Genomic DNA, 57671 nt, shown 5'->3' with positions numbered 1-57671 from the left:
ATCCTCAAAATTATCTTCAATATTTTTAAGTCCTTTTTGAAATGCTTGTTCACCATTAAACAACACGTTGTATTTGGTTGTTAACGTATGAAAGTTTCTGTTAATAACAGAATCTTTAGTTGTGCTGCATGCAAATAAGGCACCAACAATAATTACAAAGACTATTTGGTTGTAAAACTTTCTCATAAAAAACGTTCTATCTATTAAAATACAACAGTTAAAACAGGCAACTATTGTACTAATGTGCGTAAAAATAGAAATAAAAAGCTAATTTTAACTATTTGAGAGTCCAATAAAAATAATGCTTTTTAAAAACTATTCTTAAAGACGGCTAAATAGTTTACAGTGAATTTATAACCATTGAGAAATTACGCCTCCCATTAATGAAAGTGTAATTATCCAATAGCCAGCATTAATGGCAATATACTTAAAGCTCTTTCTTTCAAACATAGCTTGAATAGCCAAAACTGGCATCACTAAAAAGACACCTATTAAACCTCCATGTAAAGAACCATGCTTAAATGTTCTACCTATATGACCGTATTTTTCCATAAATGAAGTAAAAGCAGTATAAGTTTCACTAGTTGTATCTTTAAAACTTGGCAAATGTGCTAAAGTAGAATACACACCCATTTGGTGAATAACTACCATCATTAAAGCAGAAGCAACAAAAAGCCCTAATAAATAAGATAATCCAAAAACAAGTAACATATTACCTCCTTTTAAATTTTCTTCGGAAAAACTCATTTCCTTCATCCAAGCATTCTTAAACAGTGGTCCATACCAAAAAAATCCTACAAATAAAGGTATAAGCGCTGCAATAAACAAAATATAATAGTTAGATCCCATAAGTTTAAAATAGTTGATACTTTAAAAATAAAAAATATTTGTTATTTTGCTACACATATTAAAATAATTCCCTAAAAATGAAAAAAATAGCTGTAAATTTAGCTATTCTTGGTATGATGTCATGTAGTAAAGAAACTACGTTTTCAATTGGCAATGACAATACTCAAGATGAAGCTCCAACAATTATTCTTCCCTGTAATTTTGATGCTATCGATATTAAAGAAAATGCTACCTTAGAAATTGATTGCTCATTAGATTTAAAAGGAGAAACTGTTTCTTTGCCTAATAATGTAAACTTTAATTTTAATGGTGGTGAAATTACTAATGGTACACTTATCTTTAATGGTGGTACCATTGCTGGTGAATTACTAAATCATACTATAGATTTAGAAGGTGATGTACAATTACAAAATACTACTTTTAATTTTTTAACTTCAAAATGGGATATTGTAGAAGGTACTACAGATTCTGATACTGCTTTAGAAAATACTGCCAAATTAGAAAAGCTCTTCTTTTTTACAAAAAAACTTGGAGCAGATACTTTTAAAATAAACGAATTAGATGCTTTTTTTGAAGTAACTAGAGTTACAAGCACAACGAGTAATCAAAATTATTATCCTTCTTTAGAGGCTGTCAACTTACCTTCAGATTTTAATTTGATTATGACCAGTAACACTCATCTAAGAATTTTTCCTGGAGGAAATTACAATAAAAACTCTGGGGCAATTTTAGCCGTTAGAGATGCTGAAAATATTACTATTACTGGTGGAAATTTTTATGGAGATAGAAATGAACGTATTTTTTCTCCTGATGATACTGGTACCGAAGGAAGTCATTTAATTCATATTCACTCTGGAAGAAATATAGTAGTGAATGGTGGAAATTTTCAAAATGGTTCTTCAGGAACCTTTGCTATCTATTCTTTTGGCTTTGCTTTTAACCCTGATTATAATCCTACTGAAAATGTAACCATTAAAAATTGCACTATTAAAAACTCTAGAAGAATGGCTATTGCCTTAGTAGATGGAAGAAATGTTACTATTGAAAACAATACGTTTATTGATACTGGTCAACCTAATGCCAATACTGATGGAGGGGAAGTTGGATATGCAATTAATATTGAACCTGAAAGATTTAGAGACACTAATGGTGATTTACAAGAATACCAAAGAGTATTTGATGTACTGATAAAAAACAATACTGAAAGCGGAAGTAGAGGCGGATTTTTAACGATTACCATTGGGCAAGATATTACTGTAAAGGGTAATGATATTGGATCTAGAGTAGTGAGTTCTTTTGTGTCTGGTGCAAAAATTTTAGACAATAATTTTAAAGCTGTAGGCAGTGCACAAGATAGTTGGGCAATGTTTATAGCAGGAAGTGGTGAAACTGTTTTTAATAATGAAATAGCCAACAATTCCATTCAAGGTTACAGTGCAGGAATTATTGTAGGGTCTATTGATGCATATGTACATCATAATAACATAAAAGATTGTGGCGCAGGTATACAATTATCGCAAGCAAAAGATGCTAGAATTCACAACAACATGATTGATGTTACAAAAAACGGAATACAATCTACAAACACTTATTGTGATAATGTTGAAATTAAAGAGAATACTGTAACAACTACTGGAAACTTCAATTTATATGTAGCTAACATGAATAATCTTGATGATGATAAAGACAAGCAAATGATAATTGAAGCGAATGACTTTAAAAATGATAAAGGCATTATTTTTTCAAGAGCTTCAGGAATTACCTTCCATAAAAACTCAATGACTGGAGGAATCTCATTTACGAATGTAGACAACAGTAAAATGACTGAGAATACCATAATTCCAAACGAAAGTCATGGAATTAAATTAGATAATGTATTAAATGATGTAATTGTAACTGATAACATTATCAGTATTCCTACTGGAACAACTGGAAATTATAGATGTTTATATAGCGATGATGCTGTTTTAAACAATGTTACTATTTCAAATAATTCATGTAACTAAATTAACAATACACTCAATAAAAAAAGGTAATCTTTAGTAAGATTACCTTTTCTTTTATTTAATTTTCAAAGATCATTTAAAAACTCTTTCAACCTAACTTCTTCAGGCAATTCCATTTTTTTCTTTATTCGTTTCCTTGCCATTTTTATAGCATGATCAGATACATTTAACAATTGAGAACAATCTTTTATACTCAAATTTAGTTTTAACAGTAGACAATGTTTTATATCGTTAGCAGATAAATGAGGATAATTATTCTTTAATATGATTGCCAAATTTGGATATCTGGATTCTAACTTTTCATAAATTAAGGAAATCCCTGAAGAGCTATCTAACAAACTATCGAGAGAATTATTTATCCCATTCAAATTTTTATAATCATTGTTTTTAATGGCTTCTTTTAATAGTTTTTTAATTGACTTTATTTTCTCATTCTGTTCTTTTATTGAACTTGCTGTAATGATTAACTCCTCCTCTCTCAATTTTATATGATCTTCTAAAATTTTCTTTTCGTTTATTTTGAGCTCCTTTATTTCTGTTTTACTTTTAGAATATTTCTTATAAATCAATAGAATTATTAAAAAAGACAAAACACAAACTAGCACTAATGATAAAATAATGATATTTAATTGCTGTTTTTTATTTTTGATTGTTAATTCATTTTTATGTTTTCTCTCTTTAACAAAGCGTAAATCAGAATTATAATAACTTAAAATATCTTTATCTTTTACTTTCTGTAAGCTATCATTAACCAACATATACGAAAGAATAGATGCATTTGCTTCGTCAATCTTGTTTAAATTACGATAATTATAAAATTTTGATTTATATGCACTCGCCAAAACCTTAGGTTCTAAATAAGAAATACTTATTAAACTATCGTAATAACTATTAGAAATAGAAAACTTATTAAAACTACAATGCAACTTTCCTTTTAGTTTATAGTATTGAACTAATGATTCTTTATCTGTTTTAGGCTTATATTCTTTAAGAAAGGTTATCAATATATTTTTTGCTTTTTTTAAGCTATCTGAAAGTAAATACAATTCAGCTTTTTTAAGTAATGATAGGTGAAAATGTTTTTTATACTGAATCCCTTTAAGTTTAGTTATATTTTTATTTATAACTTTTAAAGCATTAGAGAAATCTTTGTTCTTTTTAAAACCTTCAGATAATGTCAAATAATACTTACTTAAAATTAATTTATTCTTTTTGGCTCCTCTAATAAACTTACCTTCTAACTCTGTTAATCTTTCAATTACTCTCTCATGTTTTCCTAACTCATTAAACATTTTAAAAATATTCAACTTTAACAATAGAGTATCTTTCATTTTATTATTCAGAGATACTTTATAAGCCTTTCTATATAAAAAAAGTGCTCTTGTATAAAATCCTTTCTTAGCAAAAATTTTAGCTTTATTTGTCAGTACCTTTTTAAAAAACCTTTTAAATTTTTGTTTTTTCTCTATTAGTTCATTTGCTTTTTCTAAATAATAAAAAGCACTATCGTATTGTTTAAAATGCAAATAATACTCACCAATAAAATTACTAGAGGCTATTTTACCTCTTGTGTAATTATAAGTACTGGATAAATCATATGCCTTCTTGAGTAATTTAAACTTACCTCTATCTTTTTTAGATAATTTTATTAAGCTATCAATTTGTTTATAATGTTTTCCTTTTTGACTGAAACTTGTACAGACTTTAAATAGTAGTAAAGCCCAAAGGAAATAATGTTTTTTAATAGACAAAGCAGTAGGCACTACTTTAAAAAAGTAAACTTTCATTCGATATTTTTTGGGGATTATTTTGATTATAAATGTTTTAGAAAACGTCTGTTTAAATAAAAAAGTATACTTTTTATATAACTAATTATTTTTTTGTAAAACAAAAATACACTTAATGTACACCTTTATTTTATCTCTTTAAACTTTAATCAATGTAGATTTGCTGTCCAGTTTTAAAACTTATCATGATCATTTTACTGTTTTAACAATCTGTTAGAAAAACAATTTTAACAAACACTAATTTATCTTGAAACAATTTTCTTGAAAGTTAAATTAGATTGTTTACCCCTAAAACTAAAGTTTAAAAAATGAAAATAAATAAACACATTAAGTATTGCTTACTGAGTCTTTTACTATTATTCTTTTTCTCAGGAAATGCACAGTTCGAAAAAATGATACCAGAGAATACGGTTACACACAAGGCTATAAAAAATGGAAAATGGTCTAACCCTACAACATGGTCTTCCAATAGTGTTCCTAAACTAGGAGCAATTGTATGGATACCTGAAGGAATAAGAGTAAATTATGATGTAAACTCTAATCAACACATTTTTTTAATAAGAAATGATGGTACTTTCTTTACTAGTACGTCTGACAACAAAAAAAGGAAACTCATTGTTGACTCTTTTTTAGGAGGACGAAACTCATTTCTAAACATAAATGCTTCTGAATTTAACAGTGCGAATATGGAAATCATCTTAAAACCTTTTGACATTCAAAAGAAAAAGAATGATAAAATAGGAGGTGTTCAATGGAACGAAAATGCTAAAGCACACTACAGTGATAATAAACCAGTAACTAATCATTTTGGAAATAAATTACCTTCAGATGGATCAGGAGTACTGGGAAGATATAAATGGGATCCTAAGCAAGCATCTATAAGTCTTATGACTTGGGGTAAAGTTAGAATAAGCGGAAAGGATAAATTAGATTTTTCTGAAAGTTCTTCTGATATTTTACAAAATCAAAACAGAATTCAGTTAAAAAAAATACCTGAAGGATGGAAAAAAGGTGATCTTGTTTTAATTTCTGGAACTGAAAACATTAATGATAATGAAATAATAGAAGTTAAAGAAATTTCAGGTAATACTATTATTTTGAAAGAAAGAACTCGAAAAAATCATAAAGGTGTTAAATTGGAGGGTACAAACTATTATACTTACGTTGCTAACTTAACAAGAAGTATCAGTATTAAATCTTACCACACAAGTATTGAAGAAAATCATACTAGAAGAGGACATGTTATGTTTATGTTTAATGGTGATGTAGTAATTAAAAATACGTCTTTTAAAGATTTAGGTAGAACTAACAAAGTAAATATTTTAGATGATTTAAAAATTGGAACTCCTGTAGTTACTGGCTCTGGTGATAAAACAGAAGTGAATTTATCTTCTTTTGTAAACGAACCAGAAACAGATCCATCTAAAATTGAAAATCAAAGAGGTAGGTATGCTCTTCATTTTCATAAAACACTTAGAGGTCAAAATAAAGAAAACTTAATTATAGCTAAAGGTAATGTTGTATGGGGTTCTCCAGGTTGGGGAATGGTTCATCATGATAGTCATGCGGATTTTAGTGATAATGTTGTTCTACAAATTCAAGGAGGAGGAATGGTTGCTGAAAGTGGCTCAGAAACTGGTATTTGGAAAAATAACTTTGTTACTGGTGGTGCTCCAAAAAGAATTAATAATGCTCCAAACGGTATTCCGTTAACAGACAGAATTCGTAGATATTTAAGAGAAATCATTGATGATGATTTTAAAACCCCTTCTGCATATGCCCTTCAAGGTAGAGCTATTGAAATGGTTGATAATGTTGCTTCTTCAGTTAGTGCTGCATATCATTATCAAGGTAGTGGTGTAAATGTAAGAGTTGCTGACGAACTTGACACTAAAGTATTTGAAGAAAATGGAAAAATCAACCCATTTCCTTTTAAAGAAACAGTAGTAAGAACTGCTGCTCCATTTATTCGTTTTGATGGAAATATTGCTTTTAACTGTGCCGATGGTTTTAAATCTCAAAACAGATCTACCTCTGGTGCTTTTAATAGGGTAAGCTCAGTTGTATCTAACATGTTAGTATGGAATGCAGATCGTTTTGGTATTTACATTTCAACAAATTTTGGTTATTTGATAAAAGACTCTAAATTTCATGCAAATGAAAATACTAGAAGACAAAACACTACTGGAGCTTTAATTCAAAAGGATAATGATAATTTGAATTTTCATAACATAACATTTTACAATTATAAAGACAAAGGAGTTAATGTAAACAATACGCTTACAAGTAATACTTCAGCAAATAACTCTAATGCTCGTTTTATATTTAATAAAGTTAGATGGCTAAATAGTCCTTCAAATTTCAAACCTTACAGTAATAATACAGACGGACAAATTATTGTAAAAGATGTAACTCCTTCACAAAACCCTAGAATACGTTTTATAAAGTCTGAAACTATTGATAACGAATTGGATTTAAATGGAGATTTTGAATTCTCTATTGAAGGAGAAGTAATTGATCAAATAGGTAAAAGTAAATTTGCTCATTATGCACCTAAGAAAACACCTTTTCTTAAAAGAGTTTATCGTTTTGAAAACAGACAAGAATTAGAAGAGCAATTACTTGAAAGATATGAGATAAAAAATAACAGTAAAGGCTATTATGTTGAGTTTACAGAGTACATGTCTGATAGAATAACAGCAGTTACTAAAGGGATTAAATTTAAAATTTATATTAAAAACTATATTCCTTCAAATCTTAACTCTACAAACAACGTATTATCAAGTGATACGAGCTCTTTCTTGTTTCCAAACCCAAGTAGTAAAAACCTAACAATTAACTTAAATATAATTGAGGCTAAATCTGATCTGTCAGAAATAATAATTTCAAACCTAAATGGAATGATCATTGAAAAAGTTAAGCTTAATAATAATTCTAAGAATGTTTATAATTTAAACATTGAAAAATACAGCTCAGGAATGTATTTAATGAATCTAGTGAGCAATAAAGGAGCAATATTAAAAACAACTAAGTTTATAAAAAAATAATAATATTTTCCTCTATAAAAAAGGCTTAATAATTTAAAATTATTAAGCCTTTTAATTTACAAACTATTTTATTTTTAAAGATTTACCTATGGATTCTAATTCAAATATAAAATCCCTTTTGTTTACTGAAGGAGCGTAAGTAAATCCTTCAAAAACAATTAACCTGTTATTCTTCTTATCAACAACTGTGTAATTTAAAAATGGTCCTGCCATAAAATCATTTTTAACTTCCCATTTACCTCTAGTTTCAAAGGCTTTCTTTCCATCTATTTCAGCTTCATAAGTAAAAGGAGTATACGCTTGCTCAGTAATCATATACATTCCTTCTTTACTACCTGGTATGTACTTTTGTCCTATACTATCTCGTACTGCTGTAATGTTATCAGCAATAGTAGCTTCGTCTTTTAAAGGCACACTATAGATTAGAATATTATTACTTCCGTCACCTCTAGCAATTCCACTTTTTAAATGTTGTCTTAACCATAAAAAATCACCTGTATCATCAACTAAACGATAACGACTTGGAATTGTAATATCAATTCCTAAATTTTTGATCGTTTTAAACTGAGTATGATCTAATCTTTCTTTAGCAAAAATATTTTGAATAAACTTAATATCTTCTTTTTTGAAAACCTGCATGATTTCACTACCTCTATTTTTGATTAAATCAATCATTCCTTCTTCATTTTTGGCAGTTGCAACAACAATTACCTGAGGTTCTGCATATTTATCTCTAACAATAGAAATGCTGTTCGAATCTGATTTTTGAAATAATAAAATCGCTTTATTATTACGCATGAAATTTTTAAACCCTGATGGATCTATTTGCGATACTGATAACAATGTTTCAGGTTGTGGTAACCCTACTTGATGTTCTCCAAATGCAGCCCTAATTTCATCTCCTGGTTTACTTAACCAGTTTGAGCTTTTCATTACTACTAAAATTTTATTAGTATTTCCTGTTGATGTAGGTAATACGTAATCTTTTCCTCCAGAACTATTACAGCTCACTAACTGTAAAAGCACTATTAAAGCCGCTAGTATTTGTTTCATAATTCGTTTTTTATATTAAGTTTAGGTGAGTTATTCAAAAAGTATTCCATTTCGGATGTTTTCGTTTTTAAATGATCAAAAATAATTTATAATTAAAAACGAACTACATTCTTCGTGGATAAATATACAAGCGCTGTCCAATTCTAAGCTTTGTATTACGCATGTTATTCCATCTTTTAATATCTTTTACTCTTACTCCAAATTTCATTGCTATTTTACCTAAATAATCACCTGAACGTACCTTATAGCGTATTCTTTTATCCATTTCAAAATACTTAGGCAAAGGTTTTTCTCTCAATGAATCTTCAGCTTGAGCTAAAGCATAAATTTCTTTTTCTTTATCTAAAAAATCTATCACTTTATTTCTAGGCAATCTAACCGTAAATTTCTTCTTTTTGATGTATGGTATGATATCTAATTTATATTGTGGATTTAAAAAAGATAGCATTTCATCATAAACACCAGTTTTTTCAGCAATCTGATTAAAGAAGATAGTACGTTTAACCTGAACAGTATCTGTTTGGAAATTATAAATCTTTGGTGTTTCAGGATAAATTCCTAATTCTAATGCATATTTAAAAATATACATAGTTGCATAAAATGCAGGCACGTATCCAGCTGTTTCTCTAGGCAAAAAAGGACGAATATTCCAGTAGTTTCTATAACCACCAGATCTTTTAATTGCTTTTAACACATTTCCTGGACCAGAATTATATGCCGCTAAGGCTAAGTCCCAATCATTAAAAAAATCATATAAATAAGTCAAGTATTTACACGCAGCAATTGTTGATTTAACAGGGTCTTGCCTTTCGTCTACGTATGAATTAACAGCCAATTTAAATTGTTTACCAGTTCCATACATAAACTGCCACAACCCAGTTGCTCCTACTCTAGATTTTGCTTTAGGTCGTAAGGCAGATTCTACAATTGCTAAATACTTCATCTCCAAAGGGATGTCAAACTGATCTAAATAGCGTTCAAACATTGGAAAGTAATACTTAGCTCTCGACATAAGTACTGGATAATACTTTTTTCGATATTTTAAGTAGTTATTAATTACTTTAGCTAATGCTGGATTGAACTCTAAATTAAACGGAGTTGTATCATTAATTTCTGATAATCGTTCCTTTAAAAGTTCTGGAGTAACAACTGGCGTTACTGTTGAAACAATATCTTTATCGTTGATTAAATACGGAATTGTATCAAATAATGGCGATTTAAATTTAGCTTCTACTAAAAGACTGTCCATTATTTTTAAATCGTCGGTTGTATATAGTTCTTTTTTTACCTCTTTTTTTACAGGTAAAGAATCTACAACGACTTCTTCTTTTACTATTTCTTTAACAGCCGTTGTATCTATAGGTGTATTTTGAGCAAATAAGCTACTTACACTAAAAATGGTTATAACAAAAAACTTCTTCATAAGAGATTTCAATGATACTAAAAATTAAATTCTACAGCAACAGGACAGTGATCTGAATGTTTAGCTTCTGGTAGAATATAAGCTCTTGAAATTTTCTCTTTTAATGGTTCAGAAACCATACAATAATCTAAACGCCAACCTTTATTATTTGCTCTAGCATTAGCTCTATAACTCCACCATGAATATTCTTGTCTGTCTGGATTCTTAAAACGGAAACTATCGATAAAACCACTATCAATAAATTTACCTATCCATTCTCTTTCTTCTGGTAAAAAACCAGAAACACCTTTCATTTTTGGATTATGAATATCTATTTCTTCATGACAAATATTATAGTCTCCACAAACGACTAAATTCGGAATCTCTTGTCTTAAATTAGTAACATACTCCTGAATTTCATCCATATAATTGAATTTAAAATCCAGTCTATCTTTATTTGTTCCTGAAGGTAAGTACATACTCATTACAGACACATCATCGTAATCTACACGAACATTTCTACCTTCATTATCCATAGATGCTATTCCAGTACCATACTGAACGTTTTTAGGCTCTTCCTTGCAAAAAATAGCCACTCCAGAATACCCTTTTTTCTCTGCAGAAAACCAATACTGATATGGATAACCTGCTAATTCAAAATCCATGGTATTCACTTGTTCTTTTTGTGCTTTTGTTTCTTGAATACAAATTACATCAGGATTAGCTTGCTGTAACCAATCTAAAAATCCTTTTTTTAATGCTGCACGTATTCCGTTTACGTTGTATGATACTACTTTCATAATCCCTTTAGTAATCTTCTCATAAAAGAGAAGTAGTTTTCTTTGTATTTAGTTTTTATTAAACGAATAAAAAACCTTTCACAAGGAAAGGTTTTAAATTATATATCCATTTCTGGAACTTCTCCATTCACTATCAAAGTTCCCTCAGTTGCTGCTTTAATTTCTTCAACAGTTACTCCGGGAGCTCTTTCAACTAAATGAAAAGCATTGTCTTTAATTTCTAACACGGCTAAATTGGTTACTATTTTTGTAACACAACCTACTCCTGTTAATGGTAGTGAACATTTTTTTAATAGTTTAGATTCTCCTCTTTTGTTGGTATGCATCATTGCAACAATAATATTTTCAGCTGAAGCAACTAAATCCATTGCTCCTCCCATACCTTTTACCATTTTTCCAGGAATTTTCCAGTTGGCTATATCACCATTTTCTGCTACTTCCATAGCTCCTAAAATGGTTAAATCAACATGTTTTCCTCTAATCATAGAGAAACTAGTTGCAGAATCAAAAAAACTTGCACCATCTAAGGTTGTTATCGTTTGTTTACCTGCATTTATAATATCAGCATCTTCTTCACCTTCAAAAGGGAAAGGTCCCATGCCTAAAACTCCGTTTTCACTTTGAAATTCTACTTCTATATCCTCGCGGACAAAATTGGCTACTAATGTTGGAATTCCAATTCCTAAGTTTACATAATAACCGTCTTTTACTTCTTTTGCGATTCTTTTCGCTATTCCGTTTTTATCAAGCATAATTCTTTAATGTGTCAGTTTGAAAATTCGAAAAATTATTTTCTCCTAGAAGTCGCTATTATCTTACTAATGATCTTAATAATTACATTTGAACTTTCAATAAGTTGTTTGTTTGGTTTTGGATAAAATTCTGATTGTTCACATAAAGCCAGCCATTAGGCTAACATTAATTTTTAGAACGAACAGTACGCTGCTCTATTCTTTTTTCGTAATCTGTTCCTTGAAAAATACGTTGAACAAAAATTCCTGGAATATGAATTTGATTTGGATCTAATGTTCCTACAGGGACTAGCTCTTCAACCTCTGCAACAGTAATTTTAGCAGCTCCACACATATTAGGATTAAAATTACGTGCTGTTCCTTTAAAAACTAAATTTCCAGCTGCATCACCCTTCCAAGCTTTTACAAAAGCAAAATCTGCCTTAAAAGCTTCTTCTAACACATACATTTTACCATTAAACTCGCGCGTTTCTTTCCCTTCTGCCACTTCTGTACCGTAACCTGCTGGTGTATAAAATGCAGGAAAACCAGCTTGTGCTGCTCTACATTTTTCTGCTAAAGTTCCTTGAGGAGTTAACTCTACCTCTAATTCACCTGAAAGCATCTGACGCTCAAATTCATCATTTTCTCCTACATAAGAAGAAATCATTTTTTTGATTTGACGATTTTGTAATAAAAGTCCTAATCCAAAATCATCAACCCCTGCATTGTTAGAAATACAAGTTAAATTATTGACACCTAATTTTACCAACTCGGTGATTGCATTTTCAGGTATACCACACAAACCAAAACCTCCTAACATTAAAGTCATGTCGCTAGAAACGCCTTGAAGTGCATCTTGTACACTATCTACCTTTTTATTTATCATTATTTAGTTGTTTGTTCTTTATTAACTCAAGCTTACAGTCAACAATAAGATTCACTATAAGCTAATCATTCAATAGATTAAAAGACGGACTATAATACAAGATGTAAAAAATAATCTATGGCAACGCCTTCCGATTAAAAATCATCATCTTGTGGTGTTCCTTCTCCTTCTTCTCCTTCTTTCTTCTTTTCTTCATGCTTACTACAATCTACATTGATAGATAAATCAGATGGTTCTTCAAAATCTGCTTTACTAATGTTTAGTGATTTATCTTCATAACACTTACGCATGTATATTGCCCAAGTTGGCAATGACATAGAAGCACCTTGCCCCATTTTTAATCCAGCAAAGTGTGTAGATCTATCTTCTCCACCTGTCCATACACCAGTTGCTAAATTAGGAACTACTCCCATAAACCAACCATCAGATTGATTTTGTGTTGTTCCTGTTTTACCTGCAATAGCATTTGTAAATTTATATGGATACCCAGTAATAAACTTAGGGCGGTTCCAATGAGTTCTTAATCTTGTTCCAGAACCACCTTGTGTTACACCTTCCATTAAATTTAATACAACATAAGCTGATTCTTCACTTACTACTTCTTTTGTTTCAGGTACAAATGTGTCTAATACGGTTCCGTTTTTATCTTCAATTTGAGTAATAAACATTGGTGCTACTCGCATTCCTTTGTTAGCAAATGTAGAGTAGGCACTTGTCATTTCTAATAATGATAAATCAATAGAACCTAAAGCTATAGACGGATTTGCCTGAAAATCGGTAGTTATACCAGCTGATTTTGCCAATCTTGCTACATTAATTGGTGAAACTTCATCAATCAATCGTGCTGTAATTACATTTACAGAACCTGCCAATGCTTTTTTTAATGTTAATTCACCTCCATATTCACCATCAGAGTTTTTAGGAGTCCAATCATCTTCCATTCCATATTTTTCTTTCGGAATTGTATATAAAGTATTTGGCAATTTATCGCATGGAGATTTCTTTAACTGATTAATTGCTGTTGCATATACAAAAGGTTTAAAAGTAGAACCTACCTGACGTTTTTGTTGCTTTACAGCATCGTATTTAAAGTGTTTATGATTGATTCCTCCAACCCAAGCTTTCACATGACCAGTTTGTGGCTCAACAGACACTAATCCTGATCTTAAAAAATGCTTATAATAACGAATAGAATCATAAGGAGTCATTGTAGTATCTCTATCTCCTTTCCAAGTAAACACACGCATTTCTGTTTTAGTATTGAAAACCTTTTCAATCTCTTTACTAGATTTACCAGCTGCTTTCAATCGCTTATATCTATCAGAATTATTTCTAGCTCTTACTAAAATTTTACGCATATCTTCTTTTTCAATATCGTAAAACGGAGCTGTTTTATTTCTCTTTTGTTCGTTAAAGAAATACTTTTGAAGATTTGCCATGTGCTCTTTCATTGCTTCTTCGGCATACCTCTGCATACGAGAATCTATCGTTACGTAAATTTTAAGTCCATCACGATAAATATTGTAAAGCTCACCACTTGGCTTAGGATTATCTTTTACCCATTTCTTTAAAAAGTTTCTTGTGTACTCTCTAAAATATGTAGCTAAACCATCACTATGGCTTTCTGGCGTATAATTTAAACTTAAAGGTATTTTCTGAATAGAATCTTTTTGTTCATTAGTGATAATATCATTTCGATTCATTTGAAACAACACAACATTCCTTCTATTCAATACCAATTCTTTTCTTCTTAAAGGATTGAAATAAGATGAATTTTTTAACATACCCACTAACATTGCAGACTCGTGCATTTCTAATTCTCTTGGTTCTTTTCCAAAATAAATACGAGCAGCTGAACGAATACCTACTGCTTGATTCAAGAAGTCGTATTTGTTTAAGTACATTGCTAAAATTTCTTGTTTGGTATACTGTCTTTCTAATTTTACAGCTACCACCCATTCCTTCATTTTTTGCAAAACTCTTTTAAATATGTTTTTTGAAGCTCTTTTAGTGAATAACATTTTTGCTAACTGCTGTGTTATTGTACTAGCTCCTCCACTTCCTGGTTTTAAAAATGCCCTTGCAGTTCCTCTAAAATCAATACCAGAATGATCGTAATAACGTTCATCTTCTGTAGCAACTAATGCTTGTATTAAATTTTCAGGTAAATCTTTATACTTGATAGGTGTTCTGTTTTCATGCGCATACTTACCTATGGTTTTACCGTCTGATGAAATAATTTCTGTTGCTAAATTGTTCTCAGGATTTTCCAACTCTTCAAAAGTTGGTAATTCTCCAAACATTCCTACAGAAGCAAGAAAAAATAAAAAACAAACGGCAAAAACTCCTCCTAGTAGAAGTCCCCAAAACCATTTTACATATTTTTTAAAATCAATAGCCTTTTTTTCAGTCATTTTATTTTGTTTTTTCTATTCTAAATCCAACTCCAATGATTCCTTTTAACTTTTGAATCCCTTCAATTTCTTCGTTTTTACGCATTGCTTGAAATACTTCTACTGAATAATCTCCCGCCGTAGGAAATAGAATTTGTTCTTTATAAAGTAATTTGTTTTCCTTTATTTCTGAAAACCCTTCTCCTAAAAATGCTCCTTTTTTATCGGCCATATCATACTCCAAAGTATCTTGCATTACATTTCCATCAGGAAAACTCATCTTGGTAATTAAAAAAAGATTGCTAAACTCGTAATCATTGTTATTTCTAACATTTATAAACAAGTTTTTTTTAGCTAAGGTATCTGTTACTGTAAATTTATATGTTATAGGAGTGTTAATTTCCCATGAACCACTTTCTAATGATTTATATTCATCAAAAATCTGCTTGGAATCGCAAGAAACCAAAGCAACTAAAAATATTAGTATTACTAGAAATCTATTGCTTTTGATTATTGTTTTTAGCATTTTTATTTCCTGTGTTTCTACGTTTATTTCTTCTTTGATTGTTGTTGTTTGGTTTTTTATTATTTGAAGGTGTATTCGTGTTTGTATTTGCCTTTTCGTTTTGTTTGTTAGGCTTGTTTTGAGTGTTTTTTCTCTTATTCTGAGTATTTCTTCTTGGTTTCTTAGAAGATTGTTCTTGCTTTTTCGGCGTGTTATTATTCTGCTGTTTTTGAGGTCCCTTTTTATTTTGAGGCTCTTTTCTTTTATTAGCAGTATTTGCGTTATTATTGTTGTTAGAAGCGTTTTTCTGATTCGGCTTTCTTCTTCTCTTATTACGATTTCTACGAGGCTTTTTTGGCTTATCAAAACGTGTTAAACTATCCTGACCAACAGCGTCTTCAAAATCTACCTTAGTTTCCTCTACAATTTCAGATTCGTAATCTTCTAAAGGAGAAGCCAATTCATCGGCGTCATTTAATTCTATAATTTCAGATACTTGCTCTAATGAAAGCTTGTACCATTTAAATCGTTCTTCTTTGTAAGTATACCAAAGTAACTTTTTAAAGATGTCCATTTTTACAAAAATAGCATCTCCTTTTTCAGTTTTTAATACTTTGTCTTGTTTAGGAAAAGATTCTAAAGCGTCTAAATATGAATCTAATTCAAAATTCAAACAACACTTTAGCTTTCCACATTGTCCAGCTAATTTTAGTGGATTTAATGATAACTGCTGATAACGAGCAGCAGCTGTGTTTACTTTTCTAAAATCTGTTAACCAAGTAGAACAACATAACTCTCTACCACAAGAACCAATACCTCCAAGTCTGGCTGCTTCTTGACGCATCCCTACTTGTTTCATTTCTACTCTAATAGAAAAAGCACTTGCTAAATCACGAATTAATTGTCTAAAATCAACACGATCGTCTGCTGTGTAGTAAAAGGTAGCTTTGTTTCCGTCTCCTTGAAACTCAACATCCGAAAGCTTCATTTTTAGCCCTAATCGACTAATAATTTCCCTTCCTTTTCTTTGTGTTTCTAGTTCTCTTCCTCTAGCTTCTTGCCAAGCATCAATATCTTTTTGTGTTGCTTTTCTGTAGATTTTTTTGACATCCTCGCTATCAATAGCAACTTTTCTCTTTTTCATTTGAACTTTAACTAGTTCACCTGCTAAAGAAACAATTCCAATATCATGACCAGGATTTCCTTCTACTGCAACCACATCTCCCATAGAGATTGTGTTTTTTCCGTTTGGCGCTTTATAAAAATGTTTTCTTCCGTTTTTAAAACGTACTTCGTAAATATTAAATCTCTCTTCACCTGTAGGCAAAGTCATATTTGACAACCAATCAAAAACAGCTAATTTATTTCCGCTCCCACAAGTTCCAGTAGCGCAATTTCCATTACTCTTACAGCCATTAGGAACGCCGTTTTTGTTTGTTGAGCAACTGCTACAACCCATAAATACTATATATTTTTAAGCTATTTTTTAAATCTGAGCATTAATCAGTATCAAAAAACAACTTTTATTTGTTTGATTTTTAATTAGATAACTAAAAAAAAGATTTCAATTTCTAATTAGTAAAGATACCAATTCTATCGGAATTTGAAAATGCCTTTTAAATATTAATGATTGTAACCCTAGTTTATTGTAGGTTTTTCTTAAATTTTTATGAAATTAATCTTGAAAAAAATCAACACATAAACTTGTCGCTTTCTCCAAATGGAATGGCATCTCTTTTTCATTCCAAGGATGTTTTGCTCCAAATACATGATTTGCTCCTTCAATAATTGCTAGTTTACTTTCAGGATTCCATTTATTCAAAGCATAGGCTTCATCCACAGATATTGCATCATCTTCGTCTCCATGAATAATTAAATACGGAACTTTTAAACTGTCAACAGCTCTTTGTATAGTTAATCGCTCTTCATTCTCAATGAAATTCTCGTAAAACTGATAAAAATGAGGCATTTCTTGTTTTGTTCTTGAGTTGGTAACGTACTTTATACCATTTCTCTTCCATTCTTCTAAATCACCCGTTGTAGCTGTTCTGCGTTTGTAATCAGACACACCTGCCAATGAGATTACTTTTTTAACTCTATCATCTTCAGCTGCTTTTATCGTCACAATTCCGCCAGCTCTACTATGACCAACAAGGAAAATTGAATCCAAATCCATTTCATCTTCCAAAGTATTTTCAGTAAGACACCAATCAATTACTGACTCTAAATCATCTAACTCTTTAGTATAATTATTATTTCCGAAGGCTTCCAAATCTGGAAAATCTATCGGATTATCGACAGTCCCTCCGTTATGAGAAAAATTAAATTTTACAAAGAAGAAACCTGCATCTGCAAATGTTTTAGCCATTAAATCCCAAGCTCCCCAGTCTTTAAAACCTTTGTATCCATGACAAAAAATAACTATTGGCTTTTTTATTTTATTTTCTGTGTAAAAAGTATCTAGTAATATTGGTTTTTGATGTTTTCCTTGTAAAACTATATTTTTCATTATCTGATTTTTTAGTTGAAATACAGTGTTTGTATTTTATTCTAACAAAAATAGGAAGAAGAAAAAAACGCATCTAAATTAATAGATGCGTTTTTAGGTTTGTTTGTTGTTTTATATAAAGACTACACGATACCTTGTGCTAACATTGCATCGGCAACCTTAACAAAACCAGCTATGTTTGCTCCTTTAACGTAATCAACATAACCAGATTCATCTGTACCATATTCAACACAAGAAGCGTGAATATTTTTCATAATTGCTTTTAATCTTTCGTCTACCTCTTCACGAGTCCAACTTAAACGTAATGAATTCTGACTCATTTCTAAACCAGATGTAGCAACACCACCTGCATTAGAAGCTTTTCCTGGAGCAAATAAAATTTTATGCTCGTGGAAAGCTGCAATAGCTTCTGGTGTAGAAGGCATGTTAGCTCCTTCACTTACACATACACATCCATTATCAATTAATGTTTTTGCTTCTTCACCATTTAACTCGTTTTGAGTAGCACACGGTAATGCAATATCACATTTTACACTCCAAGGTCTTTCTCCTTTGAAGAATTTAGCTGAAGGATACTTTTCTACATACTCATGAATACGACCTCTTTTTACGTTTTTAAGCTCCATTACAAAAGCTAACTTTTCAGCGTCTATTCCAGCCTCATCATAAATATAGCCTGAAGAATCAGAAAGCGTAACCACTTTAGCTCCTAATTCAGTAGCTTTTTCGCAAGCAAATTGCGCTACGTTACCAGAACCTGAAATTGAAATTACTTTTCCTTCGAAATTATCTCCTTTAGTCTCTAACATGTTTTGCGCAAAGTATACAGCACCGTAACCAGTTGCCTCTGGTCTAATTAAAGATCCACCCCAAGTAGCACCTTTACCAGTTAAAACACCTGTAAACTCGTTTCTAAGTTTCTTGTACATACCAAACATGAAACCTATTTCACGTCCACCAACTCCAATATCTCCAGCAGGAACATCAGTGTTTGGTCCAATATGTCTAAATAACTCACTCATGAAAGCATGACAAAAACGCATAATTTCATTATCTGACTTTCCTTTAGGGTTAAAATCAGAACCTCCTTTTCCTCCACCCATTGGTAAAGTAGTTAAAGAGTTTTTAAATACTTGTTCGAAAGCCAAGAATTTTAAAATACTTGCGTTTACTGTTGGATGAAAACGAAGTCCTCCTTTGTAAGGTCCGATGGCAGAATTCATTTGAACTCTATATCCTCTATTTACTTGAATTTCTCCTTTATCATCTACCCAAGAAACTCTAAACGAAATTAAACGTTCAGGCTCTACCATTCTTAGTAAAATATTTTTACCATCATATATATCTTTACTGGCTATGTAAGGTATAACAGTTTCTGCTACCTCTTGTACTGCCTGTAAAAATTCTGGTTCATGTCCATTGCGTTCCTTCACAAGGTCCATGAAAGCTTCTATTTTAGCATGTAAATCTTTTGCCATTTTTAAACTTCTTTCAAAATTTTATTATGACAAATATAGCTAATTTATGATTTGATAAAATTAAAATCACTTTTTTTTATTTTTCACAAAACCTAGGTTTCAAACGTTTTCGCTAAAGATGCTATTTTACCACCGAAATGATAAAAAAATTGTAAATTTGTGGCTTAATTTTTTGATGGATCATGTTAGACAAAGTAAAGGAACTAATTACAGAGGTAGAAAGCTTTAATGCTACTACCGCCAATGAAATTGAAACATTTCGAATTAAGTACTTAGGTAGTAAAGGAATAATTAAAGATTTATTCACTGAGTTTAAAAACGTACCTAATGAACAAAAAAAGGAGTTTGGACAAACCATCAATTTACTTAAAAACTCTGCAGAGAATAAAGTAACTACTCTTAAAGAAGTTATTGAAAATGCAGTGGAAGAAAAAGGTGTTTATGGTGATTTAACAAGACCTTCAGAGCCAATTGAATTAGGTTCAAGACATCCAATATCTTTGGTTAAGAATCAAATTATTGAGGTTTTTAACAGAATTGGTTTTACCGTTTCTGAAGGACCAGAAATTGAAGATGATTGGCATAATTTTACTGCTTTAAATTTACCTGAATATCACCCTGCACGTGATATGCAAGACACATTTTTCATTGAAAAAAATCCAGATACTCTTTTAAGAACTCACACCTCTTCTGTTCAAGTTAGATATATGGAGCAAAATGAGCCACCTATCAGAACAATTTCTCCTGGTAGAGTTTTTAGAAATGAAGATATTTCTGCTAGAGCTCACTGTATTTTCCATCAAGTTGAAGGTCTGTACATAGATACTGATGTTTCTTTTGCTGATTTAAAACAAACATTATTATACTTTACTAAAGAAATGTTTGGAAAGTCTAAAATCCGTTTACGCCCATCTTATTTCCCTTTTACTGAACCAAGTGCTGAAGTAGATATTTATTGGGGATTAGAAACTGAAACTGACTATAGAATTACTAAAGGTACTGGTTGGTTAGAGATTATGGGATGTGGAATGGTAGATCCTAATGTTTTAAAAAATTGTAATATCGATCCTACCAAATATTCTGGTTATGCTTTTGGTATGGGAATAGAGCGTATAGCAATGTTATTATATCAAATTCCAGATATTAGAATGTTTTATGAAAATGACGTTCGTTTCTTAGAACAATTTAAATCTGTAATATAGTTTAATCACTTTTTATTTCATGAAAAAAGACATTGTAATTCCTGAGGTAACAGGCATTGAAATGGCTATTGTATTAGAATCTGTAGAGAACAACGATACAGATGACTGGTATGTTTATTTGATAAATCAAAAAGACACACCTGTTGAAATGGTAATGGTAGTATCACAAGGTTTTTCAGAAACAAAAACGACTACTGTTTTTAGAAAAAAAATAAATCAATTACCTGCTAATTCATACGCTAAAATAGAATTAATTCACCCTGATGTATTTGCTTTAAGTAACAGGTTTCAAGTATCCTTTTTTGAGAATAATCAAATAATGGAAAAAACATTTACATTTAAAGCAAACACTATAAAAGAAGGTAATTTAAGAATGATTGACGCTCTTAATAAAAGAGGCGTTCTTCAGAAATAATATTTACAAAGAAATAGCAAAGGCTATCAAATAAAAAAAGTCCTTAACAATGAATTTGTTGAGGACTTTTTTATTAAAACTAACTAAACTTGCTATCTATATAAAGGGGATTATAATATAAAGTTTAAGGGGATTATTTAAACTAACTACTACATTTTGTTTTTTTGATCTCTTTGTTATACACTTCAAAGGTACGACTAACATAAGCTTTGTTTTCTAAAAAATCGATATACGAACATTTAATATCGATCAACGGTACAGAAACAAAGATTTCCAAATTTTATACTTAACATAGGTTTATAAAAATCAGTGTTTTAAGAAAGAAAACTGATGTATAACTTAGCCTAACAACATTTTATAACTCATAAAACATACATCATTAAACACATTGTAAGTCTACTTTTTAAACTAATGCACAATACTATAATTGAATCAACATTGATGATATAAAATGTTTAAAACAGAACAGATATTATTACCTCATACCAATAAAAAAGTCCTTGAACATTGAGGAGATGTGTCAAGGACTTTTTTATGAAAACTAACTAAACTTTTAAATATAAAGGGGATTATAATGTAAATGTTTAAGGGATTATTATAAACTACTACTAATCTATGTTTTTTAATTTTATTTTGTCTTATTGTTGTTGTACACTTCAAAGATACTACACACTTCAACTGTTTCTCATCAAAAATCGATCTAAACACATTCATTATCGATCAATAGCAATTAAACTAAGACTTCTCAAATTTATACTTATACAAAAACCATTCATCGTACGATAACCATCAATAAACAAGCACACTAACAATTACACAAAGGAAAATTAATTCTTTTTAAATCTCATTTAACAAACTCCTGTTTTTTCTCTTTTTAATATAAGTGAATATACCTACAAGTTCTACCAATAAAAAAGTCCTTGAACATTGAGGAGATGTGTCAAGGACTTTTTTATGAAAACTAACTAAACTTTTAAATATAATGGGGATTATAATGTAAATGTTTAAGGGATTATTATAAACTACTACTAGATATGTTTTTTAATTTTATTTTGTCTTATTATTGTTATACACTTCAAAGATACTACACACTTCAACTATTTTTCTTCAAAAATCGACCTAAGCACATTCATTATCGATCAATAGCATTTAAACTAAGACTTCTCAAATTTATACTTATACAAAAACCATTCATCGTACGATAACCATCAATAAACAAGCACACTAACAGTTACACAAAGGAAAATTCATTCATTTTAAATTCCATCTAACAAACTCCTATTTTTTCTCTTTTTAACATAAATGAGTATCTCTAAAAGTTCTACCAATAAAAAAGTCCCTGACATTGAGGAAATGTGTCAAGGACTTTTTTATGAAAACTAACTAAACTTTTAAATATAAAGGGGATTATAATGTAAATGTTTAAGGGATTATTATAAACTACTACTAATTATGTTTTTTAATTTTATTTTGTCTTATTGTTGTTGTACACTACAAAGATACTACACACTTCAACTGTTGTCCGTCAAAAATCGATCTAAGCACATTCATTATCGATCAATAGCATTTAAACTAAGACTTCTCAAATTTATACTTATCCAAAAACCATTCATCGTATGTTTTCAAACAGAAAATTACAGTTACCATCATTTCTTTCTTAAAGCATCAATTCAAATTATAAAAAATAGAGCATTAAAAAAGTCCTTGAAAACTGAGGTAGGTATTCAAGGACTTCTCTTTTAAGAAAACTTACTAACTATAAATATAATGGGGATTATAATATAAAAGTTCGGGGATTATAATAAACTACTACAATATATTTTTAATTTAATTTTTGTCTTTTTTTGTTGTACACTTCAAAGATACCACACACTTCAACTGTTTTTCATCAAAAATCGATCTAAACACTTTCAAGTTCGATCAATAACATTTAAACACAGACTTCTCAAATTTATACTAACCTAAATACCGTTTATCGTACGATATGTAACGAAAACAGCTCTTTTTGTCATACTTAAAAGAAGTTAATTGGTAACAGAGCATATAAAACACTGGATAAAATCAGCAAAAAGCAGCTTTTTAATGAAGCTGTTTTACATTTTCTGTGTCAATTCTAGATAACTCCTTTAACTTTTCATTTTCATATAAACCAGGTAACAACTTTAAAGGAGTACCTACTTCAGCTTTATAATTTATATAATCCTGAAAAATAATTCCGCCAACATTTCTTCTATTATAAGAACTTCTAAAACGAACACCGCCATTATTTACCTTATAATTATAGGCTAAATAATCTATTGTATTTGTTTTTGCATGAATCCAATAGTAAAACTCATCATCAAAATCTTTTCCACCGCCTTCTTTATTAAAAGTAACTTCTACTACATTGTAAGTCTCACCTTTTATTGTTTGGGTTTCTACAAACTTCTTATTTACTGCTCCATCATTTAACTTATAAGGTAACGTTGCAAAATATATAACAGAATTTAACGCTTCTGAATATCTAGATTGGTCTTTAGCACTTAGTTCAACTGCTTTACCATTTAAAAACTTACTTAAACTACCATTCTTAAGACTATCAATAACTTCATTTCCTTTTTCATCAACTTTCTTTACAGTATACGTGTAAGCACCATCTTTATTTGTAAAACTATACTGCTTTTTTCTAAAAACAAACTCATAAGAAGCTGTTTTGTATAAATCTCCTCCATGTGCAGTAATTGCATCATTAATTATACGCTCCCCCTTACTTAACTCTTTTACTTCTTCTTTTTTCTCTACAACAACTACAGGCTCTTTTTTCTCTTTGTTATTAGGCGCACAAGAAAACATTGTTACAGCAAGTGCAGAAAAGGCAAGTTTTAAAGTTACATTCATTTTATTTCTAGTTTAATTTGGTTACTAAGTCTCATTTTGTCCGACAACTTACAACTTTTCTCTAATTTTTAACTACTTTTTTTGGCGTTACACAAGGTCGGGCTTTCCGCAGTCGCTTTTATAATGTATTTAAACATTATAAAGAGCTCCAACAAATGCTTCAATCCCTAACGCAATAATGAAATATCAATAAAAACTTATTCCTAAAATCAATAAGCGTACCTTTACAGCTCATTAGAAATGGTAATTTTCTATTTCTGTATACATATTTATGACGTTCGAATCACTTGGTTTAAGAAAAGAGCTTTTAAAAGCAATTGAAGAAAAAGGATATACAACTCCATCTCCTATTCAAGAAAAAGCAATACCTGTAGTACTAGAAAGAAAAGATGTATTAGCATCGGCACAAACAGGAACTGGTAAAACAGCAGGATTTACATTGCCTATTTTACAAATTATAGCAGATACTAAAAATCCTAAATTCCGACCAATACGTGCGTTAATTTTAACTCCCACTAGAGAATTAGCCGCACAGATTTATGACAATGTAAAACTTTACAGTAAATATGTAAATATTAAATCAACAGCAATATTTGGTGGTGTAAAGCCCAAACCACAAATAGCAACAATTAGAGGCGGAATAGATATTTTAGTTGCTACTCCTGGTAGATTACTAGATTTGCACAATCAAAAAGTAATTTCTTTAAAAAGACTAGACCTTTTTGTTTTAGATGAAGCAGATAGAATGCTTGATATGGGATTTATTCGAGACATAAATAAAATCATCGATTTATTACCTCAAAAACGTCAAAACCTTTTGTTTTCTGCTACTTTTTCTAAAGAAATAAAAAAACTAGCACAAAGTATCCTAACAAATCCTGTTTTGGTAGAAGCGGCACCAGAAAATACAACTGCCGAAATGGTAGCACAAAAAATTTATCGTGTTCCAAAAAGTAGAAAGACTGCATTAGTAACGGAACTAATTTCTGATGGTAACTGGAATCAAGTGTTAATTTTTACCAGAACAAAACATGGTGCTAACCGATTAGCAGAAAAACTATCAAAAAAAGACATCACTGCCGCTGCTATTCACGGTAATAAAAGTCAAGGAGCAAGAACCAAAGCATTAAAAGGTTTCAAAGAAAATACAATTAGAGTATTAGTTGCTACTGACATTGCTGCTCGTGGTTTAGACATTCCTCTTCTTCCTCATGTTATCAACTACGAACTTCCAAACATACCAGAAGATTATGTACATAGAATTGGAAGAACTGGTAGGGCTGGCGCAAGTGGTGAAGCAATTTCATTAGTTGCTGATGAAGAGCTGGAATACGTTAAAAACATAGAAAAACTACTCAAACAAAAGTTGAAAGTTGATGAATTAGAAGGCTTTGATCTAACACCAACTACTCAAAATCAACCAAAAAACAATCCAAAGAAAAAAACAAAAGGAGAAAATACTTCTGAGGGTAAAAACAGAAGAAAGAAAAATTTCAGAAACAAAAGAAAAACAAATAACGAACAAAAAACTACGGAATCTTCTAACAAAAAGCGATACAAACCTAGAAGACGCCCAAATAGAAAACCTAAGAAAGACTCATAATTAACAGAAATACGTTACTTGTAAAAGTTTTTACATAAATATAACGGAAACAAAAGAATTGTTTTAATAAAACAGTTTTAACTAAACTAGAGAAAATATACTTTACTTTTGAAGCATGTTTACAGAATTACAAAACTTAGTTACACAGTTTTCTTCTTGGATTTGGGGAATTCCATTACTTATTCTACTTACTGGAGGTGGTTTATTTTTATTTATTTACTCAGGATTGATCCCTTTCAGATACATGGGACATGCCATAAATATTTTAAGAGGAAAATACGATAAGCATAATTCACCTGGAGATTTATCTCATTACGAGGCTTTGTCTTCTGCTATTGCTGCAACCGTTGGAATGGGAAATATTAGTGGTGTTGCCATTGCTATTGCCACTGGAGGTCCGGGAGCAATTTTTTGGATGTGGGTAAGTGCTTTTGTAGGCATGGCAACTAAGTTTTTTACCTGTAGTTTGGCAATTATGTACAGAGGAAAAGATGAAGAAGGAAATGTAAAAGGCGGACCAATGTATGTAATTACCGAAGGTTTAGGAAAACAATGGAAACCTTTAGCTGTATTTTTTGCCTTAGCTGGTTTAATAGGAACACTTCCTGCTTTTCAAGCAAACCAGTTAACACAAACCTTAGTTGATGTTTTTAAGGTTTCTGAATCAAATTTATTTACAACTAAATTAACACTAGGAATTATAATTGCTCTTATCACTGCTATAGTTATTTTCGGAGGAATTAAACGTATTGGTAAAGTTGCTGGTAAATTGGTTCCTGCCATGGTGGTCATTTATTTAGTTACCGTTGTTGCTATTTTAATTTTAAAGTTTGAAAACATTCCAAATATGTTTTCTTTAATCATTAATGATGCTTTTTCTGGAAACGCAGTTTTAGGAGGTGCTTTAGGTGCTGTAATTATTACTGGAATTAAAAGAGCTGCTTTTTCTAATGAAGCTGGTATTGGTACTGCGCCAATAATGCATGGTACTGCCAAAACAAAAGAACCTATTAGAGAAGGTTTAGTAGCTATGTTAGGTCCTGCTATTGATACTTTATTGGTATGTACATTAACTGCTTTGGCTATTTTATCTTCTGGTATTTGGAATGGTTTTAAAGGAAATGGTATTTCATTAACACTAGAATCTTTTAATGCAGTATTACCTTACGGAATGGGTAGTGTTATCTTAACAATTTGTGTATTAATTTTTGCTTTTTCAACGCTATTCACTTACTATTTTTACGGATATTCTTGTTTGAGTTTTCTAACAAATACTAAAATTGGAAAATTCTATAATTACATATACATCGCTGCAATTATAACAGCATCTGTTGTAAAACTTGACTTTGTAATTAACTTAATAGATAGTGGGTACGCACTAATGGCAATACCCACTGTAATATCTACATTAATTTTAGCTCCTAAAGTTAAAAAAGCTGCTAAAGAATATTTTGAAAAGTTGAAAGTTGAGAAATAAAAAACTCAAACATTAGAAAAATTTAAAGTTTGAGTTTTTATAATTATAAACTATGGTTTATATACATTTGTTATATAATTTGCTTGTAAAACTATTGTCCCATTTGTAAATGTAATACCAGTAGGAAGGTGATCATGTTTATTCTGAAACTGCAATCTTTTAAAATTCCCCCCAGCAACAGTAACCCCTAAACTTGACACTTCATTTTCACTTAAGTTAGTCCCTGTAAATTTAGATATCATTCCACATGTTGGATATGCTGCCTCAAAAGGTGTATCCTCTATAACAAAAGTTGCATTAGGACTACCAGTAGAATTCACCTCCATTAAAACAATTGATAAACTTACATTATTACCTATTCTAACAAAATTACAATTAGATGCCCCAACTGTATAAGAACCATTACCACCTGTTAAACGAGGGGTAAAAGTTCCTTCTTCATAGAAATCTGCTTTCATTAAACCAGCATTCGTTTTATCTGCAATTGGAATAACAGCATCAATTCCGGTGCTAGAAACAACTGTTCCTTTATCTGGAGCAGCTGTGTAAGATAAATCCGTAGTACTAGTTCCTCCCCCAGAATAATTTGCATCAGCATACTCTTTCGTTATTAAATTTTTAGGTTCAGTAATATCTGTAATTTCGGTATCAGGAGCTAATAGTTTTTTTGTTTTTAGATGAATATAACCTTGATTTGGATCTGTAGGGTTTAAAGCTTCTAGTACTATAGATTCATCATACCCATATCCTGTAAAACCGTGAGGATTTCTTGTTGAAATTTTAAATGCTAGAGCTTGCATATCTATTAATCCAGATAATGCTCTCTGCTCTATATAACCTGCTGTACTTAAAACTATACCTTGAGTTTCTGGATCTCCTTCAATCCCATCACTCGAACCACTATGCCCACTTGAACCCACATTATTAATTATGAACATATCACCATCAGATTTAGACCCAATAATTCTTAAACTTTCTCCAGAATATGAATCATCAAATTTTAAATCTGTAAATTGATCTGACAAAACACCTCCTAATTTTACATTGTTCCCAGTATTATATAATCCATTAATAAAATTATTATTGATTTCTCCTGAAGACGCATTTATAACAGGTTTTAAAGGATCTGAATTATCAATGGTAATATTTGTACCTGCTTGTACTTTTGGAATATCAGTTAAGCCCGCAAATGTTATTGACTTATTTGGTAATTGATAATCTTGATTCGTAGTAAGTAATCCCGTTTTTATTGCAGCTTCTTTAAAACTGTTTTGATTAACACGCTGTTTAATCTTAAATCCTTCAGTAAAGTTAAAATCAAAGAAATAATTATTTACATCAAGTCCACCTTTACCGTAAGTAAAATAATCTAAATTACGTCCAAAATGAGAAATGTTTCCTCCGTTAGAACTTGAATAAAAAGCATCAAACTTAATTTCTGGACTTGCATCATAAGACTCTATACTATATCCATCAGAAAAAATATTCTCTCCATAAAATCTATTCCCTTTGCTGTAACTTATAGAAACATAGCCTCCTAAGCTATCGTCTCCAATAATTACTTCATTATCTTTATTTGCAATTGTTCCTGTAGACTTGATTCCTTCAATACCACTTGATGAACTAGCAGCTCCTCCTAGCAACTCAACATAAACTTTTTGATTTTTTTTATCATAAAAAACCTTACCTAGTTCACCTGGTTTTATTGCTGTTAGATCATTCACACTTGCAAAAGTTGATGCTATTTCTACATCTGTATCTTGTGTGTTTTTCACATAAAAACTGTAACCATCAGAAACAACCCTATCATTAAATACTAATTGTGTTTTTTCTGTAGAAGAATTTGGATTGATAACAATAAACCTATTTCTTAAGTTACTGTTATTACTATTTACAGCAATTGAAGTTCCCTTATCTACATAAGAAACCCCTATTTTATCTTCTTTTCCATGAAAGTTTACAAAATCTGAAAACCTTATTTTTACGTTTTTTCCCATTTTCAATAATTTATAATATGTTAGACAAATTTCCTGAAGCTCTTAACATATCAGAACTAGAACTTCCTACAGCTGCCATTCCTCCAAAATCACTAGAGTCACCCAATTTTAAATATTCAAAATCTTCTGTGTATAAACTCTCATTAAAATCAGAAGGATTTTTAAATTTCACATTCAGTTCTAATAAACTTACTGACATTTGATCTACAAGATTGGCATACTGATCTTGTGAAAAATTAATTAATATTCCCTGTTCTACACCGGTAGAAAAAAGAATCGGTCCAGCTATTATTTGATACACCCCTTGCTCATACTGAACATATCTGTTTTTAAAGGCATCCAAATCAAAATCTGCAGGTATGTTATAATCTATATCTGCATTAAAACTTGGTCTCAAAGTATTAATACCATCAATATTAACCTGAAAATCTATTGTATTGTCATAAAAACTTCTGAAAGGGTTTATATTGTCTATCTGTAGTTTACCAGAAACGACACTGTCCACAAACTGTGGCAATTTGATTAAAATATACATCATTAGGCACTAATTGTTTGGTTTAACACTTTTTTGTTGGTTACTGTAAATACGTTACACATTTTTAAAACTGGTTCGTTGTAGTAAAAACATCTACTCTGCTCTTCTTTTGTATTAAGTTTCCAGTTATTAGGCTCATCAATAATCTGAGAATTATAAAAAAACACTCTGCTTTCTAATACTTCTTCGTCTGATTCATTGAACGATTTTGAAACAACCCCTTCAAATTCTCCATAACTATTAATTTCATCTTGAGTAAAAACTGAAGTTCTTGTATAACCAAAACCTAATTCTTCTCGTGTATTTTTTGTGTCTTCTGTGAATGCGGCTATTAACTCTCCCGAAAATCTACTTGACCAATTCGTGAAAGTAATTTCAAAATACTCATTTGATTCAACAATTTTTACCACATAAGTTTGTCCTACAACACCACTAAAATCTCTAACATCTGGATTGTTTCTTCTGTAAGCCTCTACAAATGGATAAAAAGATAAAGAAGTAATATCATCAGATAATGTTCCCATTGCCCATAAAGTACCTACTGGCGAACTTCCTTTTTCATCAACAATATCTTCTTCAATATGATTAAACAATCCTCTACCCGAAAGACCTGTTAATTCCAATTCGCCAGGAATAATTACATCTCTGTTTTCAATTAAAGATGCATCTGAACTGTCTAATTTTTTAAAAGAAACGGTATGTTTAGGCGGAGCAATTTCCCAACATATATCCTCTTGTAATGTAGTTACTCCTGCTGCAGTAGTAATATGAACATCTCCATCTGCATCAATTACAAATCTACGATTAGCTTCACCACTAGGCTGTTTACTATCCAGATAACTGTCAATTAAATCGGAAAACTGTTCTTCTGTAGGAATGTCTCCTCTTTCAAAAAACGTTTTTAATTTTTGTTTACTTTGTCGCATATCTTATATTTTAAGAGAGCGAATATCCAGAAAAAAGTATCATAAAGACCTTGTTTTCAAAGTCCTGTTCAGTAGTTGCAGTGTTTTTATGACGATCTAAAATAGTAACGAATACTTTTCCAAAGCATCAAAATACTTATTACCAATATAAAAGCTCCCCACATCCAGTAAGTCCCAAAAGTATTGGCTGCTATGTTTTGAGTATCCGAATTCATAACCTGTCCATCTCTTTCAAAATTTTTGGTAAACAAATAGTCTAATTGCAAGCATGTACTCAATGCACATTGTAAACCTAGGAACAAAACAGTTGTTCGCTCAACTCTTTTATTTTTAATAAACATGATCACTAAAAAACTTGCTATAAAAATTCCTAAAACAACAATTCCCCAATAAGAACGCACCCATAAAATCAATGATAATAACATAACTCCTGTTAATACTCTTAGAAAAATACTTGCATATTTTGTAGTTCTTGCAGCCATAATTAAAAGTGCACCAGAAATAGCCGGACCTAACAAGCCTCCTGCAGCTGTTAATGCTCCGCAAATATGCAATGGTAAATATTTGTTATTTAATGTTGAATACGCAACTCCACCACCATTCTCGTAAATCTCTAAATACTTAAAATCACCACCAACTAAAAGCGCTGTAAGTCCGTGACCCATTTCATGAAACCAGGTACCAAGTAAACGAAAAGGATATTGTATTTTACTAAATTCTGCTAATTGCAGTAATAAAAAAATCAACACAGCAATTACCAAAATGATATAATCTAATCTTTTATTTTTCATAATTATTTTAAGCTTTCTGTTTTTTAGAATCGGTTTACAAATCGACAAAATAGTTTTATAAACACTCTAAAAGCAATACTATTTTTGTAAAACTACGTAAAAAATACATTTTTTACTGGTAACAATCAAAAGCCAAATTACAAATGAATAGCATAGCAAGTTTACAAGATAGTTTACAAATAGAACTTAAAAATATTCTATCTTATTGGGAAGATAACACTATTGATAACTTACATGGTGGTTTTATTGGGCATATTGATTATCCAGATATCAAGCAACACAAAATGAATAAAGGAATTATTTTAAATTCTAGAATTTTGTGGTCTTTCTCAGCAGCGGCAAACCATTATAAAAATGATAAATATGCTGCTATTTGTAAACGAAGCTACAACTATTTAAAACAATATTTTAATGATGAAATTTTTGGTGGTGTCTTTTGGGAAGTTGATTATTTAGGAACGCCTACGAATAGAAGAAAACAAGTATATGCACAAGCATTTACCATTTATGCCCTTTCAGAGTATTATTTATTTTCAAAGGATGAAGAAGTAAAAAATTGGGCTATTACTCTTTTTAATTTAATAGAAGAAAAATCGTTTGATAGTAAAGATAATGGCTACATTGAGGCTTTTGCTGAAAATTGGGATGCTATTGAAGATATGCGTTTAAGTGAAAAAGATGAGAATTATGCTAAAACCATGAATACTCATTTACACATACTAGAAGCCTATACTACTTTTTATAAAATACATCCTGAAAAACAAGTAAAAGACGCTCTAATTAATTTGATAACCCTTTTTACTGACAAATTTTTAAGCAAAGACTTTCATTTTCATTTATTTTTTGATGAAAAATGGAACTTAAAAAGTTCAGTATACTCATATGGTCATGATGTTGAAACTGCTTGGCTGTTAATTGAAGCTGCAAAAGTAATTAACGAACCTTTATTACTTACTAAAATTGAACAAATTGCAGTAAAAGTAGTAGATCGCTTTATAGAAGTAGCTATGGACGAACAAGCTGGCACAAAGAATTGTATTGATTTAACAACAGGAATTGTTGATACTGATAGACATTGGTGGCCACAAGCTGAAGCTATGGTTGGAATATTTTATGTTTATAAAATCACTGAAGATGAAAAATACCATGAACTTGTACTTCGCATATGGGATTTTATAGATAAAAATGTAATAGATCATACGCATGGGGAATGGTTAGGTGTTATAGATGAAAACGGAAATCACGATCCAAAAAACGAAAAAGTAGGAATGTGGAAATGTCCTTATCACAACTCAAGAGCCTGCATTCAAATCGTAGCTATTTAATATGAATTACTCAAAAAACTAACAGTAATTCTTAATTTATCTTATTTTTTTGTCAATTTCTTTGCAAGGGAAAGAAAAAAATGACAGAATAGTATTATTATTTTCGTAATTCTAAAACTATTTTTGTTATTCCCTCATTGCTTTTTAGTCATTTTTTAATCATAAAAAATAAAAACTAAGCAAAAACAACAACCAAATATTATCTATTTCCTAAAAATAAGATGCAAAAATTACAACTTAAAGAAAAGATCGGATACGGTTTTGGCGACTTCGCTTCTTCTATGTTTTGGAAGCTTTTTACCATGTATTTAATGTTTTTTTACACTGATATTTTTGGAATTTCTGCTGCTATGGTTGGTACTATGTTTTTAGTAACTAGAGTTTTTGATGGGTTAAACGACCCAATTATGGGAGCTTTAGCAGATAGAACAGCTACAAAATGGGGAAAATTTAGACCTTACTTACTTTGGATGGCAATTCCATTTGGTGTTATAGGTACTTTAACTTTTACCACACCTGATTTTGGCAATTCTGGAAAACTTGTGTATGCATATGTAACTTATTGTTTAATGATGATTATTTACACTGCTGTAAATATTCCCTATGCATCTTTACTTGGAGTAATGACTTCTAACATTAAAGAGCGTACATCTTTGGCTACATACCGCTTTATTTTTGCTTTTGCTGGTAGTATTCTAGTACTTGCTTTAGCAGAACCTTTAGTTGAAATTTTTAGCAACTTAACAGCCACAGAAAACCCTAAGAAAGGCTGGCAATATACAGTAGCCATCTTCGGAAGTATTGCTGCAATCCTTTTTTATTTTACGTTTTTACTTACTAAAGAAAGAATTAAGCCTCCCAAAGAGCAAAAAACAGACTTAAAAGCAGATCTTAAAAACTTAGTAAAAAACAAACCTTGGTTTGTTTTATTGGGTGCAGGTGTATGCGCTTTAATTTTTAACTCTTTAAGAGACGGATCTACTATTTATTATTTTAAATATTACTTTCAAAATCAAGATGCTTTTAAACTACCAATTATAAATATTGATATTACTTACAGTACTCTGTATTTAGTTTTAGGGCAAGCTGCAAACATTATTGGTGTTGTATTAGCAAAACCTATTTCAGCAAAAATCGGAAAGAAATATACTTTTTTGTCTGCCATGATTGTAGCAGGAGTTTTAAGTTGTTTTTTCTTTTGGTTTAAAGAAAACAATGTGACGCTTATTTTCATTTTTCAATTTTTAATAAGTGTTTGTGCCGGAATTATTTTCCCGCTTTTATGGTCTATGTATGCTGATATTGCTGACTTTTCGGAATGGAAAACCAAGAGAAGAGCTACAGGACTTATTTTTTCTTCTTCTTCAATGTCGCAAAAAATGGGATGGACATTGGGTGGCGCTCTTACGGGTTGGATGTTGGCTTACTACGGATTTGAGGCAAACACAGTACAATCTGAACAAGCTAAAGAAGGTATACGAATGATGATGAGTTTTATTCCTGCCATAGGAGCCATTGGATCAGCCATTTTTATTTACTTCTACAAACTAGATGATGCTTTTGTACTAAAAATAAATAGAGAATTAACTGAAAGGAGAAAATTAGAATCTTAAAAAACATTCAAAATATTATGAAAACAAACATATTACCTCCCGAAAAGCGTCTTAAAAAAATTGTTTTAGAACAAGAAGCTTTATTACATCAGAAAAACAGTCCTATTGATGAATTCAATGGGATTTATCAACGATTTAAGTTTCCTATCATCACACCAAATCATGTGCCTTTGAATTGGCGATATGATTTGAATTTAGAAACAAATCCTAATTTACAAGAGCGCATAGGTGTAAATGCTACTTTTAATGCTGGAGCTATGAAATGGAAAGGTAATTATGTTTTATGTGTAAGAGTAGAAGGAGTTGACCGTAAATCCTTTTTTGCCATTGCAGAAAGTCCAAACGGCATTGATAACTTTAAATTTTGGGACACGCCTCTCATTCTTCCTGAAACAGAAAACCCAGATATAAACGTGTATGATATGCGTTTAATTGAACATGAAGATGGTTGGATTTATGGTATATTTTGTAGCGAAAGAAAAGATCCGGATGCTCCAAAAGGAGATACCTCAAGTGCTATTGCAAGTGCAGGAATGGCAAGGACTAAAGATTTAATAAACTGGGAACGTTTACCAGATTTAGTAACACCTTCGCATCAACAACGAAATGTTGTTTTACATCCAGAATTTGTAAATGGTAAATACTGTTTATATACACGTCCGCAAGATGGTTTTATAGAAACTGGCTCAGGTGGTGGAGTGGGCATTGGTTACACAGATTCAATGGAAAATCCGGTTATTACAGAAGAAAAAGTCGTTTTTAATAAAAGGTATCATACCGTTTATGAATTGAAAAACGGATTGGGTCCTGCACCTATAAAAACCAATGAAGGTTGGCTGCATTTGGCACACGGAGTAAGAAATACAGCTGCCGGATTACGATATGTTTTGTATTTATTTATGACAGAACTAAATGATATTACAAAAGTAAAATACCAACCCGCAGGATATTTTATGGCTCCAAACGAACACGAAATTATTGGAGACGTTGGAAATGTTTTATTTTCAAATGGCTGGATAGCCAATAATGATGGAAGCGTTTATATTTATTATGCTTCTTCTGATGTTAGAATGCATGTGGCTGTTTCTTCTATTTCTCAATTAATTGATTATTGTAAAAAAACACCAGAGGACTCATTTAGAAGTAACAGCTCTGTATCGTCTATTTTAAAGCTTATAGCCCATAATAAGAAACACGAGACAACATCAGTCATCATCTCATAATATATTTGCTTTATACGCAATAAAAAAGCCTGAGGAAATCCTCAGGCTTTTCATTAATCCAAATAACAAATTTACTAGTTATTAATTGTCCAAGAGAAATAGTATAAACTACCTATTCTACCCGAACCTGGAGCCGCTAAATATTCTTTTCCTAATAAATTAGTACCTCCAATTTTAAATTTCGATTTTATTGCTGGGATTCTATAGTTGATCTGAGCATCTAATACTGTTCTTGCATCTATATCTCCTTTTATGAATGGAGAAACCCATCTAAATTTATCTTGCCATCTAGCATTTACATTAAATCCAAAGTTTTTAAATAGATTGTTATTTCCTAATTGTACTCTAACAGTATGCTTTGGTGTATTAAAGTTAGGCTCAAAGAAACCACCATCTTTATCATCAAAAGAGAAATCGATAAAGTCATAGTTTACACCAAAATCAAAGCTATTTAATAATTTAGTACTTAAACCAACACCTACTCCGTAAGATTGAACTGTAGATTTAGCGTTAGTTACAATATTAAACTCTCTAAAGTTAGGACTTCCTCCATTGTTAGCTTCGCTATCTAATACTAAAACACCATCAATAATAAGACCCGCTTGAATATCTGGATCTGCTAATTGAGCTGCTGTTAAAGGTGTTTGTCCGAAAGGATAAACTTTACCCGCAGTTGGTGCTACAACATCTTGAAAGAACAAGAAGTCGTTGTGAACACTAAAGAAACCATTAATATCTAAATTGATGTTGTTAATATCTGTTACACCAATCATACTTCTATACCCTAATTCAACAGTTTGAACTTCTTCAGGTCTTACAGCTTCGTAATCAGATTTTATATATAAATCTCCTGTGAAACCAGAACCAACTAATACCGATCTAGTGAATAATGAGTTATTAATAATATCATTTCCAGTAATACCATCAACATTAATTCTGCTTAAGTTATCTGAAGACGTACCTACGTTTAACTTAGCTCCTCCTCCAGGAATAAATAAATACTGCTCCTGAATTGTAGGATTTCTAAATCCTGTTTGATAAGAAGCTCTTAAAATATGATCTTTATCTTCATCTATTGCATAGTTTACTGCAAAACGTGGAGAATAATTAGCGTCAAAATTTTGAGATTTATCATAACGAATAGATCCTGTTAACTTTAATCTTTCATCTAAAAACTTCTTTTGAATTTGTGTATAAATACCATACTCATCTACACGAATTCTTTCTGCTCCATCGTTAAAAATAGTTCCTTGAGAATCTGGGTTATATCTTCTAAAAGAACCACCAACTTGTACATCTGCCCATTTATCTAATAAACTAGAAAAGTTGTAGTTTCCATCTACATGAGTGTAAGAACTTCTATCGTAAATTTTACTTCCACCTTCAGTAAGTAAAGTTGATGTAACGTTATTGAACTCTCTATTAAACTCAGCAGTACCTGGTTGTATTCTTGTAGCATCAGCAGCATCTCTTGCAGCTTTTAAAGCAGCAGGATCTAAGTTAATTGTATTATCTGCATTAAATCCACCAGCATTAATTAAAGCGATTAAGTAATCGTATCCCCAAAGACCAAAGCTATTATTTTCTGCAGCCTTACTATTTAATGCTAAACCAGTTCTTGTTAAATCGTACGTATTACCTGCATCATTTCTTGTATAATAACCTCTAACATAAAAGTTATCACCTTTTACTTCTAACTTAGACTGACCGATGTAGTAATCTCTTTGTGCAAATCTAGAAGTTCCTTGGAAAATATTATCTCCTCTTGCTACTCTTCCTGCTAAGATTACTTCTAAAGACTCATCTTTAAAAGGTCTGTAGTGTAAAGATGCAGAGAACTTTAAGTTTTTAGAAGTATAATCTCTTAATAAATCTCTTTCAGCATATCCAGTTCTGTTTACAAGATATACCTCTGGTAACTGAATTCCGAAAGCAGCTCTTGTAATAGATGTTAAATTCTGAATATTTTCATCTCCATATGAGTTTACACCATCGTAACTTAAAACAGTGTTTTGCTCACCTTCAATTATTTCACTCGTATCAATTTGTTTATTTCTAGTATCATTTGCATGCCATTCTTCCGCTTCAAAATAAGAGAAGTTTACTTTTGCAGCAAAAGCATCACTAAACTTATGAGCCATACGAACAGAAACATCTTTTATAGCATTGTTACCTGCAGCATCTTGTTGAGTAAATCCACTTTTAAGTAAAAAACTAACTCCTGTAAAATCAAATGGATTTTTAGTTTTCATTAGCATAATACCGTTATAGGCATTGGCTCCATATAAAGCAGAAGATGCACCTGGTAATATTTCAACACTATGAATATCTAAATCAGAAATACCAGAAAGGTTACCTGCACTAAAGTTTAACGCAGGAGCTGCAGTATCCATACCGTCAACTAACTGTACAAATCTAGAGTTACTTAAATCAGCAAAACCTCTAGCATTTACAGACTTGTATCCGTAACTACTTTCTACAGTGTGAATTCCTTTTAAATTTGCTAAACCATCGTAAAAAGAGTTAGATGATCTTCTTTTAATTTCTGTTAACCCTAAACGCTCAATAGTTACTGGCGATTCAATAATTCTTTCAGGAACTCTCGATGCAGAAATTACTACTTGATCTAATAAGTAATTCTCTTTTAAAATTACATTTACTTTACCTTTTGCACTTACTAACGTAACACGTTCTAATTGATGACCAAAAGCTGTAACATCAATCACTTGCGGAAATTTATCTTCAACAGTAATTGTAAATTCTCCTTTAACGTTTGACAACACTACCTCTTTTTCACTTGCTATTTTTGCATTGTAAAAAGGTTCTAAGTATTCATTAAATACTACTCCACTAATTTTTACCTGCGCATAAATAAATTGCATGCACAACGTAAAAACAATCATTACTAATTGCTTCTTAAACATTATAAATTAATTTAAATTGGGAAATCTATTCTTCTAAAGAAAAGTTTATTGGAAATCCATATTTTACTGAAACACGCTCACCTTCTTTTTTACCTGGTATAAAACGTGCAAGCTTAGATACTACTCTTGTAGCCTCTTCATTTAATATTTCAGCATTTTCTGGACCTAAAGTTTTTATATTTTTAACATCGCCATTTTTGTCAATAATGAAACGAACCCAAACTTCACCTTCAATTACATCTCTAACAGCTTCACTTGGGTACTTAAAGTGTTTTTGAATATGTAACATCATTTCTGTATTGAAACAGTCTAATCTCTCACCTCTTTTAGCTTTCTTACATTTTGTAAATAATGGAATTTTATCAACATTACTAAATCGGCTAGCTTTTCTTACTTCCTCTTCAGATAAAGAATTTGTTAACGCTGCTATGTTACTAGTAGCTGTTTTTTTCTTTAATGATAATGAATTTGAAATTTGTGGTGCAGTTGCAACTTCTGATACACCAGAAGTACTTAACGAACTTCCTGATACAGATGTCATTTTTCTAGCCTCTCTTTTTTTAAGAAATCTTCTTTTTGAAGCAGATACTTTTACTGTAATCTGTCTAGTTTTCTTTCCTTTTTTTGAGCTTGAAGGTTCTATAGAACACTTCGTTATACTATTTAAACTTAAAGCTTGCTCCTCTTCAGGTGTATCACAAACCTCTTTTTGACTCACAACATTTATTGTACAACACAATACTAATAATAAAAGTATTTTCTTCATCTTCTCAGGGATTATCAAACTGTTTTTTAACAGTTTAGCTAAATTAAAGCGGCGCAAAAGTACAACTTTTTTATTTAACCAAATATTTTATTAACTATTTTTTTTAAAATATTCACATTTCTAGGGTCAAAAACGATGCCATTTTATAATATATTGTAATTATATACGTCTTATTTTGTTAAAAAATCAAAAACACACAATTAACACCTAAAAATCAACACAATACATTTTTAAAATAAAATCATCATACTGAATATTACGAATTAGTCTATTTGTTTTTCTATTTTTGATCTTAGCTAAATTTCTAAAATTCAAAAACATGAAATATTCACCAATAGCCAACGACTTATTTATTAAGAATCGTAAAAACTTTATGGCACAAATGATGCCAAATAGTTTAGCTATTTTTAATTCAAACGATATATATCCGGTTAGTGCAGATAGTACTTTACCTTTTGAACAACATAGAGACATCTTTTTTTTAAGTGGTGTAGACCAAGAAGAAAGTATTTTAGTAGTATTTCCTGATTGCCCTAAAGAAAAACTTAGAGAGGTTTTATTTTTAAAAGAAACCAACGATCATATTGCTGTTTGGGAAGGTGAAAAATTAACTAAAGAAAAAGCTTTTGAAACAAGTGGAGTAAAAACAGTTTTTTGGTTACAAGATTTAGAAAAAGTATTGGCAGAAATGATGGCATTGGCTGATACTGTTTATATAAACACCAATGAACATTATAGAGCTAAGATAGAAACTGAAACTCGCGAAGCTCGTTTTACAAAATGGTTATTAGCAAAATATCCTGCACATTCGGTAGCAAAAAGCAATCCTATTTTACAAAGATTACGTTCGGTAAAAGATCAAATAGAAATTGATTTAATGCAAAAGGCTTGTGATATTACCGAAAAAGGATTCAGACGTATTTTAAATTTTGTAAAACCAGATGTTTGGGAATACGAAATTGAAGCAGAATTTATTCATGAGTTTATAAAAAACAGATCTAAAGGGTTTGCTTATACTCCAATTATTGCTAGCGGTAATAATGCAAATGTTTTACACTACATAGAAAACAATCAGCAATGTAAAGCTGGTGATTTAATTTTATTTGATGTTGCTGCTGAATATGCAAATTATTCAAGTGATATGAGTAGAACAATACCTGTTTCTGGTCGTTTTACTGATAGACAAAAGGCAGTTTATAATGCTGTAAACAGAGTTAAAATTGATGCTACAAAAATGTTAGTTCCAGGAAATGATTGGACAGCGTATCATGTTGAAGTTGGTAAATTAATGACTTCTGAATTGCTTGGTTTAGGTTTACTTGATAAAGCAGATGTTCAGAACGAAAACAAAGATTGGCCTGCTTATAAAAAATACTTTATGCATGGTACTTCTCATCATATTGGTTTAGATACACACGATTATGGTTTATTACATGAACCAATGCAGGCAAATATGGTGTTTACTGTAGAACCTGGTATTTATCTTCCTGATGAAGGATTTGGAATTCGTTTAGAAGATGATGTAGTGATTCAGGAAAAAGGAGAACCATTCAACTTAATGAAAAATATTCCTATTGAGGCAGAAGAAATAGAAGATTTAATGAACCAGTCATAAGACTGGTTTTTTTTATCTTTGTAATACAATTGCTTTTAAATTAAGTTTTGCTATGATTGATGCTATTGATATTTACAACGTTTTATTTTTAGACATTGAAACAGTACCTCAACAAGAAGATTGGGAAAATCTTGCAGAGGAAACTCAAGAATTATACGCTCATAAAACACAATACAAACGAAAAGGAGAATTATCTGCTGAAGAATTTTATAATAATGCTGGTATTTGGGCTGAGTTTGGTAAAATCATCTGTATTTCTGTAGGTTATTTTGTGAACACTAATAATGAAATGCAATTGCGAATCACTTCTTTTTCTGGTGAGGATGAAAAGAATATTTTATTAGATTTTAAAAGTCTTTTAGACACACATTTCAATCAAAAAAAGCACTTACTATGTGCGCACAACGGTAAAGAATTCGATTTTCCATACATTGCTCGTAGAATGGTTATTCATCAAATTGAATTGCCATTAAAACTACGTTTGTTTGGTAAAAAACCTTGGGAAATTCCGCATATTGATACTATGGAATTATGGAAGTTTGGCGATTATAAACATTATACTTCTTTAAAGTTATTGACTCATATTCTCGGTATTCCATCTCCCAAACAAGATATTGATGGTAGTAAAGTAGCTGCTGTTTATTATAAAGATCAAAATTTACCTCGTATTGCAAAATACTGCGAACAAGACACCATTGCTATTGCACAAATTTTATTGCGTTTTAATAATTTACCTATCTTAGAAGAGCAAAATATTATTCGAGTTTAAAATCCATCTCAAAAAGTTAAAAAATGAAAAAAATTGTTTTAATCGTACTTTCACTAATTATTATTAGCTGTAAAACAGACATCAAAAACCCTGATTCTAAAATTACTGTTGAGGAGGGTACTAAAGTTGAAAACACCTCATCCGAAGCAATCAAAAAAACTCCAGAAAAAGTAAAAAAGAATCCTTTAATTGGGTATTGGGTTGGTTTTTTTGAAAGAAATGATGGTAATAATTATGATGAAAAAGCTGTAAACGTTGGTGGTGGTTTTGAATGGAACAGACAAAATAAAATCAACATTTCTATAGATTCTATTGCAGAAAACTTAGTGTTTGGACATAGTATTGTGGCTGGAAACGACAGACCTTTTGAAGGAACAATTGAAAAGCAAGGTGACGATTTTCATTTTAAAGTAAAAGAACCTGGCGATGATAAATATGATGGCGAATTCAATTTTACAATTTCAAACAATCAGCTTTTTGGTACTTGGGAAGCCTATAAAAACATCAACATAAAAAAGAGAAAATACACATTAGATAAAAAAGAATTTACTTACAATCCTAATACTATGTTAGATGAAACTACTATGTATGTAAAATGGAAAACAATTACTCAAGACATGGGAAATGGTAATGTTGAAAAATGGATTTCGAGTGAGTTTGCTACAGCTACAGATTTGATTTATGAAATGAATGCGTCTAATACAGTACTTTCAAAATCAGATGTTGAAAACTTAAAAAAAGGCGATTTAACTATTATTAGAAATGCTATTTATGCAAGACATGGATATTCTTTTAAAAGTAGACCTTTACGTGTGTTTTTCGATGCTCAAAGCTGGTACATTCCTGTACATACAGATATAAAAAGTGATTTTACTGATATTGAAAAGCAAAATATACAATTGCTTTTAAAATATGAGAAAAATGCAAGTGAATATTACGACTATTTCGGAAGAGGATAAATTGTAATTATGCCTCAAACATTCAATTATATTTTAAAAAGTATTTACTACGTATCGCTATTGTATTTTTCTTATTTGATGATATTAATAACAGCTCAATACGTTCCTTTAAAGTTAGATGTAGCTTTTTTAAATGTAAAAGATGATGTTATTGGTTACAAACATTATCAAATTGCCTTTTTTAGTCATGTATACACCAGTATTTTTACCTTGCTATTAGGAATTCCGCAGTTTTCATCATCTGTAAGGTTACAATTTCCAACATTGCATAAAAATCTGGGTAAACTATACATTTTACTTATCCTTTGTGTTGCCAGCCCTTCTGGACTTGTAATGGCATTTTATGCAAATGGTGGAGTGTATTCAAAGATTTCTTTTACACTACAAGCAATTCTTTGGTTTGTATTTACCTACAAAGCATACACTTTTGCAAAAGAAAAAAATTGGATACAACATAAAAAATTCATGTATAGAAGTTATGCTTTAACGCTTTCGGCTATTAGTTTGCGATTATTTAAATGGATTATTGTATCCACAATTGCCTTACCTCCAATGGATACATACAAAATTGTATCTTGGCTAGGATGGTTAGTTAATTTAATTCTGGTAGAATTATACTTAATAAATCGAGTTAAACCTTCTAAAAAAACAGTATGAAATTTGAAATTGTTCCCGTTTTAGACAAAATGCTTGAAATTTATAGCAAGCCTCGATCTCCTGAGCGTTTTAAAGAATATTTAGCCTTATTAAAAGGTGATACAAATAATGATTTAGATGTTCCTATTTCTGGATTTAATCCGATGGCTAAAGAACATGTAGTTCAGAAAATTGAGGAATTAAAAAACCTGAATGCAGAAGCTATAATAACTGATGTAATTTCTGAAATCAACACAAACATCAACCTAAAAAACAACAACACGTTTAAAATTTTCATCAATGTTGCTGACGATTTAAAGGGTGGATGGACTAATTTTTATACTACAGATTTTGACAGCAAGTTTAAATTAAATGCTTTTGTAACTAGAAACTTTTGTGTTCCTTATTTTTGGACGAGTGAAATGTATTCTGAAACATTAATTATAAAAAGAGTAAAAGAATACATATACAGAACCATTTTTTGGATAACTACGGATAAAAGGCTACAAACTTTAAATGATTTTGTTCAACAAGAATATTTCGTTCACCAAAATATAAATCCGAAGAAAGTTTCTGCAAAAATCAACTCAAAAGAAATCGACTTTTTACATTCTTATTTTGAAAAACATAAAGAAAGCACCGATTATAATCTAATTTTCAATTTTATGTATGGTGATGCTGCTTGTGAGAGTTTATCTTATCCTACTTTTGGAATTACTGGAATAACAGGTTTTGAATTAGTAAGCAGTTTGAATAAGAAGTAAGCAATTGTCAGTGATTTTAGTTCACTGTATTTCTGTATTTACACTTTTACTAAACAAAATTCGCTCATACCCAATAAACCATCCATTATACTTGTAAATCGCACTTCCATTACATTTTAGCACTATTAAACTGTTGTTTTTTAGAACTTTGATCAACAACCTCAAAACTGGTTGTATCAAATATCTCTCATTAACAAACTTAAAACAACAACAAAATGGAAACACAAGTTCAATCTCACTTAATGGTTGTAGAAAAGCTAAAAACTATTCTTTCTGAAGACCCTCAAATGGCTGAAGCATTAAACGCTTCTTTATCAATAGCAGTAAAAAAAGCAAAACAACAATTAAACTCAGATTTATATCATGCTATAGATGATGAATTAAAAGGGCATGGATGGCCAACAAATGTAGAAGAGTATTATAATTATATTGATGTTTATAATAGAATGGTGCCAAATGAAAAAAACGATCCTAACTATCCAACAGCATGGAAAAGTAACAATGAAAAGAACGGATATAACAAAAAAGTATACGATTTATTATGTCAATACTATTGGTTAATTGATCAAAAAATTCCTGGGACAGATCTTACCATGCAAAGCTATAAGAAGTTTGCAAATTGGTTGGTAGATGCAGCCAATTCTTGGGGAATTTTCTTAGATACTGAAGCATCTTTAACTCAGGATAGTTTAGATTCGTTTAGAGCCAATACAATGTATAACTTTGATTTGTATAAAGACAATATGAAAAATTGGAAAACATTCAATCAGTTTTTCTACAGAGAGTTCAATCATTCTGATCCAGAAACAGGTATTAGTCCATTACGTCCAATTGCTTCACCAAAAGACAATAAGGTTGTTGTTTCACCTGCAGATTGTACCTACAAGAAATTCTATCCTATTGATGATAAAGGAAATGTTATAGAGAAAGATAAAACTCCAGCTAAAATATGTTTAAAACATACACACACAATTGGTACTGTTGATGAGTTGTTGCAACACAGTAAATATGCTGAAAACTTTTATGGAGGAACATTTGTACATTACTTTTTAAGTCCGTTTGATTATCACCGTTTTCACACGCCAGTAGCAGGACAAGTTTTAGAAATTATTCCTGTAGAAGGAAATGTGTATTTGAATGTAGATTTAAAAGATGGTGAATGGGATGCTCCGGATGGCGCTGGTAATGGTTATGAATTTACACAGGCTAGAGGTTTAGTGGTAATGGATGGTGGACCAGAAGTAGGTAAAGTTGCTATTTTACCTATTGGAATGTGTCAGGTTTCTGGAGTTGATATGTATACAGAATTACAAGGTAAAACAGTGGTAAAAGGTCAGGAGTTTGGAAAGTTTAGATTTGGAGGTTCTGATATTATTATGTTGTTTGAAAAAGCTCCGAAAGATTTGTACATGTTTACTAAAGATCCTGGTCATAATCCAATTCATTTCCAATACGGACAGGCTTCAGTATTGTTTTAATCTGAAAATTTAAAAACCCAAACCCTTCTTATAATACAAAAAGCTCAAATCTGTTGGTTTGAGTTTTTTTGGTTAAAACTTATATTTGTTTAAAAATAAGAAAAAGGTTATGGGATTAAATATTTCAAGGATAAGTTTTCATAAAAAATTACCCTCTGTTGAACAAATTCAAAAACAATTCAAAAAACAAACTGGATTGGATATTTGGCTCAAAGCTGACATAACTTTATTAGAACTTCCTCTAGATGGTAAGTCTACTATTGAAAAATTAAGTCAAGACACTAAAAAATATGATGATTTTAAAAAGAAAAAATTTAATCAAGAATGGGAAACTATAAAAGATGAAAGTAACAAAATCAATCATATAAATAGTTTTCAATTTTACAACAACTTATTCTATGAAATAAACTTTTACATAACAGAAAAAATAATAGAAATAGAGTTTGATGCTAATCGTAATTACTTCGCTATATCATTGAATAAAACATTATTTGATTTAGGAGGCGAATTTGTTAATGATAAAAATGAACCTATAAAAAATAATACTACAATAAATCAATGGAAGAAATTAAAACATTGGAATAATTACAAGTGGTATAACAGACCAAAAAAATAGTACTCTCTCTGGTAATTACTCTTAAATGTAATAAAAAAGTCCTTGTTCCGACTTATGTTTTACTGACTATTTAAATAATAATTATGGTAGAACAAAAATTACCTCTTCCTCCTTTCAGTTTAGAAGATGCTATTATAAAAATACAAAAAGCCGAGGATGCTTGGAATTCTAAGAATCCTGAAAAGATATCAAAAGCATACTCTGTAGATAGTGAATGGAGAAATAGAGATACCTTTGTAAAAGGACGTGAACAAATTGTTGATTTTTTAACCGAAAAATGGGAGAAAGAGTTAAACTATACCTTGAAAAAAGAATATTGGGCACATACTGACAACAGAATTGCTGTTAGGTTTGAGTATGAATACCAAAACAAGGAAGGAAAATGGTTTAGGGCTTACGGTAATGAAAATTGGGAGTTTGACGAAAACGGTTTAATGAAAAAAAGATTTGCTAGCATTAACGATTTGTCTATTTCTGAAAATGAAAGAAAATTCAGCTAAATCAATAGCTAGAAATTTTAAGTCTACTTTTATAAATAACAATGATAATAAGCCTTTTTTGAGGGCTTATTTTTTTATGTTTTGTGTTCTTTTGAAATTTGTTAGAATTGTGACTTCAAAAAAGTAAACTTATATTACACATATCATAAATTATAGATTTTCATTATTTTTTCAATATAAAGCACTAATAACAATTGTAACTATTATAGAAATAACATATTTAATGACAGACGAATAACCTTAGAAAATGATAATTACTAGATAAACATGATTTTTATATAATTGAAGCAAAAATTATAAGGTGATTACGATGGGTACTACTATAAACGAAACCCAAAACTATATTTTTTTGTAACTTGCAACCTTAAAACTTGTAGTACGCAGAGTGAGTCAAAAAGAGAAAATATCGATTAAAAATTTTGAAGAGAAAAAATTCAAAATAACACTTAGTGAATTAGGTCATGATACAGAAGCTTCTTTTACACATTATTTACATAATCATAAAAATGGAGTGTCACAATTTTACAAAAATGATGCTCTGAAACATGTAAAAAGCTTATTTAAATATAAATTCCCTGAAAAAAACGTTTCAAATGAAGCTGCTGAAGAAGCTTTACAGTATTTAATTTTTCAACAAGAAAATGTTCCTTTCCCTGCTCCTAAAAAGCCTGATTTTAAATTCATTGATTTATTCGCTGGAATAGGAGGCTTTAGACTTGCTCTCCAAAATCTTAAAGGTAAATGTATTTTTACTAGCGAATGGGACAAATACTCTAAACAAACTTATCAAGCCAATTTTGGAGAAATTCCATTTGGAGATATTACAAAAAAATCAACAAAGAACTATATTCCAGATGGCTTTGATATTTTATGTGCTGGTTTTCCTTGTCAAGCATTCTCTATCGCAGGAAAAAGAGGTGGATTTGAAGATACAAGAGGAACTTTATTTTTTGATGTAGCTGAAATTATAAAAGAGAAAAAACCAAAAGCCATTTTTCTAGAAAATGTGAAAGGATTAAGAAGTCATGATAAAGGAAAAACATTAGCTACAATTCTAAATGTATTACGTGAAGATCTCGGTTATTTTATTCCTGAACCGAAGATTCTAAATGCCAAAGAGTTTGGTGTACCTCAAAATAGAGAAAGAATATTTATAGTAGGTTTCAGAAATGATTTAAAAATAACCGAATTTGAATATCCAAAACCAACAAAGAAAAAAACATCTGTCAATGACATTTTAGAAAGTGAAATTGTTTCTGTTAAATACTACTTATCTGAAACTTACATAAAGACTTTACGAAATCACAAAGCTCGACATGCTGATAAAGGAAATGGGTTTGGTTATGAAATAATTTCAAATGATGGAATTGCAAATGCTGTTGTTTGTGGAGGAATGGGAAGAGAAAGAAATTTACTGTATGATTTTAGACTAAAAGATTTTACACCTGTAACCAATATCAAAGGTAAGGTAAATAGAGAAGGAATAAGAAAAATGACTCCAAGGGAGTGGGCAAGACTACAAGGGTTTCCTGACAATTATAAAATTGTAGTTTCTGATGCTCAAGCATATAAACAATTCGGAAATTCTGTAGCTGTTCCTGCTATTCAAGCAACTGCTAAAAAAATTATAGAGAAACTTAAAAATTCATGATTACAGGAAACAAAGGGGAATGGAGTGAAATTTATACACTATTCAAATTACTTGGAGACAAAAAATTATTTCTTGGAAATAAAGACATTGAAAAATTAGAAGGAATAGTTTATCCTATTTTACGCGTTTTAAGAACCGAAAACAATGGAAGTTTCGAATATTCAATTAAAGACGAAATAATTATCATTTCTGGAGGTGAAGAAGTTCTAAAAATTGAAATTTCAGAATTTAAACAAAAAGCCAAATTCTTACTTACAAAAATAAAAGAAAACAAAGAAAGAACTTTTTCAATTCCAGAAATTGAAAAATTTATGCAATCAATTAATTGCATTTCTTTAAAAGCTAGTTCTACAGCTAAAACAGATATTACAATTGTTGTTCATGACCAAAGAACAAATCAACAACCAACATTAGGTTTTAGTATAAAATCACAGTTAGGGAGTCCTTCTACCTTACTTAATGCTGGTAAAACGACTAATTTTATTTTTAGAGTTTCTAATATAAAACTTACATCCTTACAAATAAAAGAGATTAATTCTATTACTTCTCGAAGTAAAATAATGGATAGAATAAATTTTATTTTAAACTCTAATGGTAAGTTTGAATTTGTAAAAACTGAAAAACAAATTTTTTCTAATAACTTAATTCTTATTGATAGTAGGTTACCTGAGATACTGTCTCAAATTGTTTATGAGTTTTATTCTTCTAAAAGATCGAGTATTATCGACTTAGTTGAAAAAACAAATTCTAAAAATCCATTGAACTTTGATATTTCAAATGAACATAAATTTTATCAATATAAAATTAAAAGGTTTTTAACAGATATAGCTTTAGGGATGATGCCCTCTAAAGTTTGGACTGGACAATATGATGCAACTGGAGGTTATTTGATTGTAAAAGAGAATGGGGATGTTTTGTGCTACCATATTTACAATAGAAATGAATTTGAAAACTATTTATTTAATAATACTAAATTAGATACGGCTAGTTCAAGCAGACACAATTTTGGCTCTATATACGAAGAAAATGGAGAGCTATACTTTAAACTTAACTTACAAATTAGGTTTGTGAAATAAGTAAACATAATTCACAACATATTAATTTTTTTAGACTAAAAAATCTGTATCGTTAGTAATAAGCAAAACAAACAGTATTACTAACTTGTACTGAATATGAAAAAAGAAATAAAAATAACAGACTTTCTAAGAACAGGAAAATTTGGAAACGTAGAATTACACGATTCCTATGACTCTGTTATTGAAAAACTTGGGGAACCAGATGGAAATATCAGAATAGTTAAACACAAGAGAGGAATTCACTATAGCATGTACGAGTTTGTTTTTAACAATAATAAGCTTGAATCAATTCAGAATGATAGATTTGACCCTGAATTTCCTGAACTTACCGAATTTGAAAACGATAATTTTAAAGTGAATACTGACTTTTTAAAAGCAGATAACATTAAAAAACTCAGTGAAGCTTAATCAGTTACATATTGGATACGATATTATTGACTATCATGATAGAAAAGCTATCAAAACATCAAGTAACGTTATTATTGATTTTAATGATGAATTTTGGTCTGACAAGCATAACGACTTTGTTAAAATCGATAGTATTGAAAACTATGAATTCGTTGGAATTAGGTATTTTTCTAATGATGAATAGACACTTACGCAAACATCTAGAATAACCAAAAATAAAAATCATGAAAAAACTACTAATTGCTGCTATTATTGTATTTGCTTCCTGTAAAACTGATAATAAAGAAAATCAAACAAAACAGTTAAATAAAAAAACAGAAATAGTAGAAAAAGCTCGAAAAAAAATTAATGACGCTCTTAAATTAAGCAGACAAATTAACAACGAAATTGAAATTGCAAATTCTTTATTTCAACTTTCAAAACTTGAGTTTTCATATGGTGTTCCTTTAATTGCCACAATTAGTTTAGAAAAAGCAAAAGAGATTTATAAACCTAAAGGATTAAAAACAAAGTTAGTAGAGCTTAATACTTTTGGAATTGCATTATATAAAAAAGTAGGAAATAAAGAAAAAGTTACAGAATTAATCCCTGAAATTCAATCAGGTAACTAGAGTTTCCAAATACTAAAATAGTTGAATTTCAACATTAAAAAAATAACAGATATCTTCAAAAAATTATTAAATAAAAAACATAACAGGTTGTATATTGCATCTATAGTCTTTAGCTTTTAAACGCTACAAACAAAAAATGTTAACCACAAGCAAAAAGTTTCAAAATGGAAGAAATCAAAAAGTTTATTGATAATATCTCTCCTATGAGTGATTCTGACTGGATTTTTTTCTCTTCTAAATTAAAAAAAGTAAGATTTGACAAAAATACAATAGTTTTAAAACTAGGAAAAACAGAGAAACATTTATCCTTTATTTCAAAAGGTATAATTCGTTTATACATACCTAAAGAAGAATCAGATATAACATTTGGATTTTTATTTGAAAATGAATTTGTAACAGCTTATGATTCTCTCTTAACACAAACTCCTTCTGAATACGAAATAGAAACATTGACAGAAACAATTTTATGGCAAATTTCTAATAAAGATTTACATGAAGTTTATAAAAGAACAAGCAATGGGAATATTATTGGAAGAAAAATGGCTGAAAACATGTATTTAATAAAATCAAAAAGAGAACTTTCTTTGCTAAGCAAAACTGCTGAAGAAAGATATTTAAATCTATTTTCTGACAGACCTAAATTACTAAAACAAATTCCATTAAAATACATTGCTTCATATATTGGTGTTACTCCACAAGCATTGAGTAGAATTAGAAAGCGTATTAGTTAACTTGGATTCATTTTTTTTACTTCTTCTTTTATAACCTTTGTGGTTAAACAATTAAGAAAAAACATGAAACCACTAATTGTACTTTTATTAAGTTTTACAATCTCTATTTTAGTATTTAAAATTCTCAAAAAAGAATACAATTTTGCCTTATCTGCAAGAATTGCAATGTCAATAATGCTTGTATTTACTGCTCTTGGACATTTTGTTTTCACAAAGGGAATGTCAATGATGATTCCTAAATTTGTTCCTTTTAAAGATATTTTTATTTACCTAACTGGAATTTTTGAAATTCTACTAGCAATAGGTTTACTTATTCCTAAACTAAAAGTTTTATCTGGATGGGTACTTGTAATTTTTCTTCTATTAATGCTACCTGCTAATATTTATGCTTCTATAAATAATGTAAATTATCAAAAAGGAACATTTGATGGAAATGGTCTCTCATATTTATGGTTTAGAATTCCTTTACAATTTCTATTTATAATCTGGATTTATATTAGTTCTATCAAAATTTAGAAGCTTTAAAAAAACACATATTTACTTAACCATTTATGCAAAATGATTAAAAAAAATAAGATTAACGCATAATAGAAAACTTACTTATCTCCTTTTTTTAAACATAGTTTACTATTTTCGCAAAAAAATAGCTTTCTAGCACATTAAAAAAATTCACATCTTATGAAAACACTAAAATCATCGTATTTTATTGCTTTATTGTTAACATTTATTATTTTTTCTTGTAGTAATAATGACTCTTCTGAATCAGTTATTGAAGAACCTATACAAGAAATACCTCCAATAGAATTTGATAATTCTGTTACTCCAAGCCCAGTTGATATGACAACTGATGTAGAATTACTACCTGTTCCTAAACTAAAATGGTATATAAAAAATGCCCTAAATAGCGATGATGTTAAATTCACTATTTTCTTTGGTACATCTAAAGATAATATGACTCCCATTGCAACAAATTATGCTGATAATATTTTTCAATTTGACTTTTTACTAGATCCAAAAACCACTTATTATTGGCAAGTAAGTTTTAAAAACAGAGAAAACAAAGAAATTTTCAACGCTATAAATCAGTTTGTTACAAGTGATATTAAATTTAAAGATCCTGTTATAGAACAAATAGTTCGTGATGCTCTATCTAAACAAGATGGGGAATTTACTCGAGAAGAATTAGAATCTATCACTAACCTCCCATTAACAGATAGTACAACTCCTTATTATCATGCAATGGATCCTTATGGATTACCAGAAACTCTTAGCGGTTTAGAATATTGCAAAAATTTAGATATTGCCAATTTCTATGGAAAATCATTTAGAGTTCCGTTACGAGATATCACAGCATTAAAACATTTGAAAAAGGTTACGTATTTAGATTTAACAAATAATCAAGTATCAGAGGTTGAATCAATAGGTCATTTAACTGATTTAACTTATTTAAGTTTAGCATGGAATATTGGTTTAAGAGATATTACTCCTTTAAGTAATTTGAATAAATTAAAAACCTTAAACCTTACTTATACTTATGGTTTAAAAGATTTATCTGCACTAGCTCCTTTAACTCAATTAGAGTCTCTTTATATGGCTTCTGCTGAATTTATAGAAGATGCTTCTGCAATAGGAAAATTAACCAATTTAAAAAAATTAATATTTGACTCAAATGATATTATTACTGATTTTTCTTTCTTAGAAAATTTAACTGAAATGAGAGATTTAACTATGTCTTCTAACGACAACATTGGTGACATCTCATTTTTAGCAAACATGACTAAATTAACCAGATTGAATATTAGTAGAAATAAAGTTACTGATATTTCTGTATTAGAAAATTTAACAGAGTTAGAATATTTAGTACTTAATAATCTAAAAATAGAAGACTTTACTGTATTAACTAAATTATCAAATTTAAAAGAAGTTTCGATAAGCGATGAAGTTATTGACGAAAGTAAAATTAGTATTCAAGAACTTATAGAAGCACTACCAAATACTGAATTTAAAATAAATGGTGTATCTTATACCTAAGATGCAAATTCATTATAAAAACTATTAATAAAAGCCACAACAATTATAAAAATGTTGTGGCTTTTATCTTTAAAACAATCGACTAAGCTTAAGAAAAATCAATTACATCAATTTATTGACTTAGGTCAAATAGTTTCGTTTGAAACCGCATTAGTTTTACCATTCGAAACTAAACATAGAAAACAATGGTAAGTACTGAATTAGACCGATTAAAAATATTTGGTTACAATAGTGAAGAACGACTAGAAAATGCGCTAAAAAGCCTTCAAAATGGCAAAGGAGTAGTATTAGTAGACGATTTAGATAGAGAAAACGAAGGTGATTTGATATATGCCGCTCAAAATATTACGGAAGCTCAAATGGCTTTAATGATTAGAAAATGTAGTGGAATTGTTTGCTTATGCATTACCAACAAAAGAGCCGATTTTCTTAATTTACCTTACATGGTAAAAGAAAACACTAGTAGTTTTCAAACCCCGTTTACCATTTCTATTGAAGCTAAAAAAGGTGTTACTACAGGAGTTTCTGCAAAAGATAGAGTTACCACCATTCAAACTGCTTGTAATGAATTTTCAACTAGTGAAGATTTAGCAAAACCAGGACATATTTTTCCTTTAAGAGCTAATGACAAAGGTGTTTTAAAAAGAAATGGACATACCGAAGGAAGTGTTGATTTGATGAAGTTAGCAGGTTTACAACCCAGTGCTGTGTTATGCGAATTAATGAATGAAGATGGAACAATGGCAAAAGGAGATGCTATTGTAGAGTTTGCTCAAGAACACTATTTGGTAGTGCTATCAATTCAAGATATTATTCATTATCGTAAATTTGTAAGAGACTATTCATAAATGACAAATTATACCGAACTCACAAATTTCATTAGAAGGAATATTGATATTAATGATGAAGATTTGAAAACTGTGTTGTCTTATTTTCAATCTGTACAAAAACATAAAAATGAAATTTTACTACCCAAAGGAAAAAATAGTCAGGTTAGTTATTTCGTAATAAAAGGTTGTTTAAGATTGTTTTATCTTGATGAAGAAGGAAAAGATATTACACGATATATTGCTTTTGAAAATCAGTTTGCCACAGAACTTGTTAGTTTTATTACCAATCAACCAGCTCAAGAAGCCATTCAGGTGATTGAAAATAGCGAACTTTTGTATATAACTCACGAGGATTTTAGACATTTGATGAAAATTGTCCCTGTTTGGAAAGATTTCTATAGCATTTATTTAGAAAAAGCCTACGTAAATAATGCTAAGCGATTAATTTCATTTACAACTTTAAATGCCTCTGAACGCTACAAACAATTATTCAAAATAAATCCGGATATTGTAAAACGTTTGCCGAATAAAGTTGTGGCATCTTATATTAATATATCTCAAGAAACTTTAAGCAGAATTAAAGCAAAATTCTTATTGAAAAATGAAAAAAGAGAAACAAAAAATACTTGATTTTCGTACTTCACTGTGCTGGAGTGTTTGTATTCCTAAAAATGATAATACCCTAAAAGCTTTTATTGAAGGGGCTACAATTATTGATTCTAAAGAAATAACACCTGCACAAGTTGAAAAGATCGATATAAAAAAATTAATCGATCAAATTAAGTATAGTTGGAATACTACTATTCCTAAAAATAAAATTACCATTATTGCTTTTTTTGAAGGCTATGATACTGCTTTGTCTCCAAATTTTGATACAATGAAATCTAGTAATGAAAATTATATTGAAATATCTTATTTATTTAAAGCTTTCATTTACAACAAATTTAAAATACGTCACATACATTGGTATGCTCAAATTGACACTTATGCTTATAGAAAACATATGGACTGGATGACTGCATTTACACTTCTATTAGAAGAGTTTTATACTGATTTCTCAGTAGAAGATTATAAAAAAGCAAGGCGTTTCCGTGGCATTTCCCCCATTAAGGAAACAAATAACAATCTTGATGATTATAACTTTACAGATTTCACAATAAAGAGTAATCCTGAAAAATCAATTATTATTAATGGTGAAAAAATTGAAAAAGGAACTATAATTCAATTAGGTGATTTAGTTAAAGAAGATTACAAAAAAGCTTTTCATTATGATCTTAGCGTAAAAGATCCTTCGTGGAGTTTGTATGAAGCTTCAGAAAATGATTTCAAATTTGTGAAATTGTGTTATTTACCCGAAGAAGAAAACGGCACATACACTGGTAATACTTTTAAACGAGCTAGAAGAATTTTTAGTGGTATTAAAACAGCTGTAAAAAACATTTGCTTAAAAGAAGGAAAAACGTATGTGTATACAGATTTTTTTGAGATTGAAATTTACGAAGCTATCAAAAACGGTGAAGTAACCATCGTTTCAAAATACAATGAAAAAGATAAAAAGCTATGCGAAATTCTTAGAGAAAATATTCAAACTGAAACAGAACACATAAAATTAGGGTTTGTTAGTTCTAAAGAAATGATGGGAGATTTTTATTGGAATTTTTTTGGTTATAGAAGCTTTCCTAAATGGATCAATTATTCGTGGACTTTTAGTGGTTGGAAAGAATTAAAAACAGGTTTATTGACCAATTATTTAGAAAAAAACAGTGATTAAGTATTTCTGTACAACCTAAATTTACTTTTATCCTTTTTAATTAAATTTACAATTAAAGAACTCTTCTATAATCAGGTTAAAATGGAAAAACTAAAGAAATGTATTCTAAGTCAAATAACCATTGACAATAACTCAATGGATAAAATTACTTCTGTTTTTAAACCTTTAACCTTACATAAAGGAGATTTTTTACTTAAAGCAGGTAAAATATGTAGGCAAATGGCTTTTATTGAGTCTGGTTACATGAGAATGTATGACATTGCAGATGGAAAAGAAATAACCTTATGGATTGGTAGTGAAAGTAAATTTATAACTTCTCTTTCAAGTTTTATTTTTCAAACTCAAAACAACTGGAACATACAAGCTATCACCAACTGTAAGCTATATACAATTAGCAGAGAAAATCATTTTAAATTGAATAAAACAATACCCAAATGGTTAGAGTTTGATAATATTTTATTAGCAAATTCTTTTGCCTTGTTAGAAAAGAAAATGTTTTCTCAACTACACACCACTGCCAAACAAAGATTTCATCATTTACTTCAAACAGAACCTGACCTTTTTAATCATGTTCCGCTACAATACATTGCATCTATGCTGGGTATTACTCCTGAATCATTAAGTAGATTAAGAAAAATGAATTAACTAACATTTGTCAAGAGAAAACTCTTTACGAATACAGAAATTTGTAGTACTTAAATTTCAAAGAAATGAATACACTACAAAAAGCGTTAACAACAAACACCTTATTTTCAGGTTTTTCAGGAATTATCCTGATTTTATGTAACCATCAAATAGCTGATTTATTTGGCATTACAAATACCATTGTTTTTTTAATTATCGGATTGGTATTAATTTATTTTTCACTGACAATATGGTACGAAATAAAAAAGCAAAGAAAACTTGCCGTTTTATGGATTATTGTTCAGGACTATGCTTGGGTTTTGGGAAGTATAATACTTTTAATTTTTAATCCTTTTCACGTAACTCAAACAGGAAATATTATCATTGGAATTATTGCCTTTATTGTATTGTTATTAGGAATTACTCAAATGATAGCGTTGCAAAAAAGAAGCTAAAGCTTTTAATAAATTTATTATCCTGTTTGTTTTTGGTAAATTACAAGACTAAACACACACTTGTAAACCAACTAATATTAATTACTGAATGCATAAAGTAGAAAAATTTTCTCCCGAAATTAATAAAGTATATTTTATAGAGCATCATACGCTTATTCATATTTTATCTGGTAAAGGAAGCATTCAAGTTGATTTTAAAAGTTATTTTGATTGGCAAGAGAAAGCTATTTTCTTAGAAAAAGGTCAGTATATTAAATTTTTGTCTGACGATTTTATAGTAAGAAGAATTGAGTTTGCTAATGAAAGTAAGTTTTACAACAATGAGGTAAGAGTGTTGTTTAAACATTTAATTTCTTTAGGTTACATCGATTTATTAGAGTGCGATGAATGCAATACTTTTTTATCTGAAAGTACTTTAAAAGAAAATTCAGCCGACATTATAGATATTTCTTCAAAACAATGGTTTTGGCAAAATCCTTTTAAAGCCAACAAAGAAGAATATCAGATTATTTTTGATGTTAAAGATATTATAGATAAAGAGTATAGTAGTAATTTAACGAGTGCCGATTTGGTGAGTTTAATTAACGATAGAGGATACAATGCCCAAACGCTTATTAAAAATAAAGTTGGGTTAACTGTAAAAAACTTAATGACTTCTAAAAAACTTCAAGAAAGTCTTAAAGAAGTTGCGTTTACCGATAAAAATATTCAGGAAATCTCTTATACATTAGGATATAAAGATGATGCTTATTTTAATAGAGTTTTTAAAAACTCCGTTGGTCAAACCCCAAAACAGTTTAGAAAAAACTTCGATTTTAAAAATAGAGATTTATTTTCTCAAGATATCATTGAACTACTACAAAAACACCATACCCAAGAACGCTCTCTTGAGTTTTACGCCAATGAAATGAATCTTTCAATAAAAGCTTTATCTAACAAAGTGAAAGCAAAAATGAATACTACTTTAGGGCAGCTTATTCGTTTAGAATTGATTAATTCAGCAAAATTAATGCTCTTAGAAGG

General features: G+C 30.0%; 51 protein-coding genes (2 of these 51 running past the window's edge). 31 read left to right on the top strand and 20 right to left on the bottom strand.

Annotated elements, in window-relative coordinates; genetic code table 11:
- Together porW and EYW44_RS08620 are read right to left on the bottom strand one after the other, a co-directional pair.
- Positions 1–186: the start of a type IX secretion system periplasmic lipoprotein PorW/SprE gene (gene porW, locus EYW44_RS08625; protein WP_132723266.1), read on the bottom strand. It extends 2058 nt beyond the left edge of the window; the window shows 186 of its 2244 coding nt (coding positions 1–186); the start codon lies at positions 184–186; its stop codon lies beyond the left edge, outside the window.
- Positions 187–351: 165 nt separating this feature from the next.
- Positions 352–849: a DUF1761 domain-containing protein gene (locus tag EYW44_RS08620; protein ID WP_132723265.1), complete on the bottom strand. Its 498-nt coding sequence runs from the start codon at positions 847–849 to the stop codon at positions 352–354.
- A 77-nt stretch (positions 850–926) separates the two neighbouring features.
- Between EYW44_RS08620 and EYW44_RS08615 the strand changes: the two genes are divergently transcribed.
- Entirely contained in the window at positions 927–2855 is a 1929-nt protein-coding gene (locus tag EYW44_RS08615) for a NosD domain-containing protein (protein WP_132723264.1), read from the top strand.
- Between the two features lie 65 nt (positions 2856–2920).
- On the opposite strand, the gene EYW44_RS08610 is transcribed toward EYW44_RS08615, so the two are convergent.
- Positions 2921–4642 (bottom strand): tetratricopeptide repeat protein, encoded by a 1722-nt coding sequence (locus EYW44_RS08610; RefSeq protein ID WP_132723263.1) that lies wholly within the window; start codon positions 4640–4642, stop codon positions 2921–2923.
- A 308-nt stretch (positions 4643–4950) separates the two neighbouring features.
- On the opposite strand from EYW44_RS08610, the gene EYW44_RS08605 reads away from it, so the two are divergent.
- The gene (locus tag EYW44_RS08605; protein WP_132723262.1) at positions 4951–7689 is read left to right on the top strand and encodes a T9SS type A sorting domain-containing protein; all 2739 of its coding nucleotides are present in this window, start codon (positions 4951–4953) and stop codon (positions 7687–7689) included.
- A gap of 63 nt (positions 7690–7752) precedes the next feature.
- On the opposite strand, the gene EYW44_RS08600 is transcribed toward EYW44_RS08605, so the two are convergent.
- The 10 genes from EYW44_RS08600 to gdhA form a co-directional block, all read right to left on the bottom strand.
- Positions 7753–8742: a DUF4837 family protein gene (locus EYW44_RS08600; protein ID WP_132723261.1), complete on the bottom strand. Its 990-nt coding sequence runs from the start codon at positions 8740–8742 to the stop codon at positions 7753–7755.
- 103 nt (positions 8743–8845) lie between these two features.
- A complete protein-coding gene (locus EYW44_RS08595; RefSeq protein ID WP_132723260.1) occupies positions 8846–10165 on the bottom strand; it encodes a lytic transglycosylase domain-containing protein in 1320 nt (439 codons plus the stop codon).
- A gap of 17 nt (positions 10166–10182) precedes the next feature.
- Positions 10183–10944 (bottom strand): exodeoxyribonuclease III, encoded by a 762-nt coding sequence (locus EYW44_RS08590; RefSeq protein WP_132723259.1) that lies wholly within the window; start codon positions 10942–10944, stop codon positions 10183–10185.
- A 98-nt stretch (positions 10945–11042) separates the two neighbouring features.
- Positions 11043–11696: a CoA transferase subunit B gene (locus EYW44_RS08585; protein ID WP_132723258.1), complete on the bottom strand. Its 654-nt coding sequence runs from the start codon at positions 11694–11696 to the stop codon at positions 11043–11045.
- Positions 11697–11862: 166 nt separating this feature from the next.
- Positions 11863–12564 carry a CoA transferase subunit A gene (locus EYW44_RS08580; RefSeq protein ID WP_132723257.1) on the bottom strand — a complete coding sequence of 234 codons (702 nt, stop codon included), beginning with the start codon at positions 12562–12564 and terminating at the stop codon, positions 11863–11865.
- 134 nt (positions 12565–12698) lie between these two features.
- Positions 12699–14978 (bottom strand): penicillin-binding protein 1A, encoded by a 2280-nt coding sequence (locus tag EYW44_RS08575; protein WP_132723256.1) that lies wholly within the window; start codon positions 14976–14978, stop codon positions 12699–12701.
- Position 14979: 1 nt separating this feature from the next.
- Entirely contained in the window at positions 14980–15483 is a 504-nt protein-coding gene (locus EYW44_RS08570; RefSeq protein WP_132723255.1) for a gliding motility lipoprotein GldH, read from the bottom strand.
- Complete coding sequence (locus tag EYW44_RS08565; protein ID WP_132723254.1) at positions 15455–16921, bottom strand: PSP1 domain-containing protein; 1467 nt, start codon at positions 16919–16921, stop codon at positions 15455–15457. The genes EYW44_RS08570 and EYW44_RS08565 overlap by 29 nt, the downstream gene beginning before the upstream one ends.
- Before the next feature lie 216 nt (positions 16922–17137).
- Positions 17138–17971 carry an alpha/beta hydrolase family protein gene (locus EYW44_RS08560; protein WP_132723253.1) on the bottom strand — a complete coding sequence of 278 codons (834 nt, stop codon included), beginning with the start codon at positions 17969–17971 and terminating at the stop codon, positions 17138–17140.
- 122 nt (positions 17972–18093) lie between these two features.
- Positions 18094–19449 carry an NADP-specific glutamate dehydrogenase gene (gene gdhA, locus EYW44_RS08555; RefSeq protein ID WP_132723252.1) on the bottom strand — a complete coding sequence of 452 codons (1356 nt, stop codon included), beginning with the start codon at positions 19447–19449 and terminating at the stop codon, positions 18094–18096.
- Positions 19450–19631: 182 nt separating this feature from the next.
- On the opposite strand from gdhA, the gene EYW44_RS08550 reads away from it, so the two are divergent.
- Both EYW44_RS08550 and EYW44_RS08545 read left to right on the top strand, forming a co-directional pair.
- The gene (locus tag EYW44_RS08550; RefSeq protein ID WP_132723251.1) at positions 19632–20651 is read left to right on the top strand and encodes a phenylalanine--tRNA ligase subunit alpha; all 1020 of its coding nucleotides are present in this window, start codon (positions 19632–19634) and stop codon (positions 20649–20651) included.
- A 19-nt stretch (positions 20652–20670) separates the two neighbouring features.
- A complete protein-coding gene (locus tag EYW44_RS08545; protein ID WP_132723250.1) occupies positions 20671–21066 on the top strand; it encodes a hypothetical protein in 396 nt (131 codons plus the stop codon).
- Between the two features lie 2079 nt (positions 21067–23145).
- Here the strand turns inward: EYW44_RS08545 and EYW44_RS08540 are convergent.
- The gene (locus EYW44_RS08540) at positions 23146–23943 is read right to left on the bottom strand and encodes a DUF6503 family protein (RefSeq protein WP_132723249.1); all 798 of its coding nucleotides are present in this window, start codon (positions 23941–23943) and stop codon (positions 23146–23148) included.
- Between the two features lie 271 nt (positions 23944–24214).
- On the opposite strand from EYW44_RS08540, the gene EYW44_RS08535 reads away from it, so the two are divergent.
- Entirely contained in the window at positions 24215–25546 is a 1332-nt protein-coding gene (locus EYW44_RS08535; RefSeq protein ID WP_132723248.1) for a DEAD/DEAH box helicase, read from the top strand.
- 115 nt (positions 25547–25661) lie between these two features.
- Entirely contained in the window at positions 25662–27023 is a 1362-nt protein-coding gene (locus EYW44_RS08530; RefSeq protein WP_132723247.1) for an alanine/glycine:cation symporter family protein, read from the top strand.
- Positions 27024–27073: 50 nt separating this feature from the next.
- Here the strand turns inward: EYW44_RS08530 and EYW44_RS08525 are convergent, their stop codons facing one another.
- The 4 genes from EYW44_RS08525 to EYW44_RS08510 all read right to left on the bottom strand — a co-directional run bounded on the left by EYW44_RS08525 (position 27074) and on the right by EYW44_RS08510 (position 31272).
- Positions 27074–29020 carry a hypothetical protein gene (locus EYW44_RS08525; RefSeq protein ID WP_132723246.1) on the bottom strand — a complete coding sequence of 649 codons (1947 nt, stop codon included), beginning with the start codon at positions 29018–29020 and terminating at the stop codon, positions 27074–27076.
- A 10-nt stretch (positions 29021–29030) separates the two neighbouring features.
- Positions 29031–29558, bottom strand: a complete 528-nt coding sequence (locus EYW44_RS08520) for a hypothetical protein (protein ID WP_132723245.1) — start codon at positions 29556–29558, stop codon at positions 29031–29033.
- Positions 29558–30481: a hypothetical protein gene (locus tag EYW44_RS08515; RefSeq protein WP_132723244.1), complete on the bottom strand. Its 924-nt coding sequence runs from the start codon at positions 30479–30481 to the stop codon at positions 29558–29560. The genes EYW44_RS08520 and EYW44_RS08515 overlap by 1 nt, the downstream gene beginning before the upstream one ends.
- 86 nt (positions 30482–30567) lie before the next feature.
- Positions 30568–31272, bottom strand: a complete 705-nt coding sequence (locus EYW44_RS08510) for a M50 family metallopeptidase (protein WP_132723243.1) — start codon at positions 31270–31272, stop codon at positions 30568–30570.
- 143 nt (positions 31273–31415) lie between these two features.
- On the opposite strand from EYW44_RS08510, the gene EYW44_RS08505 reads away from it, so the two are divergent.
- From EYW44_RS08505 to EYW44_RS08495, 3 genes are all read left to right on the top strand, one after another.
- Entirely contained in the window at positions 31416–32597 is a 1182-nt protein-coding gene (locus EYW44_RS08505) for an AGE family epimerase/isomerase (RefSeq protein WP_132723242.1), read from the top strand.
- Between the two features lie 221 nt (positions 32598–32818).
- Positions 32819–34210, top strand: a complete 1392-nt coding sequence (locus tag EYW44_RS08500) for an MFS transporter (RefSeq protein WP_132723241.1) — start codon at positions 32819–32821, stop codon at positions 34208–34210.
- A 17-nt stretch (positions 34211–34227) separates the two neighbouring features.
- Positions 34228–35433 carry a glycoside hydrolase family 130 protein gene (locus EYW44_RS08495; RefSeq protein WP_132723240.1) on the top strand — a complete coding sequence of 402 codons (1206 nt, stop codon included), beginning with the start codon at positions 34228–34230 and terminating at the stop codon, positions 35431–35433.
- Positions 35434–35507: 74 nt separating this feature from the next.
- On the opposite strand, the gene EYW44_RS08490 is transcribed toward EYW44_RS08495, so the two are convergent.
- Together EYW44_RS08490 and EYW44_RS08485 are read right to left on the bottom strand one after the other, a co-directional pair.
- Entirely contained in the window at positions 35508–38357 is a 2850-nt protein-coding gene (locus EYW44_RS08490) for a TonB-dependent receptor (RefSeq protein WP_132723239.1), read from the bottom strand.
- Between the two features lie 25 nt (positions 38358–38382).
- Positions 38383–39123, bottom strand: coding sequence for an energy transducer TonB (locus tag EYW44_RS08485; RefSeq protein WP_132723238.1), 741 nt, complete (start codon positions 39121–39123; stop codon positions 38383–38385).
- 319 nt (positions 39124–39442) lie between these two features.
- Here EYW44_RS08485 and EYW44_RS08480 point away from each other — a divergent pair, with 319 nt between their 5' ends.
- The 22 genes from EYW44_RS08480 to EYW44_RS08375 form a co-directional block, all read left to right on the top strand.
- The gene (locus EYW44_RS08480; RefSeq protein WP_132723237.1) at positions 39443–40738 is read left to right on the top strand and encodes an aminopeptidase P family protein; all 1296 of its coding nucleotides are present in this window, start codon (positions 39443–39445) and stop codon (positions 40736–40738) included.
- A gap of 52 nt (positions 40739–40790) precedes the next feature.
- On the top strand, positions 40791–41507 hold the full coding sequence (locus tag EYW44_RS08475; protein WP_132723236.1) for a 3'-5' exonuclease: 717 nt from the start codon (positions 40791–40793) through the stop codon (positions 41505–41507).
- 23 nt (positions 41508–41530) lie between these two features.
- Positions 41531–42466, top strand: a complete 936-nt coding sequence (locus EYW44_RS08470) for a YARHG domain-containing protein (RefSeq protein WP_132723235.1) — start codon at positions 41531–41533, stop codon at positions 42464–42466.
- Positions 42467–42544: 78 nt separating this feature from the next.
- On the top strand, positions 42545–43123 hold the full coding sequence (locus tag EYW44_RS08465) for a DUF2306 domain-containing protein (protein ID WP_132723234.1): 579 nt from the start codon (positions 42545–42547) through the stop codon (positions 43121–43123).
- The gene (locus EYW44_RS08460) at positions 43120–43866 is read left to right on the top strand and encodes a hypothetical protein (protein ID WP_132723233.1); all 747 of its coding nucleotides are present in this window, start codon (positions 43120–43122) and stop codon (positions 43864–43866) included. The genes EYW44_RS08465 and EYW44_RS08460 overlap by 4 nt, the downstream gene beginning before the upstream one ends.
- Positions 43867–44081: 215 nt before the next feature.
- Complete coding sequence (locus tag EYW44_RS08455) at positions 44082–45344, top strand: phosphatidylserine decarboxylase (RefSeq protein WP_132723232.1); 1263 nt, start codon at positions 44082–44084, stop codon at positions 45342–45344.
- A 109-nt stretch (positions 45345–45453) separates the two neighbouring features.
- On the top strand, positions 45454–45960 hold the full coding sequence (locus EYW44_RS08450) for a hypothetical protein (RefSeq protein ID WP_132723231.1): 507 nt from the start codon (positions 45454–45456) through the stop codon (positions 45958–45960).
- Positions 45961–46043: 83 nt separating this feature from the next.
- The gene (locus tag EYW44_RS08445; protein WP_132723230.1) at positions 46044–46460 is read left to right on the top strand and encodes a nuclear transport factor 2 family protein; all 417 of its coding nucleotides are present in this window, start codon (positions 46044–46046) and stop codon (positions 46458–46460) included.
- Between the two features lie 385 nt (positions 46461–46845).
- A complete protein-coding gene (locus tag EYW44_RS08440; RefSeq protein WP_132723229.1) occupies positions 46846–48111 on the top strand; it encodes a DNA cytosine methyltransferase in 1266 nt (421 codons plus the stop codon).
- Positions 48108–49187, top strand: coding sequence for an HpaII family restriction endonuclease (locus EYW44_RS08435; protein WP_132723228.1), 1080 nt, complete (start codon positions 48108–48110; stop codon positions 49185–49187). The genes EYW44_RS08440 and EYW44_RS08435 overlap by 4 nt, the downstream gene beginning before the upstream one ends.
- Positions 49188–49283: 96 nt before the next feature.
- Positions 49284–49595, top strand: a complete 312-nt coding sequence (locus EYW44_RS08430) for a hypothetical protein (protein ID WP_132723227.1) — start codon at positions 49284–49286, stop codon at positions 49593–49595.
- Complete coding sequence (locus EYW44_RS08425; RefSeq protein ID WP_132723226.1) at positions 49585–49779, top strand: hypothetical protein; 195 nt, start codon at positions 49585–49587, stop codon at positions 49777–49779. Before EYW44_RS08430 ends, EYW44_RS08425 begins: the two co-directional genes overlap by 11 nt.
- Before the next feature lie 40 nt (positions 49780–49819).
- Positions 49820–50206 carry a hypothetical protein gene (locus EYW44_RS08420; RefSeq protein WP_132723225.1) on the top strand — a complete coding sequence of 129 codons (387 nt, stop codon included), beginning with the start codon at positions 49820–49822 and terminating at the stop codon, positions 50204–50206.
- A 164-nt stretch (positions 50207–50370) separates the two neighbouring features.
- Complete coding sequence (locus EYW44_RS08415) at positions 50371–50937, top strand: Crp/Fnr family transcriptional regulator (protein WP_132723224.1); 567 nt, start codon at positions 50371–50373, stop codon at positions 50935–50937.
- 63 nt (positions 50938–51000) lie between these two features.
- Positions 51001–51453 (top strand): DoxX family protein, encoded by a 453-nt coding sequence (locus EYW44_RS08410; RefSeq protein ID WP_132723223.1) that lies wholly within the window; start codon positions 51001–51003, stop codon positions 51451–51453.
- A 162-nt stretch (positions 51454–51615) separates the two neighbouring features.
- Positions 51616–52968: a leucine-rich repeat domain-containing protein gene (locus tag EYW44_RS08405; protein ID WP_132723222.1), complete on the top strand. Its 1353-nt coding sequence runs from the start codon at positions 51616–51618 to the stop codon at positions 52966–52968.
- Positions 52969–53153: 185 nt separating this feature from the next.
- Entirely contained in the window at positions 53154–53816 is a 663-nt protein-coding gene (gene ribB / locus EYW44_RS08400; RefSeq protein ID WP_132723221.1) for a 3,4-dihydroxy-2-butanone-4-phosphate synthase, read from the top strand.
- The gene (locus EYW44_RS08395; RefSeq protein WP_132723220.1) at positions 53817–54428 is read left to right on the top strand and encodes a Crp/Fnr family transcriptional regulator; all 612 of its coding nucleotides are present in this window, start codon (positions 53817–53819) and stop codon (positions 54426–54428) included.
- Positions 54400–55569, top strand: a complete 1170-nt coding sequence (locus EYW44_RS08390) for a hypothetical protein (RefSeq protein WP_132723219.1) — start codon at positions 54400–54402, stop codon at positions 55567–55569. Before EYW44_RS08395 ends, EYW44_RS08390 begins: the two co-directional genes overlap by 29 nt.
- 81 nt (positions 55570–55650) lie before the next feature.
- The gene (locus EYW44_RS08385; protein ID WP_132723218.1) at positions 55651–56214 is read left to right on the top strand and encodes a Crp/Fnr family transcriptional regulator; all 564 of its coding nucleotides are present in this window, start codon (positions 55651–55653) and stop codon (positions 56212–56214) included.
- Between the two features lie 65 nt (positions 56215–56279).
- Positions 56280–56648 carry a hypothetical protein gene (locus tag EYW44_RS08380; protein ID WP_132723217.1) on the top strand — a complete coding sequence of 123 codons (369 nt, stop codon included), beginning with the start codon at positions 56280–56282 and terminating at the stop codon, positions 56646–56648.
- An 88-nt stretch (positions 56649–56736) separates the two neighbouring features.
- Positions 56737–57671, top strand: partial view of a helix-turn-helix transcriptional regulator gene (locus EYW44_RS08375; protein ID WP_132723216.1) — the 5' portion only. 124 nt of this gene lie beyond the right edge of the window; the window shows 935 of its 1059 coding nt (coding positions 1–935); its start codon is at positions 56737–56739; the stop codon falls past the right edge of the window.

The sequence above is a fragment of the Tenacibaculum sp. M341 genome (assembly GCF_004337695.1).
GTDB lineage: Bacteria > Bacteroidota > Bacteroidia > Flavobacteriales > Flavobacteriaceae > Polaribacter.
This window is presented reverse-complemented; position numbering and strand designations above follow the sequence as displayed.

Excerpts from the sequence above, each read along its gene's own strand:
- EYW44_RS08565 (WP_132723254.1), bottom strand. The coding sequence starts at position 16,921 with ATGGGTTGTAGCAGTTGCTCAACAAACAAAAACGGCGTTCCTAATGGC.
- EYW44_RS08525 (WP_132723246.1), bottom strand. The coding sequence starts at position 29,020 with ATGGGAAAAAACGTAAAAATAAGGTTTTCAGATTTTGTAAACTTTCAT.
- EYW44_RS08470 (WP_132723235.1), top strand. The coding sequence starts at position 41,531 with ATGAAAAAAATTGTTTTAATCGTACTTTCACTAATTATTATTAGCTGT.
- EYW44_RS08600 (WP_132723261.1), bottom strand. The coding sequence starts at position 8,742 with ATGAAACAAATACTAGCGGCTTTAATAGTGCTTTTACAGTTAGTGAGC.
- ribB (WP_132723221.1), top strand. The coding sequence starts at position 53,154 with ATGGTAAGTACTGAATTAGACCGATTAAAAATATTTGGTTACAATAGT.
- EYW44_RS08505 (WP_132723242.1), top strand. The coding sequence starts at position 31,416 with ATGAATAGCATAGCAAGTTTACAAGATAGTTTACAAATAGAACTTAAA.
- EYW44_RS08385 (WP_132723218.1), top strand. The coding sequence starts at position 55,651 with ATGGAAAAACTAAAGAAATGTATTCTAAGTCAAATAACCATTGACAAT.
- EYW44_RS08575 (WP_132723256.1), bottom strand. The coding sequence starts at position 14,978 with ATGACTGAAAAAAAGGCTATTGATTTTAAAAAATATGTAAAATGGTTT.
- EYW44_RS08560 (WP_132723253.1), bottom strand. The coding sequence starts at position 17,971 with ATGAAAAATATAGTTTTACAAGGAAAACATCAAAAACCAATATTACTA.
- EYW44_RS08535 (WP_132723248.1), top strand. The coding sequence starts at position 24,215 with ATGACGTTCGAATCACTTGGTTTAAGAAAAGAGCTTTTAAAAGCAATT.
- EYW44_RS08395 (WP_132723220.1), top strand. The coding sequence starts at position 53,817 with ATGACAAATTATACCGAACTCACAAATTTCATTAGAAGGAATATTGAT.
- EYW44_RS08435 (WP_132723228.1), top strand. The coding sequence starts at position 48,108 with ATGATTACAGGAAACAAAGGGGAATGGAGTGAAATTTATACACTATTC.
- EYW44_RS08485 (WP_132723238.1), bottom strand. The coding sequence starts at position 39,123 with ATGAAGAAAATACTTTTATTATTAGTATTGTGTTGTACAATAAATGTT.
- EYW44_RS08475 (WP_132723236.1), top strand. The coding sequence starts at position 40,791 with ATGATTGATGCTATTGATATTTACAACGTTTTATTTTTAGACATTGAA.
- EYW44_RS08405 (WP_132723222.1), top strand. The coding sequence starts at position 51,616 with ATGAAAACACTAAAATCATCGTATTTTATTGCTTTATTGTTAACATTT.
- EYW44_RS08595 (WP_132723260.1), bottom strand. The coding sequence starts at position 10,165 with ATGAAGAAGTTTTTTGTTATAACCATTTTTAGTGTAAGTAGCTTATTT.
- EYW44_RS08500 (WP_132723241.1), top strand. The coding sequence starts at position 32,819 with ATGCAAAAATTACAACTTAAAGAAAAGATCGGATACGGTTTTGGCGAC.
- EYW44_RS08490 (WP_132723239.1), bottom strand. The coding sequence starts at position 38,357 with ATGTTTAAGAAGCAATTAGTAATGATTGTTTTTACGTTGTGCATGCAA.
- EYW44_RS08450 (WP_132723231.1), top strand. The coding sequence starts at position 45,454 with ATGGGATTAAATATTTCAAGGATAAGTTTTCATAAAAAATTACCCTCT.
- EYW44_RS08480 (WP_132723237.1), top strand. The coding sequence starts at position 39,443 with ATGAAATATTCACCAATAGCCAACGACTTATTTATTAAGAATCGTAAA.
- EYW44_RS08620 (WP_132723265.1), bottom strand. The coding sequence starts at position 849 with ATGGGATCTAACTATTATATTTTGTTTATTGCAGCGCTTATACCTTTA.
- EYW44_RS08540 (WP_132723249.1), bottom strand. The coding sequence starts at position 23,943 with ATGAATGTAACTTTAAAACTTGCCTTTTCTGCACTTGCTGTAACAATG.
- EYW44_RS08510 (WP_132723243.1), bottom strand. The coding sequence starts at position 31,272 with ATGAAAAATAAAAGATTAGATTATATCATTTTGGTAATTGCTGTGTTG.
- EYW44_RS08605 (WP_132723262.1), top strand. The coding sequence starts at position 4,951 with ATGAAAATAAATAAACACATTAAGTATTGCTTACTGAGTCTTTTACTA.
- EYW44_RS08585 (WP_132723258.1), bottom strand. The coding sequence starts at position 11,696 with ATGCTTGATAAAAACGGAATAGCGAAAAGAATCGCAAAAGAAGTAAAA.
- gdhA (WP_132723252.1), bottom strand. The coding sequence starts at position 19,449 with ATGGCAAAAGATTTACATGCTAAAATAGAAGCTTTCATGGACCTTGTG.
- EYW44_RS08590 (WP_132723259.1), bottom strand. The coding sequence starts at position 10,944 with ATGAAAGTAGTATCATACAACGTAAACGGAATACGTGCAGCATTAAAA.
- EYW44_RS08445 (WP_132723230.1), top strand. The coding sequence starts at position 46,044 with ATGGTAGAACAAAAATTACCTCTTCCTCCTTTCAGTTTAGAAGATGCT.
- EYW44_RS08390 (WP_132723219.1), top strand. The coding sequence starts at position 54,400 with ATGAAAAAAGAGAAACAAAAAATACTTGATTTTCGTACTTCACTGTGC.
- EYW44_RS08380 (WP_132723217.1), top strand. The coding sequence starts at position 56,280 with ATGAATACACTACAAAAAGCGTTAACAACAAACACCTTATTTTCAGGT.
- EYW44_RS08465 (WP_132723234.1), top strand. The coding sequence starts at position 42,545 with ATGATATTAATAACAGCTCAATACGTTCCTTTAAAGTTAGATGTAGCT.
- EYW44_RS08410 (WP_132723223.1), top strand. The coding sequence starts at position 51,001 with ATGAAACCACTAATTGTACTTTTATTAAGTTTTACAATCTCTATTTTA.
- EYW44_RS08430 (WP_132723227.1), top strand. The coding sequence starts at position 49,284 with ATGAAAAAAGAAATAAAAATAACAGACTTTCTAAGAACAGGAAAATTT.
- EYW44_RS08615 (WP_132723264.1), top strand. The coding sequence starts at position 927 with ATGAAAAAAATAGCTGTAAATTTAGCTATTCTTGGTATGATGTCATGT.
- EYW44_RS08515 (WP_132723244.1), bottom strand. The coding sequence starts at position 30,481 with ATGCGACAAAGTAAACAAAAATTAAAAACGTTTTTTGAAAGAGGAGAC.
- EYW44_RS08415 (WP_132723224.1), top strand. The coding sequence starts at position 50,371 with ATGGAAGAAATCAAAAAGTTTATTGATAATATCTCTCCTATGAGTGAT.
- EYW44_RS08550 (WP_132723251.1), top strand. The coding sequence starts at position 19,632 with ATGTTAGACAAAGTAAAGGAACTAATTACAGAGGTAGAAAGCTTTAAT.
- EYW44_RS08530 (WP_132723247.1), top strand. The coding sequence starts at position 25,662 with ATGTTTACAGAATTACAAAACTTAGTTACACAGTTTTCTTCTTGGATT.
- EYW44_RS08420 (WP_132723225.1), top strand. The coding sequence starts at position 49,820 with ATGAAAAAACTACTAATTGCTGCTATTATTGTATTTGCTTCCTGTAAA.
- EYW44_RS08495 (WP_132723240.1), top strand. The coding sequence starts at position 34,228 with ATGAAAACAAACATATTACCTCCCGAAAAGCGTCTTAAAAAAATTGTT.
- EYW44_RS08580 (WP_132723257.1), bottom strand. The coding sequence starts at position 12,564 with ATGATAAATAAAAAGGTAGATAGTGTACAAGATGCACTTCAAGGCGTT.
- EYW44_RS08570 (WP_132723255.1), bottom strand. The coding sequence starts at position 15,483 with ATGCTAAAAACAATAATCAAAAGCAATAGATTTCTAGTAATACTAATA.
- EYW44_RS08520 (WP_132723245.1), bottom strand. The coding sequence starts at position 29,558 with ATGATGTATATTTTAATCAAATTGCCACAGTTTGTGGACAGTGTCGTT.
- EYW44_RS08545 (WP_132723250.1), top strand. The coding sequence starts at position 20,671 with ATGAAAAAAGACATTGTAATTCCTGAGGTAACAGGCATTGAAATGGCT.
- EYW44_RS08455 (WP_132723232.1), top strand. The coding sequence starts at position 44,082 with ATGGAAACACAAGTTCAATCTCACTTAATGGTTGTAGAAAAGCTAAAA.
- EYW44_RS08460 (WP_132723233.1), top strand. The coding sequence starts at position 43,120 with ATGAAATTTGAAATTGTTCCCGTTTTAGACAAAATGCTTGAAATTTAT.
- EYW44_RS08610 (WP_132723263.1), bottom strand. The coding sequence starts at position 4,642 with ATGAAAGTTTACTTTTTTAAAGTAGTGCCTACTGCTTTGTCTATTAAA.